General features: G+C 67.1%; 61 protein-coding genes (2 of these 61 only partly in view). 20 read left to right on the top strand and 41 right to left on the bottom strand.

Annotation, left to right across the window (positions count from 1 at the left end; all coding sequences use genetic code 11):
* The 8 genes from AB0L82_RS19630 to AB0L82_RS19595 form a co-directional block, all read right to left on the bottom strand.
* Positions 1–216 carry the beginning of a medium chain dehydrogenase/reductase family protein gene (locus AB0L82_RS19630; protein ID WP_364637720.1) on the bottom strand. The gene continues 813 nt to the left of window position 1, outside the view, so only the first 216 of its 1,029 coding nucleotides appear in the window; its start codon is at positions 214–216; the stop codon falls past the left edge of the window.
* A gap of 83 nt (positions 217–299) precedes the next feature.
* Positions 300–863 (bottom strand): TetR/AcrR family transcriptional regulator, encoded by a 564-nt coding sequence (locus AB0L82_RS19625; protein WP_364637718.1) that lies wholly within the window; start codon positions 861–863, stop codon positions 300–302.
* 214 nt (positions 864–1,077) lie between these two features.
* A complete protein-coding gene (locus tag AB0L82_RS19620; RefSeq protein ID WP_364637716.1) occupies positions 1,078–2,250 on the bottom strand; it encodes a lipid-transfer protein in 1,173 nt (390 codons plus the stop codon).
* The gene (locus AB0L82_RS19615; RefSeq protein WP_364637714.1) at positions 2,247–2,666 is read right to left on the bottom strand and encodes a MaoC family dehydratase; all 420 of its coding nucleotides are present in this window, start codon (positions 2,664–2,666) and stop codon (positions 2,247–2,249) included. Before AB0L82_RS19615 ends, AB0L82_RS19620 begins: the two co-directional genes overlap by 4 nt.
* A complete protein-coding gene (locus AB0L82_RS19610) occupies positions 2,663–3,613 on the bottom strand; it encodes an OB-fold domain-containing protein (RefSeq protein ID WP_364637712.1) in 951 nt (316 codons plus the stop codon). Before AB0L82_RS19610 ends, AB0L82_RS19615 begins: the two co-directional genes overlap by 4 nt.
* 17 nt (positions 3,614–3,630) lie before the next feature.
* Positions 3,631–4,800: an acyl-CoA dehydrogenase family protein gene (locus tag AB0L82_RS19605; RefSeq protein WP_364637710.1), complete on the bottom strand. Its 1,170-nt coding sequence runs from the start codon at positions 4,798–4,800 to the stop codon at positions 3,631–3,633.
* Positions 4,785–5,873 carry an acyl-CoA dehydrogenase family protein gene (locus tag AB0L82_RS19600; protein WP_364637708.1) on the bottom strand — a complete coding sequence of 363 codons (1,089 nt, stop codon included), beginning with the start codon at positions 5,871–5,873 and terminating at the stop codon, positions 4,785–4,787. The genes AB0L82_RS19605 and AB0L82_RS19600 overlap by 16 nt, the downstream gene beginning before the upstream one ends.
* A 26-nt stretch (positions 5,874–5,899) precedes the next feature.
* Positions 5,900–8,065 carry an acyl-CoA dehydrogenase gene (locus AB0L82_RS19595; protein WP_364637706.1) on the bottom strand — a complete coding sequence of 722 codons (2,166 nt, stop codon included), beginning with the start codon at positions 8,063–8,065 and terminating at the stop codon, positions 5,900–5,902.
* 147 nt (positions 8,066–8,212) lie between these two features.
* On the opposite strand from AB0L82_RS19595, the gene kstR reads away from it, so the two are divergent.
* The 5 genes from kstR to AB0L82_RS19570 all read left to right on the top strand — a co-directional run bounded on the left by kstR (position 8,213) and on the right by AB0L82_RS19570 (position 14,867).
* Entirely contained in the window at positions 8,213–8,878 is a 666-nt protein-coding gene (kstR, locus tag AB0L82_RS19590; RefSeq protein ID WP_364637704.1) for a cholesterol catabolism transcriptional regulator KstR, read from the top strand.
* 301 nt (positions 8,879–9,179) lie between these two features.
* Complete coding sequence (otsB, locus tag AB0L82_RS19585; RefSeq protein ID WP_364637702.1) at positions 9,180–11,750, top strand: trehalose-phosphatase; 2,571 nt, start codon at positions 9,180–9,182, stop codon at positions 11,748–11,750.
* A gap of 231 nt (positions 11,751–11,981) precedes the next feature.
* Positions 11,982–12,881, top strand: a complete 900-nt coding sequence (locus AB0L82_RS19580) for a zinc ABC transporter substrate-binding protein (protein WP_364637699.1) — start codon at positions 11,982–11,984, stop codon at positions 12,879–12,881.
* A gap of 136 nt (positions 12,882–13,017) precedes the next feature.
* Positions 13,018–13,992 (top strand): ATP-binding cassette domain-containing protein, encoded by a 975-nt coding sequence (locus tag AB0L82_RS19575; protein WP_364637697.1) that lies wholly within the window; start codon positions 13,018–13,020, stop codon positions 13,990–13,992.
* Positions 13,989–14,867: a metal ABC transporter permease gene (locus AB0L82_RS19570; RefSeq protein ID WP_364637695.1), complete on the top strand. Its 879-nt coding sequence runs from the start codon at positions 13,989–13,991 to the stop codon at positions 14,865–14,867. The genes AB0L82_RS19575 and AB0L82_RS19570 overlap by 4 nt, the downstream gene beginning before the upstream one ends.
* Before the next feature lie 57 nt (positions 14,868–14,924).
* Here the strand turns inward: AB0L82_RS19570 and AB0L82_RS19565 are convergent, their stop codons facing one another.
* Positions 14,925–15,803: an A/G-specific adenine glycosylase gene (locus AB0L82_RS19565; protein WP_364637693.1), complete on the bottom strand. Its 879-nt coding sequence runs from the start codon at positions 15,801–15,803 to the stop codon at positions 14,925–14,927.
* A gap of 113 nt (positions 15,804–15,916) precedes the next feature.
* Here AB0L82_RS19565 and AB0L82_RS19560 point away from each other — a divergent pair, with 113 nt between their 5' ends.
* Together AB0L82_RS19560 and AB0L82_RS19555 are read left to right on the top strand one after the other, a co-directional pair.
* A complete protein-coding gene (locus AB0L82_RS19560; RefSeq protein WP_364637691.1) occupies positions 15,917–16,540 on the top strand; it encodes a carbonic anhydrase in 624 nt (207 codons plus the stop codon).
* Positions 16,541–16,652: 112 nt separating this feature from the next.
* Positions 16,653–17,327: a hypothetical protein gene (locus AB0L82_RS19555; protein ID WP_364637689.1), complete on the top strand. Its 675-nt coding sequence runs from the start codon at positions 16,653–16,655 to the stop codon at positions 17,325–17,327.
* Between the two features lie 122 nt (positions 17,328–17,449).
* Here the strand turns inward: AB0L82_RS19555 and radA are convergent, their stop codons facing one another.
* Both radA and AB0L82_RS19545 read right to left on the bottom strand, forming a co-directional pair.
* Positions 17,450–18,850, bottom strand: coding sequence for a DNA repair protein RadA (gene radA / locus AB0L82_RS19550; protein WP_364637687.1), 1,401 nt, complete (start codon positions 18,848–18,850; stop codon positions 17,450–17,452).
* Between the two features lie 318 nt (positions 18,851–19,168).
* Positions 19,169–19,813: a hypothetical protein gene (locus AB0L82_RS19545; RefSeq protein WP_364637685.1), complete on the bottom strand. Its 645-nt coding sequence runs from the start codon at positions 19,811–19,813 to the stop codon at positions 19,169–19,171.
* A 305-nt stretch (positions 19,814–20,118) separates the two neighbouring features.
* Here AB0L82_RS19545 and carD point away from each other — a divergent pair, with 305 nt between their 5' ends.
* The 6 genes from carD (at position 20,119) to AB0L82_RS19515 (ending at position 24,909) form a co-directional block, all read left to right on the top strand.
* Complete coding sequence (carD, locus tag AB0L82_RS19540) at positions 20,119–20,607, top strand: RNA polymerase-binding transcription factor CarD (protein ID WP_067569016.1); 489 nt, start codon at positions 20,119–20,121, stop codon at positions 20,605–20,607.
* Complete coding sequence (ispD, locus tag AB0L82_RS19535) at positions 20,607–21,332, top strand: 2-C-methyl-D-erythritol 4-phosphate cytidylyltransferase (RefSeq protein ID WP_364638018.1); 726 nt, start codon at positions 20,607–20,609, stop codon at positions 21,330–21,332. Before carD ends, ispD begins: the two co-directional genes overlap by 1 nt.
* A 14-nt stretch (positions 21,333–21,346) precedes the next feature.
* On the top strand, positions 21,347–21,814 hold the full coding sequence (ispF, locus tag AB0L82_RS19530; RefSeq protein ID WP_364638016.1) for a 2-C-methyl-D-erythritol 2,4-cyclodiphosphate synthase: 468 nt from the start codon (positions 21,347–21,349) through the stop codon (positions 21,812–21,814).
* 59 nt (positions 21,815–21,873) lie between these two features.
* Positions 21,874–23,268, top strand: a complete 1,395-nt coding sequence (gene cysS, locus AB0L82_RS19525) for a cysteine--tRNA ligase (RefSeq protein ID WP_364637683.1) — start codon at positions 21,874–21,876, stop codon at positions 23,266–23,268.
* A 216-nt stretch (positions 23,269–23,484) separates the two neighbouring features.
* Complete coding sequence (gene rlmB / locus AB0L82_RS19520; protein ID WP_364637681.1) at positions 23,485–24,468, top strand: 23S rRNA (guanosine(2251)-2'-O)-methyltransferase RlmB; 984 nt, start codon at positions 23,485–23,487, stop codon at positions 24,466–24,468.
* Positions 24,469–24,630: 162 nt separating this feature from the next.
* A complete protein-coding gene (locus AB0L82_RS19515) occupies positions 24,631–24,909 on the top strand; it encodes a DUF4190 domain-containing protein (protein ID WP_364637679.1) in 279 nt (92 codons plus the stop codon).
* Positions 24,910–24,927: 18 nt separating this feature from the next.
* Here AB0L82_RS19515 and AB0L82_RS19510 read toward each other — a convergent pair whose 3' ends face one another.
* The 3 genes from AB0L82_RS19510 to AB0L82_RS19500 all read right to left on the bottom strand — a co-directional run bounded on the left by AB0L82_RS19510 (position 24,928) and on the right by AB0L82_RS19500 (position 27,818).
* Positions 24,928–25,740, bottom strand: a complete 813-nt coding sequence (locus AB0L82_RS19510) for an enoyl-CoA hydratase/isomerase family protein (protein WP_364637677.1) — start codon at positions 25,738–25,740, stop codon at positions 24,928–24,930.
* A gap of 62 nt (positions 25,741–25,802) precedes the next feature.
* The gene (locus AB0L82_RS19505) at positions 25,803–26,975 is read right to left on the bottom strand and encodes an acyl-CoA dehydrogenase family protein (RefSeq protein ID WP_364637675.1); all 1,173 of its coding nucleotides are present in this window, start codon (positions 26,973–26,975) and stop codon (positions 25,803–25,805) included.
* 78 nt (positions 26,976–27,053) lie between these two features.
* Complete coding sequence (locus AB0L82_RS19500; protein ID WP_364637673.1) at positions 27,054–27,818, bottom strand: alpha/beta hydrolase; 765 nt, start codon at positions 27,816–27,818, stop codon at positions 27,054–27,056.
* A gap of 73 nt (positions 27,819–27,891) precedes the next feature.
* Between AB0L82_RS19500 and mhuD the strand changes: the two genes are divergently transcribed.
* From mhuD to AB0L82_RS19485, 3 genes are all read left to right on the top strand, one after another.
* Complete coding sequence (gene mhuD, locus AB0L82_RS19495; RefSeq protein ID WP_364637671.1) at positions 27,892–28,206, top strand: mycobilin-forming heme oxygenase MhuD; 315 nt, start codon at positions 27,892–27,894, stop codon at positions 28,204–28,206.
* A 206-nt stretch (positions 28,207–28,412) separates the two neighbouring features.
* On the top strand, positions 28,413–28,607 hold the full coding sequence (locus tag AB0L82_RS19490) for a CbtB-domain containing protein (RefSeq protein ID WP_364637669.1): 195 nt from the start codon (positions 28,413–28,415) through the stop codon (positions 28,605–28,607).
* A 41-nt stretch (positions 28,608–28,648) separates the two neighbouring features.
* Positions 28,649–29,440, top strand: coding sequence for a CbtA family protein (locus AB0L82_RS19485; RefSeq protein ID WP_364638014.1), 792 nt, complete (start codon positions 28,649–28,651; stop codon positions 29,438–29,440).
* A 91-nt stretch (positions 29,441–29,531) separates the two neighbouring features.
* On the opposite strand, the gene AB0L82_RS19480 is transcribed toward AB0L82_RS19485, so the two are convergent.
* From AB0L82_RS19480 to AB0L82_RS19465, 4 genes are read right to left on the bottom strand one after another with little or no spacing between them, the layout of a single operon-like run.
* Entirely contained in the window at positions 29,532–29,975 is a 444-nt protein-coding gene (locus tag AB0L82_RS19480; RefSeq protein WP_364637667.1) for an OsmC family peroxiredoxin, read from the bottom strand.
* Between the two features lie 51 nt (positions 29,976–30,026).
* The gene (locus AB0L82_RS19475) at positions 30,027–30,473 is read right to left on the bottom strand and encodes an SRPBCC domain-containing protein (RefSeq protein ID WP_364637665.1); all 447 of its coding nucleotides are present in this window, start codon (positions 30,471–30,473) and stop codon (positions 30,027–30,029) included.
* Between the two features lie 30 nt (positions 30,474–30,503).
* Positions 30,504–30,824, bottom strand: a complete 321-nt coding sequence (locus tag AB0L82_RS19470; RefSeq protein WP_364637663.1) for a multidrug efflux SMR transporter — start codon at positions 30,822–30,824, stop codon at positions 30,504–30,506.
* 1 nt (position 30,825) lies between these two features.
* A complete protein-coding gene (locus tag AB0L82_RS19465) occupies positions 30,826–31,473 on the bottom strand; it encodes an NAD(P)H-dependent oxidoreductase (protein ID WP_364637661.1) in 648 nt (215 codons plus the stop codon).
* A 104-nt stretch (positions 31,474–31,577) separates the two neighbouring features.
* Here AB0L82_RS19465 and AB0L82_RS19460 point away from each other — a divergent pair, with 104 nt between their 5' ends.
* Positions 31,578–32,195: a helix-turn-helix domain-containing protein gene (locus AB0L82_RS19460; RefSeq protein ID WP_364637659.1), complete on the top strand. Its 618-nt coding sequence runs from the start codon at positions 31,578–31,580 to the stop codon at positions 32,193–32,195.
* Here the strand turns inward: AB0L82_RS19460 and AB0L82_RS19455 are convergent, their stop codons facing one another.
* A complete protein-coding gene (locus AB0L82_RS19455) occupies positions 32,196–33,044 on the bottom strand; it encodes an ABC transporter permease subunit (protein WP_364637657.1) in 849 nt (282 codons plus the stop codon).
* Positions 33,037–33,936, bottom strand: coding sequence for an ABC transporter ATP-binding protein (locus AB0L82_RS19450; RefSeq protein WP_364637655.1), 900 nt, complete (start codon positions 33,934–33,936; stop codon positions 33,037–33,039). The genes AB0L82_RS19455 and AB0L82_RS19450 overlap by 8 nt, the downstream gene beginning before the upstream one ends.
* 126 nt (positions 33,937–34,062) lie before the next feature.
* Here AB0L82_RS19450 and AB0L82_RS19445 point away from each other — a divergent pair, with 126 nt between their 5' ends.
* On the top strand, positions 34,063–35,283 hold the full coding sequence (locus AB0L82_RS19445) for a sensor histidine kinase (RefSeq protein ID WP_364637653.1): 1,221 nt from the start codon (positions 34,063–34,065) through the stop codon (positions 35,281–35,283).
* A 24-nt stretch (positions 35,284–35,307) separates the two neighbouring features.
* Complete coding sequence (locus AB0L82_RS19440; RefSeq protein WP_364637651.1) at positions 35,308–35,970, top strand: response regulator transcription factor; 663 nt, start codon at positions 35,308–35,310, stop codon at positions 35,968–35,970.
* Between the two features lies 1 nt (position 35,971).
* Here AB0L82_RS19440 and AB0L82_RS19435 read toward each other — a convergent pair whose 3' ends face one another.
* Complete coding sequence (locus tag AB0L82_RS19435; RefSeq protein ID WP_364637649.1) at positions 35,972–36,628, bottom strand: vWA domain-containing protein; 657 nt, start codon at positions 36,626–36,628, stop codon at positions 35,972–35,974.
* A 119-nt stretch (positions 36,629–36,747) separates the two neighbouring features.
* On the opposite strand from AB0L82_RS19435, the gene AB0L82_RS19430 reads away from it, so the two are divergent.
* On the top strand, positions 36,748–37,542 hold the full coding sequence (locus AB0L82_RS19430) for an LLM class flavin-dependent oxidoreductase (protein WP_364637647.1): 795 nt from the start codon (positions 36,748–36,750) through the stop codon (positions 37,540–37,542).
* A 45-nt stretch (positions 37,543–37,587) separates the two neighbouring features.
* On the opposite strand, the gene AB0L82_RS19425 is transcribed toward AB0L82_RS19430, so the two are convergent.
* From AB0L82_RS19425 to ftsH, 20 genes are all read right to left on the bottom strand, one after another.
* Entirely contained in the window at positions 37,588–38,367 is a 780-nt protein-coding gene (locus AB0L82_RS19425) for a phytanoyl-CoA dioxygenase family protein (protein WP_364637645.1), read from the bottom strand.
* 82 nt (positions 38,368–38,449) lie between these two features.
* Positions 38,450–40,993 carry an ATP-dependent Clp protease ATP-binding subunit gene (locus AB0L82_RS19420; protein ID WP_364637643.1) on the bottom strand — a complete coding sequence of 848 codons (2,544 nt, stop codon included), beginning with the start codon at positions 40,991–40,993 and terminating at the stop codon, positions 38,450–38,452.
* 249 nt (positions 40,994–41,242) lie between these two features.
* Positions 41,243–42,199 (bottom strand): alpha/beta fold hydrolase, encoded by a 957-nt coding sequence (locus AB0L82_RS19415; RefSeq protein WP_364637641.1) that lies wholly within the window; start codon positions 42,197–42,199, stop codon positions 41,243–41,245.
* 154 nt (positions 42,200–42,353) lie between these two features.
* A complete protein-coding gene (locus AB0L82_RS19410; protein ID WP_364637639.1) occupies positions 42,354–43,034 on the bottom strand; it encodes an anthrone oxygenase family protein in 681 nt (226 codons plus the stop codon).
* A 140-nt stretch (positions 43,035–43,174) separates the two neighbouring features.
* The gene (locus AB0L82_RS19405) at positions 43,175–43,798 is read right to left on the bottom strand and encodes an FHA domain-containing protein (protein WP_364637637.1); all 624 of its coding nucleotides are present in this window, start codon (positions 43,796–43,798) and stop codon (positions 43,175–43,177) included.
* A 197-nt stretch (positions 43,799–43,995) separates the two neighbouring features.
* The gene (locus AB0L82_RS19400; protein WP_364637635.1) at positions 43,996–44,358 is read right to left on the bottom strand and encodes an Lsr2 family protein; all 363 of its coding nucleotides are present in this window, start codon (positions 44,356–44,358) and stop codon (positions 43,996–43,998) included.
* A gap of 118 nt (positions 44,359–44,476) precedes the next feature.
* Positions 44,477–45,943 carry a lysine--tRNA ligase gene (gene lysS, locus AB0L82_RS19395; RefSeq protein ID WP_364638012.1) on the bottom strand — a complete coding sequence of 489 codons (1,467 nt, stop codon included), beginning with the start codon at positions 45,941–45,943 and terminating at the stop codon, positions 44,477–44,479.
* Between the two features lie 178 nt (positions 45,944–46,121).
* Positions 46,122–46,544 (bottom strand): rhodanese-like domain-containing protein, encoded by a 423-nt coding sequence (locus tag AB0L82_RS19390; protein ID WP_364638010.1) that lies wholly within the window; start codon positions 46,542–46,544, stop codon positions 46,122–46,124.
* Between the two features lie 5 nt (positions 46,545–46,549).
* Positions 46,550–47,164, bottom strand: a complete 615-nt coding sequence (locus AB0L82_RS19385) for a cysteine dioxygenase (protein WP_364637633.1) — start codon at positions 47,162–47,164, stop codon at positions 46,550–46,552.
* Positions 47,165–47,355: 191 nt separating this feature from the next.
* On the bottom strand, positions 47,356–48,156 hold the full coding sequence (locus AB0L82_RS19380; RefSeq protein ID WP_364637631.1) for a type III pantothenate kinase: 801 nt from the start codon (positions 48,154–48,156) through the stop codon (positions 47,356–47,358).
* A gap of 20 nt (positions 48,157–48,176) precedes the next feature.
* A complete protein-coding gene (panD, locus tag AB0L82_RS19375) occupies positions 48,177–48,596 on the bottom strand; it encodes an aspartate 1-decarboxylase (RefSeq protein WP_364637629.1) in 420 nt (139 codons plus the stop codon).
* A 14-nt stretch (positions 48,597–48,610) separates the two neighbouring features.
* Positions 48,611–49,540: a pantoate--beta-alanine ligase gene (gene panC, locus AB0L82_RS19370; RefSeq protein ID WP_364637627.1), complete on the bottom strand. Its 930-nt coding sequence runs from the start codon at positions 49,538–49,540 to the stop codon at positions 48,611–48,613.
* On the bottom strand, positions 49,540–50,469 hold the full coding sequence (locus AB0L82_RS19365; protein ID WP_364637625.1) for a DUF2520 domain-containing protein: 930 nt from the start codon (positions 50,467–50,469) through the stop codon (positions 49,540–49,542). Before AB0L82_RS19365 ends, panC begins: the two co-directional genes overlap by 1 nt.
* Before the next feature lie 114 nt (positions 50,470–50,583).
* Positions 50,584–51,906: a DUF6779 domain-containing protein gene (locus AB0L82_RS19360; protein WP_364637623.1), complete on the bottom strand. Its 1,323-nt coding sequence runs from the start codon at positions 51,904–51,906 to the stop codon at positions 50,584–50,586.
* A 69-nt stretch (positions 51,907–51,975) separates the two neighbouring features.
* Positions 51,976–52,446, bottom strand: coding sequence for a DUF3180 domain-containing protein (locus tag AB0L82_RS19355; RefSeq protein WP_364637621.1), 471 nt, complete (start codon positions 52,444–52,446; stop codon positions 51,976–51,978).
* A complete protein-coding gene (gene folK / locus AB0L82_RS19350; RefSeq protein WP_364637619.1) occupies positions 52,443–52,979 on the bottom strand; it encodes a 2-amino-4-hydroxy-6-hydroxymethyldihydropteridine diphosphokinase in 537 nt (178 codons plus the stop codon). Before folK ends, AB0L82_RS19355 begins: the two co-directional genes overlap by 4 nt.
* Positions 52,980–52,981: 2 nt before the next feature.
* Positions 52,982–53,359: a dihydroneopterin aldolase gene (gene folB, locus AB0L82_RS19345; protein WP_364637617.1), complete on the bottom strand. Its 378-nt coding sequence runs from the start codon at positions 53,357–53,359 to the stop codon at positions 52,982–52,984.
* Complete coding sequence (gene folP, locus AB0L82_RS19340; RefSeq protein ID WP_364638008.1) at positions 53,356–54,213, bottom strand: dihydropteroate synthase; 858 nt, start codon at positions 54,211–54,213, stop codon at positions 53,356–53,358. Before folP ends, folB begins: the two co-directional genes overlap by 4 nt.
* A gap of 208 nt (positions 54,214–54,421) precedes the next feature.
* Entirely contained in the window at positions 54,422–55,042 is a 621-nt protein-coding gene (gene folE / locus AB0L82_RS19335; RefSeq protein WP_364637615.1) for a GTP cyclohydrolase I FolE, read from the bottom strand.
* A gap of 232 nt (positions 55,043–55,274) precedes the next feature.
* On the bottom strand, positions 55,275–56,056 hold the final stretch of the coding sequence (gene ftsH, locus AB0L82_RS19330) for an ATP-dependent zinc metalloprotease FtsH (protein WP_364637613.1). It continues 1,579 nt past the right edge of the window; only the last 782 of its 2,361 coding nucleotides appear in the window; the start codon falls outside the window, past its right edge; it ends in the stop codon at positions 55,275–55,277.

Below are 56,056 nucleotides of genomic sequence, written 5' to 3'. Positions count from 1 at the left end.
CGTGCCGACCAGGTCGTAGCCGGGCACGAACGGGAAGGCGGGCTGGTCGTAGTACTTGCCGCGGCGCATCTGCTGTTCGGCGAAGGAGACGCCGGTGGCCTCGACCTCGATCAGCGCCTGGCCCGGCGTCGGGGCGGCCAGTTCGCGGTGGGTGGTGAGCAGTTCCTCGGGCTCGACGGTGCCGGGCAGGACGATTTCGGTGGCGGTGATCGACATGATCTTCTTCTTCCTGACGTGTGAGTGACCACTCAGTCACTCAATGGGTAAATGAAAAGCCTCCCGCTCGGGAGGCCCGAAAATCAGCCCGGATGCCGAATACCGAGATTGAGGATCGCGGCCCAGCCGCCCTCGCTCCCGTCCAGCCCCAGCGTGGTGATGAGGTGGCACAGCTGCCCGTAGGCGATGAACTTCTGCACCTCGGGATCGGTTGCGCCCGAACGCGATTTGGCATAGTCGGTGACCCGGGCCAGGCCCCGCCGCAGCGCGTCGGCGATATCGGCGATATCGGTCGCGGACTGCGCGTGCACCTGGAGCATGAGCAGACTCTTGTTCGAGATGAGTTCGGCGTAGGCCCCGCCCATCTCGTAGAGGATCTGCTCCGGATCGCCCTCCCCCGCCCGGGCCGCACCCGTGGCGAGCGAACGCTCCACCAGTTCGAAGCACCGATCCAGTGCCGCGACGAACAGTTCGACCTTGCTCGGAAAGAGCTTGAACACGTAGGCCGTCGATATCCCGGCCGCCGTGGCGACGGTGGTGATCGGCGTGCCGTGATACCCGGTCCGGGCGAACTCCACGATGGCCGCGTCGAGAACGGCTTCCCGGCGAACGTCCGAGGTGGAGAGGGTAACTCCGCGCTTGGTCATGTGAGTGACTGTACACTCACTCTTTCGCGGCGCGCAACCCCCACCCTCGAAAATGGCCGTAACCTGGCCCTATGGGCGAGCCGCGCTTCCTCACCCCCAAGACCTACGGCTGGGGCTATGACTTCAACCTCAACCGGGGGTTCCACCGCAGGTAGCCCCGAACGCGAAAGGCCCGGGCGAGAAGGGATCTCACCCGGGCATTCGACGTGACGGATCAGTTGGAGCTGAGCACCAGACCCGAGGTCGGGACGCCGGTACCGGCCGTCACGACGATATTGCTCAGGCCCGCAACCTGATTCACCGAGGTGCCGCGAATCTGGCGCACGCCCTCGGCGATGCCGTTCATCCCGTGGATGTACGCCTCACCCAGCTGGCCGCCGTGGGTGTTCAGCGGCAGTCGCCCGCCCACCTCCAGCGCACCGTCCTTGATGAAGTCCTTGGCCTCACCGCGACCGCAGAAACCCAGTTCCTCGAGCTGCATGAGCACGAACGGGGTGAAGTGGTCGTAGAGGATCGCGGCCTGCATATCCTCCGGGCGCAAACCACTTTGGGCCCACAGCTGATCGCCGACCAGGCCCATTTCCGGCAGGCCGGTCATGGCATCGCGGTAGTAGCTGGTCATGACGTACTGATCGGCGCCGGAACCCTGTGCCGCGCCGACGATTACGGCGGGCTTGTTCGGAAGATCCCTGGCCCGTTCGGCACTGGTGACCACGATCGCCACACCGCCGTCGGTCTCCTGGCAGCAGTCGAGCAGATGCAGCGGCTCCGCGATCCAGCGGGAAGCCTGATGCTCCTCGAGGGTGATCGGCTTACCGTAGAAATGCGCGTTCGGATTCACCGCGGCGTGCTTGCGGTCGGTCACCGCGATGGTGCCGAAATCCGCACTGGTAGCGCCGTATACGTGCATATAGCGACGCGCGACCATGGCGACCTGCGCGGCCGGGGTGCCCAGGCCGTGCGTGTACGAGAACGCGTTGTCCACACCGGAGGAGGTGGCGTTGCCCGCCAGCTGGGTGGAGAACTGACCGAAGCGGTGACCCGAGCGCTCATTGAAAGCCCGGTACGCCACCACGACATCCGCGACTCCGGTCGCCACGGCCATGGCCGCCTGCTGCACGGTCGCCGCCGCCGCGCCGCCGCCGAACGGGATATTGCTGAAGAACTTCAGGCTCGGGATACCGGCGGCCCGGGCCACGGCGGCCTGGGTGTTGGTGTCCATGGTGAAGGTCGTAAGGCCGTCCACATCGGCGGGGGTGAGTCCGGCGTCGGCGAGCGCGGCGGTGACCGCCTCGGCGGCCAGGCGCAGTTCACTGCGGCCGGAATCCTTGGAGAAGTCGGTGGCGCCGATGCCTACGATGGCGGCGCGGCCACTCAGACCGGTCACGCGCGTGCCTCCTGAAGCGAGATAACGGCTTTCGCCGTGATGTGGTCGCCCAGGCTGTCCTTGCCGACCACGTCGATGGTGATTTCGGTGCCCTGCACGGCCGATACCGTGCCGGACAGCGTGAGGGTGTCACCCGAGTACAGCGGCACGCCCAGGCGCAGCGAGATCGACTTCACCCGCGCGGCCGGACCGGCCCAGTCGGTCACGAAGCGCTGCACCACACCGGTATCGGTGAGGATGTTCGCGAAGATGGTCTTGGAGCCGCGCTCCACCGCCAGTGCCGGATCGTGGTGCACGTCCTGGAAATCCCGGGTGGCCAGCGCCGAGGACACGATGAAGGTGGTGTCGGCGAGAATCACCAACTCCGGCAGGGTGGTTCCGACCTGCACTGCGGCAAGTTCCACGGTGGAGGTCATGACACAGCCTTCCAATAGGGCACGGTGTTGTCGTCATCGAGGGCCTCGAAACCGACCTCGACGGCCTGGCCGATGGCGACGCCGGCGGGATCGATACCGCGCAGCTCGCCGAGCATGCGCACACCCTCTTCCAGTTCGACCAGCGCGACCACGAACGGCAGCGCCCGGCCGGGCACCTTCGGGGCATGGTGCACCACGAAACTGAAGACGGTACCGCGCCCGGAGGCCACGACGTACTCGGTCTCCTTGGCCTTGTCCTGCCAGATCGCCGGAACCGGCGGATGCTGGAGCGTGCCGTCCGGCCGCCGCTGAATCCGCAGCTCGCCGAGTTTGGTTCCGTCCCAGAAGAATTGGGTGTCGTGCGAGATCACCGGCTTGACCCGCTTGGCGAGATCCGCCGCCGGATCGGCCTTCGGCGCGGCACCGGTGCCGGGCGCGAACTTCAGGATGCGGAAGAGCATCTCGGTGACGAGCTCTTCTCCCACATACCAATTCGTGCGATAGGTGGCGAACCAGCCCTCACCCAGACCCGTACGCTTCGGCCCGACCAGGGAATCCAGCGAGGAACGCACGGTGACCTGCTCGCCGACCTCGAGGTAGCGGTGGTACACCTGATCGCAATTGGTGCCGACCACCGAGGTGAATCCGGCGGCGTCGAGCAGCTCGTTGGTGACCGTCATCGGGTCGTCGGCGGGACGGGTCCCGTTGAGCCCCAGCATGGTCCACACCTGCGCCATGGCGGGCGGGGCCACGATGCCGGGGTGTCCGGCGGCGATGGCGGCGGCCTCGTCGACATAGATCGGGTTGTTGTCCCCGATGGCCTCCACCCAGTTGTTGATCATGGGCTGGTTCACCGGATCGCGGGCCAGACGCGGGGACGACTGCCCCGCTTCGGAGATCTTTTCCCCGGCCGCTCGGATCTCGTCGGCCGTGAAGCTTTGCGTCACTGTCGAATTCCTTCTTGCTAGCGCGGCACGCGGGGTAGCCGCAGGCCCATTTGGGCGATGAGCTCGCGCATGACTTCATTGACGCCGCCGCCGAAGGTGACCACCAGATTCTGCTTGGTGCGGCGGTCCAGCCACACCAGCAGTTCCGCGGTCGCCGGATCGGCGGGATCGCCGTAGCGGCCCACGATCTCCTCGGCCAGGCGTCCGGCCTCCTGCAGCGCCTCGGTGGAGTACACCTTGGTCGCCGACGCGTCGGCGATCACATCGGCCGGATCGGCGTCGGGGCGCTCCATATTGGAGGCCACCTGCCAGTTCAGCAGCTCGTTGAGCCGCACCATGGCGTGCAACCGGCCCAGCGACCGCCGCACCTCGATCTCACCCAGTACGCCCTGCTTATGCGCCCATTCGCGGACCCGGGTGTAGAGCTGTTCGATCTTGCCGGACGGGCCCAGGCCGACCCGCTCGTGATTGAGCTGGGTGGTGATGAGCTTCCAGCCCTTGTCCACCTCGCCGACAACCATGCTCGCGGGGACCCGCACATTGTCGAAGTAGGTGGCGTTGGTGTGGTGCGCGCCGTCGGCGGTGATGATCGGGGTCCAGGAGTAGCCCGGATCCTTGGTGTCCATGATCAGGATGGTGATGCCGCGGTGCCGCGATTCCACCGTGCCGGTGCGCACGGCCAGCCAGATGTAATCGGCCTCGTGCGCTCCGGTGGTGAAGATCTTCTGCCCGTTGACGATCCAGTCGCCATTGGCGTCCTGCACGGCGCTGGTGCGCAGCGCCGCCAGGTCGGTTCCGGCATCGGGTTCGGAGTAGCCGATGGCGAAATGGATGTCACCGGTGAGGATTCCGGGCAGGAACTTCCGCTTCTGCTCATCCGTGCCGAAGGACTGCAGCGCCGGGCCGACCGTCAGCAGCGTCACCAGCGGGACGGGTACGTCGGCGCGCACCGCCTCGTTGTAGAAGATCTGCTGTTCCAGCGGCCCGAAACCCTGCCCGCCGTACTCCTTCGGCCAGCCGACGCCCAGCTTGCCGTCCGCGCCCATGCGCTTCACGACCGTGCGGTAGGCGTCACCGTGCCGGTTCACCAGCATCTCGGCCTCCTCTTCGGGAGTGACGAGACCGGTGAAATACGAACGCAATTCGTCCCGCAGCCGGCGCTGCTCAGCGGTCAGTTCGATGAACATCTGGCTCCCAAACGGTCCAGCCGGAACGATTCGCCGCCCAGCCAGCGCGCGATGTCCTTGGCCTGTGAGTAGTAGCGGTGCAGTGGATGGGTGATATCGACGCCGAGACCACCGTGCAGGTGATGACACTGCTGCATGGCAGCGGGCAGCTCCGATGCCACCGTGTAGGCGAGTACATCCAGATCGTCTTCGGTGCGGTCCAGGTGTTCGGCGTTGTCCACCCCGTCCCGGGAGAGGGACACAGCCTGTGCGAGCGCCCAATTGGCCGATGCCGCCGCCGCGTGCAGGGTCCGCGAGACCACGTACACATCGGCGATCTGCTGTGCGACAGCCTGGAATTCGGCCAGCGGACGACCGAACTGCTCGCGGGTGCGCACATGTTCGGCGGTCAGCGCGAGAACGCCCTTGAGCAGACCGTCCGCGACCGAGCCGATCCCGGCCAGCGCGAAGCGGTGCAGTTCGGCGATACCGCCGGGCAGCAACTGCTCGGGTGGAATCTGCACACCGTCCAAGCGCAGCGAAAACTCCGGCACCCCATCGGAAGTCGGGCTCGCGGTCTTGGTGATGCCCGGCGCGTCACCGTCGACGATCGCGATGCCCGAGGTGGTCGGGACCAGAATCCAGCGCGCGGTGTCGGCGTACGGCACCGCCACCTTGGAACCGGTGACGCGCACGGTGTCACCGTCCGCGACCGCGGTGGTCTCGGGCTTCACGGTGAACGGCGCGCCCGGCTCGTGCAGCGCGGCGGTGAGCACCGCGCCGTCGGCGACGGCGGGAAACACCTTCTGCGCCACCGTATCCGGCACGCCGATGGCCAGCAGCGGCAGCACGCCGAAGGCGAGCGTGCTGAGCGCCGGAATCTGCACGGCGTCGGTGGCGAGTTCGGTCAGCATGGCGGAAACCTCCAGCAGACCCATATCGTCACCGCCGAACCGCTCGGGTAGGGGCACGGCGAGCAGTCCACTGCCCGCGAAAATCGGCCAGAGCGCGATATCGCGTGCGCTTTCACGCTCCAGCAAACTTACAACAACCTCGGCGACAGCATCCTGGCTCTCGTCCCGCGTGAAGTCCAATTCATTACTCCCGGTTGAGGTGTGGGCTAACCGTGCGATTCGCGCGGCAGTCCGAGAATTCGTTCACCGGCGACGGTCAACAGAATCTGCTCGGTACCGCCCGCAATGGACAAACAGCGTGTGAGCAGGAATTCTTTCACCACATCGGTTTCCAAAGCACCCGCCGCGCCAGCCACTTCCACGGCAAATTCGGCGACTGCCTGCCGGTGTCTGACACCGACCAGTTTGCGCACGCTGCTCTGCGGACCCGGGTCTCCACCGGATAGCAGTTTCTGCGCGGCGCGCGCGTCCAGCAATGTTCCAGCGATTGATTCGGAGACGAGTCCGCCGAGTCGATCCGCCACCAATTCCGCACCGGGTCCGGAGGTGGGCGCGGCGGCGATCAACGCCTCCAGCTCATCCCCGATTCCCTTGCCGCCCATGGCGACCCGCTCGGCCGACAGCGTCGAGCGGGCGATCTTCCAGCCGTTCTCCAGCGCACCGACCAGGCAGTCGTCCGGGACGAACACATCGTCCAGGAAGACCTCGTTGAAGCGCGCCTCACCGGTGATCTCGACCAGCGGGCGGATATCGATGCCCGCGCTCTTCATATCGACCAGGAAGTAGCTGATGCCCTTGTGCTTGGGCGCGGCCGGATCGGTACGCGCCAGGCAGATGCCCCAGGTCGCCTTGTCCGCCAGCGAGGTCCACACCTTCTGACCGCGCAGCTTCCAACCGCCCTCGACCCGCTCGGCCACCGTACGCAGCGCGGCCAGATCGGAACCGGCCTCCGGCTCGGAGAACAGCTGGCACCAGATGACCTCACCGGTCAGCGTCGGCAGCGCGTAGCGCTCGATCTGCTCGGGCGAACCCCATTGCAGCAGAGTCGGAATCGCCCAGTTGGCAATGGCCAGCTCGGGCAGCGTGATGCCCGCCTTGCGCACCTGGTCATCGATCCAGGTGCGCTGGATCGGACCCGCGCCGCGTCCGTACGGCACCGGCCAATGCGAGGCCAGCAGTCCGGACTCGGCGAGCGCGTTGCGCTGTTCGGCCTCGGGCAGGGCGGCGATCTTGGCCAGGTCCGCGGCCAGCACCGCGGCCTCGGCCGCGGTCAAACCGACCGCGTCCCAATTGGGTTCGCCCTCGGCCCCGCCGGAAGCGGTGCCGAGATCGAGACCGACCGTGCGGCGCACACCCTGCAATGTCAATTCGGTGACCCGGGCGCGCCAGCGCGCGGAACCGCCCAGCAACTGCCGCATGGCGGTGGCCCGGCGCAAATACAGGTGCGCGTCGTGCTCCCAGGTGAAACCGATTCCACCCAGCACCTGAATGCAGTCCTTGGCGGTTTCCACCGCGGCGTCCAGCGCGATGGACAGCGCCACCGCCGCCGCGAGCGGAAGTTCGTTCGTCTCAGCATCAACCGCGGCGGCCGCGTCGGCAGCCACCGCGCGAATCTGCTCGGCCCGGCACAGCATCCACGCGCAAATATGTTTGACCGCTTGGAATTCGCCGATCTTGCGCCCGAATTGTTCGCGCACCTTCGCGTATTCGGTCGCGGTTTCCAAACACCATCCGGCAATACCGGCGGCCTCGGCGGCAATCAGCGTGGCGGCGATATCGAGTACGGATTGCGTGGGTTCGAACAAATGGTCCGGCGCGACAGCAACTTCCGCGCAGACCACCCGGGCGAGCGGGACGGTCTGGTCGATGCTGGGCAGCGGCTCCACCCGCAGGCCCGCCGCATCGGCGTCGATCAGACCCCACAGGTGGCGCTCTCCGTCGACGACCGGCACCAGGACGGCGGTGCCCGGCGCGGCGCCGAGAACCGAGCCCCACTCACCGGACAGAATTGCCCCGGATTCGCCGACCGATATCGCGATTTCGCCACCGAGCGCGATACCGCACGGCGTATTCTCGTCGAGCATCTCTCCGGCAACGAGGCCGGCGAGGGCCGTCGAAAGTACGGGTCCGCCTACGAGGTCATGTGCCGCCTGCTCCACCAGCACGGCCAGATCTCCGACGGAACAACCCGCTCCGCCAGCCTCCTCCGGGACCGCGACCCGGAATATCCCGAGATCGGCGAGGCGCGACCAGTATTCGCGCCAGAAATCCGACCCACCGGAACGCATTGTTGCAATTGGGCGCACCGCTGCCGCCCACCCGCGCATGGACTCCTGGACGGCTTTATGCTCGTCAGTGGTGGCTATGGTCACACCACGTACCGCCTTTCCGGGGTGACTTCCACTCCTAGAACATGTTCTAATGTTCGAGCCGGGCGTAAGTCAAGCGCCGCCCAAACGCGGTACGAACTCGTAGCCGGGATGAATCGAACGATTCGTGCAGGAAAGGACTTTCAACCGATGGCCAGTCCCTCCCGATCGCAGTCCGCCGATGGCGCCGCTGCGGGCACCGCGCCTGTGGGCACCGGGCGCAGTGCGCCCGTCACCACCCTCAGCGAGGAGGATCTGAGCTCGGCTGCACAGCGCGACCGGCGCAAACGCATTCTCGACGCCACCCTCGCGCTGGCCTCCAAGGGCGGCTACGACGCCGTCCAGATGCGCGCGGTCGCCGAACGCGCCGATGTCGCCGTCGGCACCCTGTACCGGTACTTCCCGTCCAAGGTGCACCTGCTCGTCTCGGCCCTGGCCCGCGAATTCGAACAGCTGGAGAGCCGCCGCAAGCCGCTGCCCGGTGGCGATCCGCGCGAGCGCATGCACCTCATGCTCACCCAGATCACCCGTGCCATGCAGCGCGATCCGCTGCTCACCGAGGCCATGACGCGAGCGTTCATGTTCGCCGACGCCTCCGCGGCCGCCGAGGTGGATCGGGTCGGCAAGGTGATGGACCGATTCTTCGCCCGCGCGCTGTCCGACGAGGTGCCCGATGAGCGCCAGCTCGCCATCGCCCGCGTGATAAGCGATGTGTGGCTGTCGAATCTGGTCGCCTGGCTCACCCGCCGCGCATCGGCCACCGATGTCACCGAACGACTGGAGCTCACAGTGGATCTGCTGATCGGCGACAAGTGAGATTTCTCCGGGTTTACTCCCAGCGCCGGGGGTAGCACGCGGCAAACGCACTCCGGGCTTTCGCACGGATGCATCCGGGCCGGTCGTCTTTTCGGGACGATCCGGCCCTTTCGCGTTCAACCACAACGTCACAGGTCACAGGCACCGAAGCCGTACTGCCCGAGCGGAAATCGGACATATGGTGAACCGGAGGCAAGTGTCTTGTAAACGCTATGTATCACCGTCAGAACGAGCGGGCAATCAAGACCCAGTAGAGTCTGGCTCGCCCTGAAAAATCTCCTCCGATCACTAGGTTGGATGCGTGAGCGCACAGGATTTGCCACTGGAACTTCGCCGTGCGTTGGCGGCTGTCGCCCGAGTGCCACGGCTGCTGGTCGCTTCGGACTACGACGGGACGATCGCACCCATCGTTGACGACCCCGCGAAGGCCTATCCCCATAGGGAGTCGGTGAATGCGCTGCGCGCACTCTCCGGCCTGACCGGTACCACCGCCGCCGTCATTTCCGGACGAGCGCTGCGAGATCTCGCGGCTCTCTCCCGGCTGCCCGTCGAGGTGCAGTTGATCGGAAGCCACGGTTCCGAATTCGATGTCGGCTTCGTGCACGCCATCGATAACGACGCCAAACAGCTACTGCAGGAAGTGCAGTCGACACTGACCCAGATCGCGCAGGACAACCCCGGCGCGACCGTCGAGATCAAACCGGCCAGCGTCGCGCTGCACGTGCGCAACGCCAGCCCCGAAATAGGCCGCCGCGCAGTGGTTCAGGTCCGCCAGGGCCCGTCCAGCTGGGTCGGTGTGCAGACCACCGAGGGCAAGGAAGTCATCGAGCTCGCGGTCGTCGAAACCGATAAGGGCGCGGCGCTGGACATCGTCCGGCACCAGCAGGGCGCGTCCGCGGCGGTGTTCATCGGTGATGACGTCACCGATGAGAAAGCCTTCAAACGCCTGTCCGGACCGGACGTCGGCATCAAGGTCGGCGATGGTGAAAGCCTCGCCAAATTCCGGGTTTCCAGCACCGAGGACGTCTCCAAGGCCCTCGCATTCCTGCTCGAGGAGCGGCGCACCTGGCTGGCAGGAGCCTCCGCCCCTCGAATCGAACGGCTGACCATGCTGGCCAGCCCTCGATCCAAGGCCCTGGTCACCCCCGACGGCACCATCACCTGGTTGTGCCACCCCGAACCCGATTCGGCGGCGGTGTTCGCGCACCTGCTCGGCGGACCCGGCGCGGGGCATTTCACCATCCAGCCCGAACGGGCCGGACTGCCGCTGTCCCAGCGCTATATCGACGGCACCATGACCGTCGAAACCCGGTGGGCCAGTCTGCAAGTGGTGGACTACCTGCCGCACGACGTATCCGCGGTGCGGACCGACCTCACCCGTGTCATCACCGGTGACGCGAAGGCGGTCATCACCTTCGCACCGCGACCGGAATTCGGTCAGGTGCCGGTGCGCATCGTGCGCGATAACGCCGGACTGCGAGTGCAGGGCACCAACGATCCACTCGTCCTGCGCTCCCCGGGCGTGGAATGGGTGATCATCGACGAGGGCAATCACCACACCGCCCGCGCCGTCGTGGACCCGCGCCAGGGTCCGATCGTGCTCGAAATGCGCTGCGGCACCTCCGATCTCGCACCCTGCATGACACCCGAGGCGGACCGGCGGCGCGAAGCCGAACGGTACTGGTCGGAATGGGCAGGGGCGCTGGAACTTCCGCCGCTCAAGCCGGATCTCATGAAACGCTCCGCGCTCACCCTGCGCGGACTCGTGCACGCCCCCTCCGGATCGATCCTGGCGGCGGCCACCACCTCGCTGCCCGAGGACATCGGCGGCGTGCGCAACTGGGACTACCGGTACTGCTGGCTGCGCGACGCCTCACTCACCGCGTCCGCACTGGTATCGCTGGGCTCCGTCGGCGAAGCCGAGGAACTGCTCGCCTGGGTGCACCGGGTGCTGGAGACCATCCCCGGACCCGAACGGCTGCACCCGCTCTACACCCTCTACGGCGAAACCCTGCCGCCCGAGGCCGTCATCGACCAGCTGCCCGGCTACGCCGGATCCCGGCCGGTGCGAGTCGGCAACGCGGCGAACATGCAGGTGCAGCTCGACGTGTTCGGGCCGATCGTCGACCTCATCTCACAGCTCGCGCACGCCCGCGAACGCAAGGGCATCACCGATCCGGCCAAGGCCCTGCCGGACGCGGACTGGGATCTGGTGCACGCCATGGTCTCCGCCGTACAGCGGCGCTGGCGCGAACCCGACCACGGCATCTGGGAGATCCGCGGCAACCCGCGGCACCACGTGTACTCCAAGGTCATGGGGTGGCTCACCGCCGACCGGGCGATCACCCTCGCCCGCCAATTCGGCCGCACCGTCGAACCCGGCTGGGAGAACCTCCGCGACACCATCGCGGCAGAGGTCAAGGTCGAAGGCTGGAGTGAAGAGGTCCAGTCCTACACCGCGGCCTACGAGGGCACCGACCTCGACGCCGCCACCCTGCACATCGGCCTGAGCGGTCTGATCGACCCCTCCGACCCCCGGTTCGCCGCCACCGTCGTCGCGACCGAAGCCGAATTGCGCAGCGGCTCAACCGTCTACCGCTACCACCACGATGACGGCCTGCCCGGCGGGGAAGGTGGCTTCCACCTCTGCGCCGCCTGGCTCGTCGAGGCCTACCTCCTCATCGGCAAGCGCGAGGACGCCGAGGCGCTCTTCGCCCAGCTCGTCGACGTCGCGGGCCCCACCGGCCTGCTGTCGGAGGAGTACGACCCGGTCGCCGAACGCTCGCTCGGCAACCACCCCCAGGCCTACAGCCACCTCGGCCTGCTGCGCTGCGCCCAACTGCTGAGCCAGCCGGTAGCCGCACTGACCTAGTCCGCGATCCGGACGAAGGAATCCAGAACCCCGCGAACATGTTGTTCGCGGGGTTCTTCGCTGTTCACGGTGGTTTCGGATGGTGAGCGCCCGTGTGTCGCCTACCACACCTACCGGTCGGATTTAGGCAGCGCCGGGCACTTGCGCTACATTTTATTGGCAATCGTTTTCGTTTCAGATAAGCGTTTCAGGAGTACCCGCGTGACCAGAAGCTTTGCAAAAGGATTCGCCGTGTTCGCCGCGGGACTGGCCACCGTGGCCACCCTGACCGCCTGCGGATCCTCGAAAAATGATTCCGGGGTGACCGTCGTCGCCTCCACCAATGTCTGGGGCGATATCGCCAAGACCGTCGCCGGACCCGACGCCAAGGTCGAATCCCTGATCAGCGATCCGGCCGCCGACCCGCACTCGTACGAGGTCACCGCCGTGCAGGCCGCGCAGATCAGCGATGCCGACCTCATCGTCTACAACGGCGGCGGCTACGACGAATTCATCGACAAGGCCATCTCCGGCAAGAACAAGCGCACCGTGAACGCCGTCGACATCGCGGGCGAGGACTCGCACGGTGCGGCCGCACCCGCCAAGGAGACCGCGGGCCACGATCACGAGCACGGCAACGAACACGTCTTCTACGACGTGCACGCAGCGGGCCACGTCGCCGAGCACATCGCCGACAGCCTGGGCCAGATCGACCCCGCGCACAAGCAGGACTACACCGATCGCGCCGCCGCCTTCACCGCGAAACTGGCCGGGATCGAAGCCATTACGGCCAAGATCGCCGCCGAACATCCGAATCAGCCTGTGGTGCAGACCGAGCCGCTGGCCTACTACATGCTGCTCGCCGCCAAGGCCGACGACCGCACCCCGCACTCCTTCCAGGAAGCCATCGAACAGGGCACCGACCCCTCCCCCGCCGATGTGGCGGCGGTCCGGGACCTGCTGTCCGGCAAGAAGGTTCGCGCCCTGGTCTACAACATCCAGACCGAGGACAAGACCACCAAGGATATGCGCGCCACCGCACAATCCGCGGGCATCGCCGTCGTCGAGGTGACCGAAACCCTGCCGCAGGGCCTGGATTACCTCGGCTGGATGACCCGCAACGCCCAATCCCTGTCCACCGCACTGTCCTAGATCCGGAATCATGCCCGCCGCCAAAGCATTACCCCTGGGAACCCCGGCCGCAGCCGGCGACCGGGTCACCCAGCAAACCCCCGCCGCGCATCCCGCGCCCGGGGGTTCTCCCACCTCCGCAGCCGGGAGCGCCACCATGAAAACCGAACCCGCCTTCGAAACCCTCGGCACGGCACCGGGATCCGACTGCCTGATCCCGGGCGCGCACGCCGGGGACGGCACCGCCCCGGAACCGCGCGTGAGCGCCGTCCCCGCCGCCGCACCCGTACCCGCGGTGCGACTGGCGAACGCGCGGCTGGCGTACGGCGCGCGAACCCTGTGGCAGGGACTGGATCTGGAGGTCGCCCCCGGCGAATTCATCGCGGTGCTCGGCCCCAACGGCTCGGGCAAGACCTCACTGCTGAAAATGCTGCTGGGCCAGGTGGCGCTCTCCGACGGCACCGCCGAGATCGCGGGATCGCCCGCCCGGCTGGGCAATTCGGATATCGGCTACATCCCGCAGCAGAAGACCATGGATGCCGGGGTGCAGCTGCGCGGCGTCGACCTGGTCGGCCTCGGCGTCGACGGCCACCGCTGGGGCCTCGGCTTCCGCGGCCGCAAGGAACGCAAACGCAAAGTGGCACAGGCGATCGCGGACGTCGGCGCGGAGAAGTACGCCTACGCGCCGATCGACGCGCTCTCCGGCGGCGAACAGCAGCGACTACGCGTGGCCCAGGCCCTCGCGGGCGATCCGAGCGTCCTGCTCTGCGACGAACCGCTGCTGTCCCTGGACCTGGCCAACCAGCGCCTGGTCTCCGAACTCATCGATAAGCGCCGCCGCACCCACGACACCGCGGTCCTGTTCGTCACCCACGAGATCAATCCCATTCTTCCCCTGGTGGATCGGGTTCTCTACCTGGTCGACGGCAAATTCCGGATCGGCACCCCGGACGAGGTGATGACCTCCGAGGTCCTGTCCGAGCTCTACCGCACCCAGGTGGACGTGCTGCGCGTCCGCGGCCGCCTGGTGGTGGTCGGCACCGGTGACGTCATGGACGCCCTCGGTGAAGCGGGCGGCCACTGCCACGGCAGCGACGACAAGCACGGCAAGACGGACGGGGTATCCGCATGATCGACAAACTCTCCGGCGTCTTCTCGAAGATGTTCGACTTCTCCACCACCGCGCATCTGCTCGGCTACGACTTCGTGCAGCAGGCGGTGCTGGCGGCCGCGCTGCTCGGGCTGCTGGCGGGAGCCATCGGGCCGCTGATCATCAGCAGGCAGATGTCGTTCGCGGTGCACGGCACGAGCGAGCTGTCGCTCACCGGTGCGGCGGCCGCGCTGCTCGCGGGAGTCGGCGTGGGATTCGGCGCGATCGCCGGATCGGTGGTCGCCGCCGTGCTGTTCGGTGTGCTGGGTTCGCGTGCGCGGGAACGGGATTCGGTTATCGCGGTGGTGCTGTCCTTCGGGCTCGGCCTGTCGGTGCTGTTCCTGTGGCTCGGCCCGGAGCGCGCGGGATCCAAATTCTCACTGCTCACCGGACAGGTGGTGAGCGTCGGCTACAACGGGCTGACGCTGCTGGCGACCTGCACGGTCGGCGTGCTGATCGTGCTCTCGGCGGTCTACCGGCCGCTGCTGTTCGCCAGCTCCGATCCGGAAGTGGCGGTGGCGCGCGGGGTTCCGGTGCGGGCGCTGTCCATCGTGTTCGCCGTACTGCTCGGCATCACCGCCGCCTTCGGCGTGCAGATCGTCGGCGCACTGCTGGTACTGGCCCTGCTCATCACCCCGGCCGCGGCCGCCGCGCAGATCACCGCGAGCCCGGTGCGCGCCACCATCCTCGCGATCGTGTTCGCGGAAACCGCAGCGGTGGGCGGCATCCTGCTGTCCCTCGCACCCGGCGTCCCGGTATCCACGTTCGTCACCACGATCTCGTTCACCATCTACCTGGTGTGCCGAATCATCGGCTCCCGCACCAGAACTCGCCGCCGCGAACTCGTGGCCGCCTGATTCGGGCAACCATTCTCGATCTGCCACATGAGGGGTGGCAGATCGGGTCTCGTGCGCCTACGCGGCTCCGCCTTCGCCCGCCAGGGCGAACAGACCGTCGGCGGTCTGCTCGATGAGGCCGTCGATGAGCAGGGAATCCAGGGCGCGGTCGCGCTGGCCGATATCGCGAGTCCAGGCCATGTCCAAGCGGATTCGCTCCACCGGGCCGGTCGCGGCGCGCAGTACGTCCAGCAGGCGGCCGCGCGCTTGCCGGTCCGTGCCCTCGAATTTCTGTGTGCGCCGGACGATGTCGGAGGCGGGGCGGCCCGCCGTGACCCACGCGCAGGTGGGGAGCGGGCAGCGGGAGCAGTCCGGGGTGCGGGCCGTGCACACCGTCGCGCCCAATTCCATGAGAGCGGCGGAGAATACGGCCGCACGCGGTACGGAGGCGGGCAGCAGAGCTTCGGTCTCGCGCAGATCGCGGCTGGCCGGATTGCCCGCATCGGCGCGGCCGTGCACGGCGCGCGCCACGACGCGTCGAACATTGGTGTCCACCACGGGAACTCGCTGTCCGTAGGCGAAGCAGGCGATGGCGCGCGCGGTGTAATCACCGATACCGGGCAGGCTCAGCAGTACATCGACATCCGTCGGCACCTCATCGCCGTACTGCTCCGCGAGCACCCGTGAGCACTCGTGCAACCGCAGCGCCCGGCGCGGGTAGCCGAGTTTTCCCCAGGCGCGCAACACATCTCCCTGCGGTGCGGCGGCCATGGCGGAGGGCACCGGCCAGCGCGCCACCCATTCGCGCCAGATGGGTTCGACGCGCACGACCGGGGTCTGCTGCAGCATGATCTCGCTCATCAAGATCTGCCACGCCGTCACCTCGGGCCGCCGCCACGGCAGGTCCCGGGCGGTCTCCTCGTACCAGTCGATGAGGGTGTCGCTGTCTATCGTCATTCGTTCCCTTACCCCCGGCTCACAAGCTGAGCGGTCGACCGGTCGGTTGCTAGTTGCCGGACCGTAACGTTCCGGACTCGCCGGTAACCGCCTCCGTATGGAAAATGAGACACATGCCGCATAACAACCCGATCAGTGCCTGGAAGGCCCTCCGCGAAGGCAATGAACGCTTCGTCGACGGTACGTTGCAGCATCCTAGCCAGGGGGCGGCGGACCGGGCCAGACTCGTCGGCGGCCAGCAGCCCGGCGCGATCCTGTTCGGTTGCGGCGACTCCCGCGTGGCCGCCGAGATCATCTTCGATCAGGGCCTCGGTGATCTGTTCGTCGTGCGCACCGCCGGTCACGTGGTGGACTCCTCGGTGCTCGGCTCCATCGAATACGGCGTGGAGGTGCTGAAGGTTCCGCTCATCGTGGTGCTCGGCCACGACAGCTGCGGAGCGGTGCGCGCCACCATCGACGCCCTGGACCACGGCAATGTGCCCGGCGGCTTCATTCGCAGTGTGGTCGAACGCGTCACGCCGTCCATTCTGATCGGTCGGCGCGAAGGACTCGAATCGGTCGATGAGCTGGAGGCCAGGCATGTCGAGGAGACCGCCCGCCTGCTCATGCAGCGCTCGATGATCATCTCCCAGCGCGTGGCCACCGGTGAGTGCGCCATCGCCTGCGTCACCTACAACCTCGAAGAAGGCCAGATCAAACTGCATCGCGTGATCGGCAATATCGGCGAGGTGGTCTGAGCTGGTCGCCTGCCCGGGGCGGCGAAATGTACCTGCCCCGTAGGCTCTTTCACCTCCGACACGCCGAGACCCTGGCGCGGACACACCCGACGGTGCCCTTACCGTTGACAGCGTGCTGGAACCGAATGGACCACTGCCGCCGGAAATCTACTGGCGCCGTCGCCTGGTCGCCATAGGCGCGATCGCGATCGCGCTGCTACTGGTGCTCTGGGTGGGTTTCGCGCTATTGCGCGGTGGCAGCGGCGATGAGAAGAAAGCCGACGCCAAAGCCCCCACCTCCGCTCCCGGCGCGACCAACAAGGCCGCCGGGAGCAGCTCGGGTGCGGCCGATCCGAGTTCTGCCAAACCGTCCGCGGCTCCGGTCAGCGGCAGCGCCGCGCCGGTCGCCGGCGCCGGACAGTGCTCGGATCAGTCGCTGGCCGTGAAAGTCAATGTCGGACAACCCACCTACAAGACCGGTGAGCAGCCGGTGTTCGGCATCGTCATCACCAATATCTCGAGCACGGCGTGCGAGCGCGATATGGGCTCGGGCCTGCAATTGGTTTCGGTGCAATCGCTGGACGGTCAGCGCCGCCTGTGGGCCAGCACCGACTGCTATCCGGACGGCACCCCCGATATGCGCACCCTGATGCCCGGCCAGCAGGCGGCTTTCACCGTCACCTGGTCCGGGGCCAGCTCCCAGCCCGGCTGCGCCGGGGATCGCGTCCCGGTGCCCTCGGGGCCGTACACCGTTGTGGCCCAGCTGGGTTCGGTCCGCAGCTCACCGGAGCCGTTCAATATCGCCTGACAGCCGACGCAGTATCGCTTGACAGCTGACGCAATATCGCCTGACAGCCAGCGTTTTTCAGCACGAAGGCCGGACCTCCGAGGAGGTCCGGCCTTCGCTGTTGGAGTGGAACGGGATTCGGGTCAGTCCTCGTCGGCTCCCGCCTTGGCCCTGCGGCGCGGATGCCGCAGCCCGCAGGCGGCAAGTGCCGCACTGAGATCCGCGACCTCGTGCACCTTGATGGTGCGCCCCGCACGATCCACACCGGTCGGTACGAGAGCTTCGGTGAAGCCGAGCCGCTCCGCCTCCGCCAGCCGGCGCGTCACCCCTGTCACCTGCCGCACCTCCCCCGCCAGCCCGACCTCGCCGAGCACCACCATGCCCGGCCGCAACGCCTTGTCCTGACTGGCGCTCGCAATGGCAAGCGCGACAGCCAGATCCGCTGCGGGCTCGGTGAGCCGCATACCGCCTACGGTGGCCGCGTAGACGTCCTGCTTGCCCACATAGACCCCGCAGCGGCTCTGCAGGACAGCCAGGACCATGGAAACGCGGTTGTAGTCCAGCCCGCTCACCGCGCGGCGGGGTGCGGGCACCTGGGTGTCGACGGTGAGACCCTGCACCTCGCCGAGCATCGGCCGCTTCCCGTCCATGGCGACGGTGACCGCGGTACCCGGCACCGCCGACCCCCGGTGATGCAGGAACAGCCCGGAAGGATCGTCCACACAGACGATTCCGGCCTCGCGCATCTCGAAACAGCCGACCTCGTCGGTACTGCCGAACCGGTTCTTGATGCCGCGCACCATGCGCAGCGTCGAATGCTTGTCCCCCTCGAACTGCAGCACCACGTCCACCAGATGCTCGAGCGTGCGCGGGCCCGCCACCGAACCGTCCTTGGTGACGTGACCGACCAGCAGCACCGCGATACCGGTCGCCTTGGCCAGCGAGGTGAGCGCGGCCGTCACCGAGCGCACCTGGGTGACGCCGCCGATCACCCCGTCCACATCCGCGGCCAGCATGGTCTGCACCGAATCGACCACCAGCAGCGACGGCCGCACCTGCTCGACATGCCCCAGAATCGTGGCCAGATCGGATTCGGCCGCCAGATACACCTTCTCGTGCACCGCGCCCGTCCGGTCCGCGCGCAGGCGCACCTGGCCCGCCGATTCCTCGGCCGTCACGTACAGCGCGATCTCATCGCGCGCCCGCGCCCACCGATGCGCCACCTCGAGCAACAGCGTCGACTTGCCGACCCCGGGCTCACCGGACAGCAGCACCACCGACCCGGGCACGATCCCGCCGCCGAGCACCCGATCCAATTCCGACACACCGGTGGTGCGCGCGAATGTGGTCTTGGAATCGATACTCGAAATGGGCGTGGCCGCCGTACTCGGCAACATGGCCCGCCGCCCCGGCGCGACCGACGCCGCGGCGGCCGCCACCTCCTCGACCGTCCCCCAGGCTTCGCACGCCGGGCAGCGTCCCACCCATTTGGCGAGCTCATTCGCGCAATCAGCGCACCGATACACGGTTTTCACCTTGGCCACGCGCGCAGCCTAATAACCGCCCCCGACAGAAACCCGCGCCACGCGCAGCCGCTATCGCCGACACGCCCGGCGAACATCATGCCGAGTATTTCCTCGCCCGAAAACCAATTGCGCCCGCTCCGGAATTCCGAAGCGGGCGCAATTTAGATCGAATCTCCCACGCACCAAACGCATTTCGTAAGTCACTCGGCCCAAGTTCGCGGCCCGCCCCGTTTCTGGACTGAGTGGAGCGGAGGAGCGAAGCGGAGGAGCGGAGGGAGGGAAGAAACGGGGCTTACAGGGCCGCGAACCCGCCGGAGCGGAGCGGAGGCAGAAGGCTCAGTGACCGGACTTGGTCTCGTTGTTCACCGGCTCGGGGCGCGGGTTGTTCGGGCCGGCGTCGACCGGAACGTTCACCACGACGGTGCCCGCTTCCTTGAAGATGAAGGTGACCGGGTAGGTCAGGCCGGGGGTGACATCCTTGGTCAGCCCGGTGACCTCGACGAGCAGCGGATGCGCGTCCGGGTCGGTGGTGGCCTTGTTATCGCTCGCGGTCTCGGTACCGTGCGAATCGTGCCCGGCTGCCGGGGCGGCTTCCTTCTTGGCGAGGTCCGCGACCAGCGTGGTCTGCGGCTTGATCTCGGCCTTGCCGCCGATCTTCACGGTGCCCAGCTCGGTGGTCACGCTGACCAGCTCGTCCTGGTTCGCCTCGCTGAGGTTGGCGGCGCTGAACGCCAGCACGGCCTTGCCACCCTTGGCGTTGTCGTATTCCTCGGTCTGCGGCAGCAGGAAGCGCACATCGCGCAGCGCGACCTTGCCGACGTTGGCGCTGTTGCCGTTGACGGCCGCGACCTGGTGGGCGGTCTGCGAGATCTGACCGGCGCCGCAACCCGTCAGCGCGAGCACCGCGCCCGCGGCGAGTGCGGCAACCGTCATGGCACGCCGGCGCGTCTTGGACGCGGTGGTGGCTTTCAGGGCAGTCACGGGTTGTTCCTCCATGTCGACCGGGCTCACTCCACTATGCAGAGTAGTAGTCCAGAAGAGTAATGCGTGTGTTCCCACGCCCCCTCGAGGGGGCGGCTATACGGAAAGTCGCGTATGCGGAGAGCGGTCGCGCATTCGCCTTCCAACACAACTGAGCGGTATCCCGTTATGCCACAACAAGATGCACACACTTCGGCGGTTGTCAACCCCCACCGCCGGTTGGTTGTGGCTCTGACCTGCACCGTTGATCGCGCCGTTACCGAGTCGCATGTTAAACTGTGAACATCGAAAGGGGCACGGGACACATGATTTTTAAGGTCGGAGACACCGTCGTTTACCCCCACCACGGAGCGGCGCTGATCGAAGCAATCGAAACCCGCACCATCAAGGGTGTACAAAAGGAGTATCTGGTCCTGAAGGTCGCTCAAGGCGACCTGACCGTTCGGGTTCCCGCAGAGAACGCAGAGTATGTCGGCGTCCGCGACGTCGTCGGCCAGGAAGGTCTCGACAAGGTCTTCCAGGTGCTCCGCGCACCGCATACCGAAGAGCCCACCAACTGGTCTCGCCGTTACAAGGCCAACCTCGAGAAGCTCGCCTCCGGCGATGTGAACAAGGTGGCCGAGGTCGTCCGCGACCTGTGGCGTCGGGAACAGGACCGCGGCCTGTCCGCCGGTGAGAAGCGCATGCTGGCCAAGGCCCGGCAGATTCTCGTCGGTGAGCTCGCGCTCGCGGAGGGCACCGATGATGTACGTGCCGAGACCCTGCTCGACGAGGTTCTCGCCGCGGCTTCCTGATCGTGAACGCGTCACACGGTGCGAGCCGTGTCGTAGCGCTGGTCCCTGCCGCCGGTATGGGCGTGCGCCTGGGTGAGAACAAGCCCAAGGCGTTCGTTCCAGTCGGCGGCAGTCCCATGCTCGCACTCGCTGTAAGCGGCCTGATCGATTCCGGGTCCGTCGATGAAGTTGTGGTTATGGTGCCCGCCGAACTAGTCGACGAGACCCGCGCACTACTACCGGTGTCGCATATCCCGGTGCACGTCGTCATAGGCGGCGCCGAGCGCACCGATTCCGTCCGCGCGGGGCTCGACGCCGCGCCGGACGCCGATTTCGTGCTCGTGCACGACGCGGCGCGCGCCCTGACCCCGCATTCGCTCATCACCCGCGTGGTGGATGAGTTGCGCGCGGGCGCACAGGCCGTGATTCCCGCACTGCCGGTCACCGACACCATCAAGGCCGTGGACGCCACGGGCGCGGTGGTCGGGACGCCGGATCGAGCGGGCTTGCGCGCCATCCAGACTCCGCAGGGCTTCGAGGCACCGCTGTTGCGCGCGGCCTACGCCACCGGCACCCAGGCGACCGATGACGCGGGCCTGGTCGAATTGCTCGGCGCGACCGTGCGTACCGTGCCGGGCGATGCCCTGGCCTTCAAAATCACCACGCCCCTGGACCTGGTCCTGGCCAATACACTGGTGGCCCAGGACGGTACGACCGGAACGCGGGAGGCGGTGACAACTCGATGATCGATCCTGCTTCCATGCGCGTGGGCATCGGCAGCGATGTGCACCCCATCGCACCCGGCCGGGACTGCTGGATGGCCGGTCTGCTGTTCGAGGGCGATAGCGGTTGCGAAGGCCATTCCGATGGTGATGTCGCAGCTCACGCACTATGTGACGCACTGCTGTCCGCCGCCGGTCTCGGCGATGTCGGCGCGGTGTTCGGCACCGGTCGCCCGGAATGGGAAGGCGTTTCCGGGGCCGCCATGCTGAAGGAAGTGCGGCGGCTGTTGGATGAGGCCGGGTTCAGCATTGTCAATGCGGCTGTACAAGTAATCGGTAATCGTCCCAAGATCGGCCCGCGGCGCGCCGAGGCGCAAAAGGTGCTCGGGGAAATTCTGGGCGCACCGATTTCGGTTTCGGGCACGACCACCGACGGTTTGGGTCTGACCGGTCGCGGCGAAGGCGTGGCATCGGTCGCCACCGCGCTGCTGTGTTGTCGTTCCTGACAATCAGCAGCCGTATCCGCCGTAATTCCGCTCCATCCCAACAGCTAGGATGCTCTGTCGTGACTCTGCGCCTTTTCGACACCGAGACGCGGACCCTGCGTGAATTCACGCCGCTGGTCCCCGGCCACGCTTCGGTGTACCTGTGTGGCGCGACCGTTCAGGGCGAACCCCACATCGGACATCTGCGCAGCGGCGTCGCCTTCGACGTGCTGCGACGCTGGTTGAGCGCCAATGGTTTCGATGTCGCCTTCATTCGGAATGTCACCGATATCGACGACAAGATTCTGCACAAGGCCGCCGAACACGGCCGCCCATGGTGGGAATGGGCCGCCACCTACGAGCGCGCCTTCGATCGCGCCTACGCCACGCTCGGCGTACTGCCGCCGTCCGCGGAGCCGCGGGCTACCGGGCACATCACCCAGATGGTCACCATGATGGAACGCCTCATCGAGCGCGGGCACGCCTACCCGTCCGAGGGCAATGTCTATTTCGACGTGGTCAGCTATCCGGACTACGGAAAACTGTCCGGGCACAAGCTCGACGATGTGCACCAGGGCGAGAGCGCCGGCACCGGTAAGAAGGATCAGCGCGACTTCACGCTGTGGAAGGCCGCCAAACCCGGTGAGCCGAGCTGGCCGTCGCCGTGGGGTCCGGGCCGACCGGGCTGGCATCTGGAATGCTCCGCCATGGCCGAGTTCTATCTCGGACCCGAATTCGATATTCATTGCGGCGGAATGGATTTGGTTTTCCCGCACCATGAGAACGAAATCGCGCAGTCGCGCGCGGCCGGGGACGGGTTCGCCCGCTACTGGCTGCACAACGGCTGGGTGACCATGGGCGGCGAGAAAATGTCCAAATCCCTCGGCAATGTGCTGTCCGTGCCGAATGTGCTGGAGCGGGTCGGGGTGCGGCCGGTGGAGCTGCGCTACTACCTCGGCAGCGTGAGCTATCGGTCCATGGTCGAGTACTCCGATAAGGCGCTCACCGAGGCCGCCGCCGCGTATCAGCGCATCGAGGCGTTCGTGCAGCGGGTCGGCGAGCGCGCCGGAGCCGTGCCGATCGGGACCTGGACCCCCGGATTCGCCGAGGCCCTCGACGACGACCTCGGGGTTCCCAAGGCGCTGGCCGAGATTCACGGTGTGGTGAACGAGGGCAACAAGGCGCTCGATGCCAATGATCTGGACGGTGCGCGCGCGTACGCCGCACAGGTGCGGGCCATGCTCGGCATCCTCGGCGTCGATCCGCTCGACGAGCACTGGGCCGCACCGGCCGATTCGTCCGCGGCCATCGCGGCCCTGGATGTGCTCATCGGCGCGGAACTGGATCGGCGGCAACAGGCCCGGGCCGATAAGGATTGGGGAGCGGCCGATGCGGTCCGCGACCGGCTCAAGGCGGCGGGCGTGGAGGTCACCGACACCCCGCGCGGACCGGAATGGGCCTTGACCAAGGAATGACGGGTCTCGAGAAATTCGAGGCGAGACACAGGACGCGGCACAGCCGGGTCGCACACCGCTCTGGGGCGGCACATCGCTGCCCTCGGGCGGCACAGATATTGGGCGCAGCCGTTCGCTGCGCCGACCGGATGCAGGTATCCCGCATGATCGACCGAGAGCGGGTTCTCCCGTGACCGGCCGACCGCGGGTTCCCCGCGTAATACGGAAGGCGAAGTAATGGCAGGCAATTCGCAGCGGCGCGGTGCGATCCGCAAGACCGGCACCAAGAAGGGGCAGGTCGTCGGTTCGGGCGGTAAGCGCCGCCGGGGACTCGAGGGCAAGGGCGCGACCCCGCCCGCCGTGGAGCGCACCAAGCATCCAGCGGCCAAGCGCGCCAAGGCCGCGGCCAAGGCGGCGACGTCGGCCAGCAATGCCCGCGCCCGCAATGCCTCGCGGCCGATCGCCGGGCGCAAGGACAATGAGGGACCCGAGTTGGTGCTCGGCCGCAACCCCGTCGTGGAGTGCCTGCGCGCCGGCGTGCCCGCCACCGCGCTGTACGTCGCCGTCGGTACCGAGAACGACGAGCGCCTCACCGAGGCGGTGAAGATCGCCGCCGATACCGGCATCACCATTCTCGAACTGCCGCGCACCGACCTGGACAAGATGAGCCATAACGCCATGCACCAGGGGCTGGCGTTGCAGGTGCCGCCGTACCGCTATGCGCATCCGGACGATCTGGTGGACCGGGTCCGCGCGTCGGGCGAACCGGCCATGCTGGTGGCGCTGGACAACATCACCGATCCGCGCAACCTGGGCGCGGTCATCCGCTCGGTCGCCGCGTTCGGCGGTCAGGGCGTGGTGATCCCGCAGCGCCGCAGTGCCAGCGTCACCGCTGTCGCGTGGCGCACCAGTGCGGGCGCGGCCGCCCGGCTGCCCGTGGCCCGTGCCACCAATCTGACTCGCACACTGAAGGATTGGGCCGATCAGGGCTACCAGATCGTCGGCCTGGACGCGGGCGGCGACACCGATCTGGATGCCTTCGACGGCACCGCTCCCACGGTCATCGTCGTCGGCTCCGAGGGCAAGGGCCTGTCCCGCCTGGTCCGCGAAACCTGCGACGCCATCATCAGCATCCCCATGGCCGGACCGGTGGAATCGCTCAACGCCTCCGTCGCCGCGGGCGTGGTGCTCGCCGATCTGGCCCGCCAGCGCCGCGTCTGACCCGCGAGCCGAAAACACTGCGGTAAAACATGATTCGTGAACTCCCCGGTGCGCCCAGGACCGGGGAATTCGTGTCTTCGAGGGCGTGACCGGTGAAGTGGCGCAAGGGAAGTCCGCGCGTCAGCATGCTCAGGGGCGGGTGCTGAACGTAAAATCGGACGGGTGGTGATCCCTCAGCAGCCCATCGGCGCACCGACCGAGCACGAGCATGCGACGGCGGTGTTGCTATTGGGAGCGCTCAGCGTGTTCTGCTGTGGCGCACTGGGGCCGATCGCGTGGGCGCTGGGGCGGCGGGCGCTCAATGACATCGAGGCGTCCGGGGGTGCGTACGGCGGGCGCGTGCAGGTGGTCGTCGGCTATGTGCTCGGGATCATCGGGACCATTCTCATGGTCATCTTCGGCATTCTCTTCCTGCTGCTGGCCATCGGCGGAAGAGGTTGAGCCGCAAGCGGATCCGGGTCAGTCCAGGCCGGGGCGGGCTTCACCGCCGGTGACGGCGTCCCAGGCGGGCCATTCGGTGCTGACCGTGCCGGACCATTTGGGCGCGCGGCCGTTCTTGAGGGCGGCGACGCCCTCACCACCGTCGGCGCTCTTGGCGACGTAGTCGTTGAGTTCGGTTTCCAAGCGGCCCACGGCTTCCGGGCTCATGGTGGGGGCTTCCCAGAGCAGCCGCTTGGACAGCGCGACCGGCAGCGGCGCGGAACCGTGCGCGATATCGTGCGCGATCGCCAGGGCGGTCGGCAGTACCTCGGTGGCGGGCAGGCAGGAATTGGCGACACCCAGCGCACGGGCTTCGTCACCGTCGAAGGTGCGGCCGGTGAGCAGTAGGTCGGCGGCGTTCGCGCTGCCGATCAGGCGGGGCAGAGTCCAGTGCGCGTAACCGCCGGCGAGCGCGCCGCGGCGGACCTGGTTGAGCCCGTACACCGCATCGCGCGCCACATAGCGCAGATCGCATTGCAGCGCGAGCTCCAGGCCGATGCCGACCGCATGCCCGTTCACCGCGGCGATGACGGGCTTGCGAATCCGGAACGGCGGCGGGTCGATGAGCCCGTTCACCTCACCGGCCTTGAGCGAGAGGTCCGCGCCCGCGCAGAAGGCGGGCGGGGTGCCGGTGATGACGACCGCGCCGATGGCGTCCTCGCTATCGCAGCGGCGCAGTGCCGCGCCCAGAGCCGCGGCCATGCCGGGCGTGAGCGCGTTCTGCTGAGCGGGCCGATTGAGCGTGAGCACAGCGACCCCGTCGGACACGTCCACATGCAGTTCCGAGCTCATGCCCCGGAATCCTAATGCAACCCCCGCCCGCCACGGGCCATGTCCGAGCTGCCTTTACGTGCTCAGCCGCGCAGGATCTGGCGGCCGATGGCGTACTTGTGAACTTCGGTGGGGCCGTCGTAGAGGCGGAAGGCGCGCATATCGCGGAAGATCATCTCGACCACGGTCTCATCGCTGATGCCGATGCCGCCGAGCACCTGGACGCAGCGGTCGGTGACTTTGAACAGTTCCTCCGAGACGTACGACTTGGCGATGGAGCTCTCGTGCCGCGCCTTCTCGCCCTGATCCATCAGCCAGCAGGCGTGCCAGATGGTGAGGCGGCACTGGTGCAGTGCGATCTCGTTGTCCGCCAACATGAATGACACGCCCTGGTGTTCGCCGATCGGCTTGCCGAAGGCGGTGCGGGTCTTGGCGTAGTCGATGGCGATGGACTGCGCGCGCTCGGCCGCGCCCAGCCAGCGCATGCAGTGCGTGAGCCGCGCGGGGGCCAGTCGCAGCTGGGCGTAGCGCAGCGCCTGACCGGTCTCGCCGAGCACGGATTCCCTGGGCAGCACCAGGTTCTCGAAGCGCACCACCGCGTGGCCGCCGACGTAATTGCGGTCCATCGTGTTCATGATGCGTTCGATGACGATGCCCGGGGTGTCGCCGTCGCAGAGGAACAGGGTCGGCCCGGCGGGCAGGTGCGGGTTATCGGCCAGGCGCGCCATGATGATCCAGGTCTTCGCGCCGTCGGCGCCGGTGATCAGCCATTTGCGCCCGTTGATGGTGAAATTCTCACCGTCGAAGGTGGCGGCGGTGGTGAGCTGGTTGGGGTCCGAGCCCGCGCCGTCCGGTTCGGTCATGGCGAAGACCGAGCGCTGCTGTCCGTCGATGACCGGCTGCAGGAAGCGTTCGGTCTGCTCCTGATTCGCGACCTTGGAGAGCAGGAACATATTGCCCTCGTCGGGTGCGGCGCAGTTCATGGCGACGGGTCCGAGCGTGGACCAGCCCGCCGCCTCGTAGATGACCGCCTGCTCGATATGGCTGAGTCCGCGGCCGCCGAATTCGACGGGGGCCTGCACGGTGAGCAGTTTCTCCGCGCGCGCGAGTTCGACCAGCTCCTGGCGCAATTCGTCAGTGGGGCCGTGCGCGGTCAGGCGCGGATCGCGCTCGTACGGGACGATCTTGTCGATGACGAATTGCCGCACCCGATCGCGTTCGGCGGCGAGTTCGGCGGGAATCGTGAAGTCGATCATCGTTGGTCACCATTCATTCCGGGTTGCGTCGGAGCCGAGCATACGACGGGCCGCACCGGAGACTGAAGGCACCCGCCCTCAAACGATGACGCGGTGCAGGAAAGCCTCGACTTCGGCCCGGTAGGCGGCGGGTTGATCATCGTGCACGAGGTGCCCGGCATCCGCGATCACCACGTGCCGCGCGTCCGGATGCACCGCCGCCATCTCGGCCATCTGCCCGGGCGGGGTGATGGTGTACTCGCCCTCGATCAGCAGGGTGGGCACGGTGATCGACCTCCACTGGGTCCAGAAGTCGCGTGTCCCCCACTCCTCGGAGATATCGCGGAAGGTCGCCACCGCACCGTGCAGGCGGTACCCGTCGGGTCCGCGCGTGAAGGAGTCGAGGAAATACCGCCCGGCCACCGGACCGAAGAACTCCAGTACCGCATCGTCATTCGGGAACGGCTGCGGCCACGCGCCGATCACCGCGGCCCAGTGTTCGGCGGTGCGGCCCCGGAAATCCGGGGCCATATCCTCGACGACCAAGGCGCGCACCCGATCCGGATGCGCGGCGGTGAACATCCAGCCGTGCAGTCCGCCCATGGAATGCCCGATCACCACCATGGGTTCGGTGATGGCCGCGGTCGCCGCCGCGAGATCGGCCACGAACGCCTCGGTGGTGAGTTCCGCCGGGGCGGGACGGCCGTGCCCCGCCGCATCGAAGGTGTAGACGTGCCCGAACCCGCGCAACCGATCCACCTGCCGCGTCCAGGTGCGCGCACTGCCCATCAGGCCGTGCAGCAACAGGATTGGAGTTCCGTTTCCGCCCTCGTCGTGCAGCGGGCCGTGATCGTCAACCAACACGCCATCAATCTAGGACGCGCGAACCATTCGGCGGTGTCCTGCCCCGTCCGGCGGCGGGCGTAGCCTCGGCTGCATGGCAGTCGTCAAGATCAACGCTATTGAAGTTCCCGAGGGCGCGGGCCCCGAGCTGGAGAAGCGGTTCGCGCATCGCGCGCACGCCGTCGAGGGCTCCCCCGGTTTCCTCGGCTTCCAGCTGCTCCGCCCGGTGTCCGGTGACAATCGGTATTTCGTTGTCACGCACTGGGATTCGAACGAATCCTTCGAGGCGTGGCGGGACGGCCCGGCACGCGCGGCGCACGCGGGCGGCGAGAACCGGCAGCCCGTCTCCACCGGCGCTTCGCTGCTGGAGTTCGAGGTCGTCCTGGACGTGCCCGCCAAGAACTCCTGAGCTTCCACTGAGAATGCCTGATCAGCACGCGTATTGACGCAGAGTCGATACGGATGTCACAGTTCGGGGTGAAGTAAGCGACGGTGACGTGTAACCCGGTGTGAATCCGGGGCGGTCGCGCCACTGTATCCCTAGCGGGAGAGCCAGACACCGGCACCGTCGCACCCGAAGCTCGCGGGGACGCGGCATCCCCTAGGAGGACTCGTATGGCTATCGTCCACACCCCCGCCCGGTCGAACGACGCGCTCACCGCGCTGCTCGTCTCGGCGGGTGTCGTTCTACTGGCACTGCTCACGCTGTACCTGGTCGGTTTCGATCAGGGCGCGATCTCCCGCAGTGGCATGTACATGCATGAGCTCATGCATGACGGACGACACCTGCTGGGCGTCCCGTGCCACTGACCGAGACTCGAACGCAGGCCGCATCCCGGCCGAACGACTCGCTGCCGCTGACCGGTTCGCTCAAGACCCTGCTGCTGCGCGGCCTGCTGGCCGGGCTCATCGCCGGGCTGCTGGCGGCCACCGTCGGCTTCTTCGTCGGTGAACCGAAGATCAACGCGGCCATCGCCATCGAGGAATCGCAGTCCCAGGCCGCGGACACCCATGAGCACGGCGCTGCCGCTGATCAGGCCGCGAGCGGTCATTCGCACGGTGACGAGGAAGAGCCGCTGGTGAGCCGGTCCGGCCAGAAGGCCGGTCAGTTCCTGGCGCTCGGCCTGTTCGGCATGGCCATCGGCGCACTGCTGGCCGTGGTGGCGAATGTGGCGCGGCGGTACTCCACGCTGTCCGGTCCGCGGCTGGCGCTCGCGCTGGCGGGCGGCGGCTGGCTGGCCATCGTCATCATTCCGTTCTTCAAGTACCCGGCGAATCCGCCGGCCGTCGGCGATCCGGACACCATCGATCAGCGCACCTGGTTGTGGGTCGCGGTGGTGCTGCTCGGCTTCGCGGCGGTCGGGGTGAGCGTGTACGTGTTCAAGCTGTTGCGGGGTCAGCTCGGCACCGTACGGCTGATCGGTGCCGTGCTGGCCCTGGTGGTCGTCGCGGGTATCGGATACGTGCTGCTGCCCGGCATCAACGAGGTGAAGGCCGATTTCCCGGCGGCGCTGCTGTGGCAGTTCCGGGCGGCGTCGCTGGCCGAGACCGGCACGCTGTGGCTGGTGCTCGGGCTCGGGTTCGCGGCGCTCACCGAATTCGCGGCGAACAAGGCGCGGACCGCGGAAGCCGTGGCGCGGTAATACCCTTCGGGGCGCATTCGACGAAAAAGGCAGTGCCGGTGCGATACCGGCACTGCCTTTTCGTATGTGGAGCGAAAGCCGTTGTCCGAGATCAGGACTCGAAGGTGGCGTCCAGCTCGATATCGTCCACGCCCGCGAGGGCCTTGGAGATGGGGCAGCCCGCCTTGGCGGCCGCGGCGGCGGTCGCGAAACCGTCGGCGTCGATGCCGGAGGCGCGGCCGACCACGGTCAGCTTGATCTTGGAGATACGAAAACCGCCCGCCGGATCCGGGCTCAGGGTGACATCGGCGGTCACGTCCAGGCTCTCCGGATTGCCACCGGCGGCGGCGATCTGACCCGACAGCGCCATCGAGTAGCAGGAGGAGTGGGCGGCGGCGATCAGCTCTTCGGGGCTGGTGGTGCCGTCGGCGTTATCGGCCGCGCGCTTGGGGAAGCTGACGTCGTACTTGCCGACGCCGGAGCTGACGAGTTCGACCTGACCGGAGCCGTCCTGCAGGCCGCCGGTCCAGGCGGTGCGTGCGGTACGTGTTGGCATCGCTGTCCTTTCGAGTGAGGGGAGAACGAATCCGAACCTACCCCGCCGGTTTCAGCTCACCGCGAGGGTTCGCTGATCCCACTGCTCGAGGACCTGCGGCCAGGACCGCTCATGCCGGTCGCGGGCGGCGGCGGTCGGGAATCCGGCGTGCGTGAGCAGCAGCGCGCTGCCCGCGCCGTGCGCCGAGAGTTCCAGGGTGAGTACGGTTTCGGTGCCCTCGGTGCCGCCGGGACCGGTCACCCAGGTCAATTCGACCAGGCGCTCCGGGAGCAGGCGCAGGAAGCGCCCGTAGTGCGGATGCCCGCCGCCCGCGGTGAAGAAGAACGGTTCGTTCACCGCGGGGCGCATGAGCACCGAACCCGGATCGGCGAACCAGAGGCCCAATTGCTGTGTGGCCATGCGATACAGCTCATCGGGCGAAGCGGACATAATGCGTTCCACGGCCAGGAAGAAGGGCCGCGCGGAGAGGTCGGGAGGCCGGATCGGCGCAACGTCCATGGCGGAGCACGATACAGTCCGCGCCGCGGTTCATTCGGGATTGGTCACCCGTGCCAGCACTATGCCGCCGATGATGAGCGAGAGCGCCAGCACCCGGCCCGCCGACAGCGGATCACGCTGCACGATCACGCCCAGGGCGATCGCACCGACCGCGCCGATTCCGGTGAAGATCGCGTACGCGGTGCCGACCGGCAGCGTCCGCATGGCGTAGGACAGCAGGTACACCGCGATCACCATGAGCACGAAGCAGATCAGGGTGGCCAGCGGTTTCGTGAAATTCTGTGTCGGCTTGATGGATTGGGACCAGGCGATCTCCACCAGACCGGCCAGGCCCAGGATGAGCCAGTTCATGTCAGTACTCCTTGCCGAGTCTGCGAGCGGCGTCCAGCGCGGCGGCATAGGACGCGTCATGCTGCTCGCGCAGATGCGCGAGCACGGGATCCTGCCGGGAGTTCACCAGTTCCGCATTGACGAAAACCGTGTCGTGCACAGCGAAATGGCCCGCGAAGAAGTCGCGCAGATAGCGCTCCTGATAGTCGAATGCGGCCTTGGGCGCACCCGGGGTGTACGCGCCGCCGCGCGCGGTGACGACCACGAAACGACTGGGGGCCAGCGACATTCGCGGGAAGGTGAGCTGATCCAGCCACGCCTTGAGGCTGGCCGGAATCGAGTAGTTGTACATCGGGGTGCCGATCAGCACCACATCGGCGGCGCGGATCTCGGCGAGCAGTGGCGCCGCGATCGCCCAGGCGGCCGCCGCGGCGGGGGTGTCGGCGAGTTCGGCGAGGTGATCGAGATCGGTGCTGCCGTGTGCCAGGACGCGGTCGCAGAGTTCGGTCCAGCCCTCGTCGATGAAGGGGATCGGATCGGCGGCGACATCGCGGTGGACGTAGTTCCCGTCCGGGTGTTCGGCCCGCCAGGAGTCCGCGAAGGCGGCGCCGAGTTCGCGGCTGATGGAGGTGCGGCGGGCGCTGGAATCGATGTGCAGCAGGGTCGGCATGACCATTCTCCTCATAAGTGGACAGAGTGTCCGTTTGATGATTCGAACGATAACGCTAACCGGACAGCTTGTCCACTTATTCGTTTCGGGGTTACAGTGGCCGCATGGAACCGGCAGGACTACCGCTGATCGGCGCGGCGCAGACCCCGCCGCCGGAACGCGCCGACGCTGCGCGCAATCGGGCCAAGATCCTCGCCGCCGCGGCGGAACTGTTCAGCACCCGCGATCCGCGCACCGTCACCATGGACGACATCGCCAAGGCCGCCGGGGTGGGACGCGGGACGCTGTACCGGCGCTATCCGGATGCCGGATCCATCGCCGTGGCCCTGCTCGATCAGCACGAACGTGAATTGCAGGAGCAATTGCTGCGCGGCGCACCGCCTTTGGGGCCGGGCGCGCCGCCCGCCGAGCGGCTCGCGGCGTTCTATACGGCGATGCTCGAACTACTGGGCACGCACGCCAATCTGATCCTGGGCGCGGAGACCGGCGGTGCGCGCTTCCGGACCGGCGCGTATCAGTTCTGGCGGGTGCATGTGCGGTCCCTGCTCACCGAAGCCGGTGTGGCCGAACCGGAACCGCTGGTGGACGTGCTGCTCGCGCCGCTCGCGGCGGAGGTCTATCGGTATCAGCGCGAACGCGGGCTGACCCCGGCACAGATCGACGCCGCCCTGCGACAGCTCGCGGACGGCGTCATCGATTGTGCTGCAAGAACTTCCGGCTGATCAGATCATGTCCCGGCGGCGGATCAGCCAGATCGTGCCCGCCGCGAAGACCGCGACGTAGGCCGCCAGCACCAGCAGTGACTCACCCCGGGAGAGGATATCCAGCACACCCGGGGTGCCCGGACCGGTGGTGGTGCGCAGCGAACCCGCCAGGGATCCGGCGGCGGTGCCCGGCAGGTGATCGGTGAGAGCCTTTATGGGCGAGAAGATTCCGGCCACCCCGCGCAGCAGGTTCTCCACCACCAGCACCCACACCAGGCCCAGGCCCACCGCGAGCGCGGGACCGCGGGCGATGGCGCCGATCAGTGCGCCCGCCAGCGTCCACATGCCCAGAATCGCCGTGCCCGAAGCGATTCCGAGCAGTATCCGGCTCACGGACGGCAGCGCCAGGGACTGATCCTGCGTCGCGGCGATGAGCGCGGCCACACCGGTATCGACCACGAAGGCGACCAGCACCAGCGCGACCACCGTCACCGCCAGGCTCACCACCACCCCGCCGATCGCGGCGGCCCGCGAAGGCCCTTGGGTCAGCACGGTTTTCCAGGTGCCCCAGCCGTATCCGCTGCCCACCGCGAGGGCGCCCAACACCAGCATGAGCGCGCCGCCGAACATGGCCATGCCCTGGGTGAACACCTCCGGGACGGCCGACGGGAGCATCAACTGGAGCAGGACCTCGCGCGGCTGGCCGTTCGACATCCGGCTGGAATCGCCGGTCGTAAAGGCCAGATAGTTGAACAGGTAGGCGAACGTGAGATTCAACAGGATCCACGTCCCGAGCACGATCCAGAACGCGGGCCACTTGCGCAGGCGCAGCAGCTCGGCCCGGGTACTTGCGATCAGGTCATTCATTTCGCGGTCCCGTCATCTCGAAAAACACTTCCTCCAAGGACTTTTCGTCGGTGCGCAGCTCCAGCAGATCCGCGCCCGCCTCGATAACCGCACGGGCCACCGCGGGCGCCTTCGCCACACCGGCATCGACCCTGATGCCGTTCGCGGTGAGCAGTGCGGCGCGTTCCCCGACCACCCGGCGCACCGCCGGGAAGGCCAGGTCCAGCGGTTCGGCGCGCAGGAAAAGCGATGCCGCGCCGCGCAATTCGCGCACCGTGGCTTCGGTGAGCAGGCGGCCGCCGGAGATGACGCCGACGCGATCGCAGATCTCCTGCACTTCGGCGAGCAGGTGACTGGACAGCACGACGGTGTGCCCGTCGGCGGCGAGGCCCGTGATGAGCTCCCGCATCTCGGCCATCCCGGCGGGGTCGAGCCCATTGGTGGGTTCGTCGAGAATCAGCAGGTCGGGGCTGCCCAGCAGGGCCGCGGCCACGCCCAGGCGCTGTTTCATACCGAGTGAATAGGTGCGGAATCTGTCACCGCCGCGATCGGCGAGGGCGACCCGGTGCAGTGCCTGCTCCACCTCGTCGTGGGAGACACCGCGATACTGCGCCAGCACCCGCAGGTTGTCGCGGCCGGACAGGTACGGGTAGAAACCCGGGCCTTCGATGAGAACGCCTATGCGGCGCAGGGTTTCGGGATCCCCCGGCGATCGGCCGAGCACCGTCGCGGTCCCCTCGGTGGGCCGGATCAGACCGACCAGCATGCGCAGGGTGGTGGTCTTGCCCGCACCGTTCGGGCCCAGGAATCCGTAGATCTCACCGCGTCGCACGCTCATGCTCACGGCATCCACCGCGGTATGCGCGCCGTAGCGTTTGGTCAACCGGCCGGTCTCGGCGATCGCTTCTGTCATGACTACGAGAATCCGCCGCGACCTGCGCAGAAACATCCGCCGCACAGCGCGATCCGGCGTACGTATCGCGACGTATTTACCCCCGAGACGGTGCCGAACCGGTGGATACGGCGCTACCGTGCAGCTATGGAGACGAGTGCGGCACGGCGGTGGGATGTGCTGCTCGCACTGGTGGTCGCCGCGATCCAGCTCGGCGCGGGCACCCTGGCCAACGAGCATCAGACGGGAACACGTGGGCTCGACCTGCTCGGATACGCGCTATTGGCGGCCGGACCGCTGCTACTGCCGCTCCGGCGGCGCTACCCGGAACCGGTCTTCTACGCGGTGCTCGCGATCACCAGCGCCTACCTGCTGGCGGGTTACGGATACGGTCCGGTGTTCCTGGCGCTCGTTGTGTCCTTCCTCACCGCCGGGGTGCGCGGACCGCGTTGGCGCACTTACGGTTTCGTACCGGTCGGCTATCTGCTCATGGTGTGGCCGGTGCCCGGCTGGCGCGGCTACGACACCAATTCGTGGCAGCAGTTCGGACTGCTCGCCTGGCTGGTCGTGCTGGTCGCCATCGCCGAGGGACTGCGGCAGCGCATGGCCGCCACCACGGCGCGCCGCGGACGCGCCGAGGAAGCGCGCCGCAATGAGCAGGCGCAGCACGAACGCGAAGCCGCCGAACGCGCCCGGGTGGCGGCCGAACGGGAACAGCGGGTCAGCGAGGAACGGCTGGCCATCGCCCGTGAACTGCACGATGTGCTCGCGCACAGCCTCTCGCTCATCAATGTGCAGTCCTCGGTGGCGCTCGAACTGATCGATCGCCGGCCCGAACAGGCCGCGACCGCGCTGGCCGCGATCAAGGACGCCAGCAAGGACGCACTCGGCGAGGTGCACGCGCTGCTGCGCTCCATTCGCGGCGGCACCGGCACCGTGCCCGCACCGATCACGCCCACGGTCGTCATCAGCGATCTGGATAGTCTGCTGCAGCCCGCCCGAGCCACCGGCCTGGAGGTGCGGGCCATCGTCACCGGGGTGCCCAAACGACTGCCCTCGGTCGTCGACGTGGCCGCCGCGCGCATCGTGCAGGAATCGCTCACCAATGTGGTGCGGCACGCTCCCGGTGCGAGTGTGCTTGTCACCGTGCGCTATTCGGCCGATCGACTGCATCTGGCGGTCGACAACACCCGGCCCACGCGCGCACCCGCCGCCATCGCGGGCACCGGCGGGCACGGCATCACCGGTATGACCGAACGCGCCAAGGCGCTCGGCGGGCGGCTGCTCGCCGAACCCAAGGCCGACGGCGGCTTCCGCGTGGAAGCCCGGCTACCCGTCCACCTGAACCATCCCGAACCGGCCGCCTAGGTTCACTGTGCCGCAGGAGGTTTCATGAACATCCGGGTTCTGATCGCCGACGATCAGGCGCTCGTGCGCGCGGGCTTCGCGGCCCTGCTGGACGCACAGGACGATATCGAGGTGGTCGGCGAGGCCGACAACGGTGAACAGGCCGTGCGATTGGCGCGCGAACTCATCCCCGATGTGGTGCTGATGGATATCCGCATGCCGATCCTGGACGGCCTCGCCGCCACCCGCGAAATCGCCGCCACCCCAGAGCTTTCCGAGGTGCGGGTGGTGGTGCTGACCACCTTCGAACTCGACGAGTACGTCTTCGAGGCGATGCGATCGGGCGCGACCGGCTTCCTGGTCAAACACACCGAACCCGCCGACCTGGTCAAGGCCGTGCGGGTGGTGGCGGCCGGTGACGCACTGCTCTCCCCCAGCGTCACCAGACGCCTGGTCGCCGAATTCGCCACCCACGCCAAACCCGCACCGGCCCAGACCTTCACCGAACTCACCGACCGCGAACGCGAAGTCATGACCCTGGTCGCCGAGGGCCTCACCAACGCCGAGATAGCCGAACGCCTCTATCTCAGCCCCGCCACCGCCCGCACCCACGTCAGCCGAATCCTGTTGAAACTCAACGCCCGCGACCGCACCCAACTGGTCGTCATGGCCTACGAATCCGGCCTGGTCCGCCCCGGCTGGCAGTAGTTCAGCGACCGGGGTTGGACTGATCCCGCTCGGCGTCGGTGAAGCCCTCCTCGCGGGGCGAGTAGCTGCCCGGGGCGGGCGGGGCCTGGAGGCGGGCGGAGTAGGCGGAGGCGGCTTTGAAGACGCCGGACACGCCCTGCGGGGCGGCGGCGTAGGTGATGGACTGGCGGGGCGAGAAACCCATATCCGCGCCGATCGCGACGGCATCCATATTCGCGCCCAGGAACAGGAAATTCCAGTTCCAGGTGTCCTGCTGCTGGGTGATCAGGGACTTCACGGCGGTGTGCGACCACTCGCGGCTGGAGTTCTCGTGGCCGTCCGTCATGACCACCACGATGACCGTGCCCGGGCGATTCGACTCGTCGCGAGCCGCCAGCTCCGCACCGACATCGGTAATCAATTTGCCCACCGCGTCGTACAGGGCGGTCATCCCGCGCGGCCGCAAGTCCAGCGGCGGCACCTGTGCCAGCGGCCGATTCGCGTAGACCACCTCGTATTCGGTATCGAACTGCGCCAGCGTCACCTCGATGCGCTTGGGCACCGCGCGCTGCTGCTCGAAATAGGCGGCGAAACCGCCCTCGGTATCGGATTTGATGGACTGCATGGAACCCGAACGGTCCAGCAGAACCGCGATGAGTGTGAGATCAGGATTGGTCATGGTGCGCTCCCCCGAGCCGAATTGATGACTGACCCCGCCCACCGTACGCCTCCAGACGTACGCCGGAGGCCGCCCCGAAACCGATGTGCCCACCCCCGGCGCACCAGCATCCTCGAACCATGAGCATGAACTTCGGAATCGTCATGGCACCCCGATCCGGCGCGGAATGGGTTCGCGCCGTTCAGGATGCGGAGCGTCAGGGGTACGGCACCGTCCTGCTCCCGGACACCCTGTACACCCCATCACCCTTCCCGACCCTGGCGGCGGCCGCCGCCGTCACCACCACCCTGCGGCTGCGCCCCAACGTGCTCGCCGCACCGATGCGCACCCCCGCCGTCACCGCGCGCGAAACCGCCACGCTGCAAATGCTTTCCGACGGCCGCTTCGAACTGGGTATGGGCACCGGTCGCCCCGATGCGAGCAAAGAGGCCGAAAAGTTCGGTATGCCATGGGGTTCCGCCGCCGATCGCCGCCACCAACTCATCGACACCATCGAAAACGTCCGCGCCACCGTACAACCCGCGCCGGCGATCGTCATCGCCGCGAGCGGCCCGAAAATGCTTGCCACCGCGGCGAAATACGCCGACCGCATTCACCTCGCGGTGGACCCCGCCAGCACCGAATACGATCTCGCCACCCGCACCGCCACCGTCCGCGACCACACCGACCGGCCGATCGGATTCAGCCTCCAACTGGTCGGCATCGGCGACCAGCTCCCGTTCTACGTCGCCCGCCACCTCGGCATCACCATCGACCACCTCCGTGAATCCCGGGCCGCCGCACTGCTTCCCGGCGATCCGTCGGAGGCCGCGGCGGCACTGGAGCAGCTGCACGACAAGTACGGCATCGACGAACTGCTGGTGCCCGGCGAACTCGCCGCGAGCTTCGCCCCGATCCTGGCCCGCTTCCGCTGACCACATCGACGCGTTCCAGCGCCGATCAGCGCTCCCCCGAACCGATCAGCGCTCGTCCAGACCCAGTCGAATCGCCTGTTCCACGGGCGAATACGCGCCGTCGGGGCGGTCGAGCACGCAGGGCTCACGAAGCTCCAGCGGCGGTTGCGCCAGGAAGCGCGGCGTGCGGCCGTGATGCGGCTGGGCGGCGTGCACCAGGAACGGATGGCAGAGGTACACATCGCCCGCCCGTCCGGTCGCCAGCGCCTGCGGTAGATCCGCGGTCGCGGCGTAGGCGTCCATCAGGTCCGGCATGGGCACACCGGAGTCTCCGTAGGGAGCCAGCACCTTCGGCAGCCGCAGGTGCGATCCGGCGCGAATCCGGGTGGGCGCGTCCTCGTCGGTGATATCGGAGAACAGGAAGAGCATCAGCAGGGCTCTCCCCTTGGAGCGCACATTGATTCGCCATCGGAAGTAGTCGGCCGGATCGTCGTCGCCCGGGAAACTGGCGTCGATATGCCAGCCGTCGTCACCGGGGGCCTCCGGGCTCGGAAAGCGAATGGGGAAGGTGCCGATCCCTTTTCGCGGTACCCAGCGCCCCGGACCCACCAGCTGATCGCAGGCCTCCGCCAGTGCGGGCGCGGTGGCGGCCTGCCGGAACGGTTCGTCGCCGTACCCGTTCAACCGGATGACCGGCCGCGTCCAGGTGGCGGGATCGTCCGGATCACAACCGGTTTCGCGCCAGAGGAAGGCGCGGCCCGCATCGGCCACCTCGCGCGGGAAAGCCTGTTCGACCTTCACGAATCCATCGGTGATGAACGCGTCCACCTGAGTGCCTGTGAGCATGCCGTCCCTTCGATACGCGAAAGCCCCCTCCCACCATTGGTGAGAGGGGGCTTCGCGATCAAGCGATTTTCATCGCGGGAGACTACTCGCCGACAGCGGCGGCCTCGCCCGCGACGACCACCGGCTGCTCCTCGGCGGTGTCCTTCTTGGTCAGCTTGGCACGGGCCGCGAAGGTGAACTTCGCGTTCTCGCCCTGGCCTTCGCCGTCCCAGCCTTCGACATCCACCTTGACGATCTGACCGGCGCCCAGCTCGCCGAAGAGGATCTTCTCCGACAGCTGGTCCTCGATCTCACGCTGGATGGTGCGACGCAGCGGACGGGCGCCGAGCACCGGATCGAAACCGCGCTTGGCGAGCAGGCTCTTGGCCTGTTCGGTCAGCTCGATCTCCATATCCTTGTTCTTGAGCTGCTTGGCGACGCGGCCGATCATCAGGTCCACCATCTGGATGATCTGATCCTGGGTCAGCTGGTGGAAGACGATGACATCGTCGATGCGGTTCAGGAACTCGGGGCGGAAGTGCTTCTTCAGCTCGTCGTTGACCTTGAGCTTCATCCGCTCGTAGTTCGAGCCCTCGGCATTGCTCTGGGCGAAGCCGAGGCCGACCGCCTTCGAGATATCCGAGGTGCCGAGGTTCGAGGTGAAGATCAGGACGGTGTTCTTGAAGTCCACCGTGCGACCCTGACCGTCGGTCAGGCGACCATCCTCGAGGACCTGCAACAGGGTGTTGTAGATCTCCTGGTGGGCCTTCTCGATCTCGTCGAACAGCACCACCGAGAACGGCTTGCGCCGCACCTTCTCGGTCAGCTGGCCACCCTCTTCGTAGCCGACGTAGCCCGGAGGGGCACCGAACAGACGCGAAGCGGTGAAGCGGTCGTGGAACTCGCCCATATCGATCTGGATGAGCGCGTCGTCATCGCCGAACAGGAAGTTCGCCAGGGCCTTCGAGAGCTCGGTCTTACCGACACCGGACGGACCGGCGAAGATGAACGAACCCGACGGTCGCTTGGGGTCCTTCAGACCGGCACGCGTGCGGCGAATCGCCTTCGACACGGCACGGACGGCGTCTTCTTGTCCGATGATCCGCTTGTGCAGCTCATCCTCCATGCGGAGCAGACGGGTGGTCTCCTCCTCGGTGAGCTTGAAGACGGGGATACCGGTCCAGTTGGCCAGCACCTCCGCGATCTGCTCATCGTCGACCTCGGCCACGACGTCCAGATCGCCCGAGCGCCACTGCTTTTCACGCTCGGCCCGCTTGGCGACGAGCTGCTTCTCCTTGTCACGCAGGCGCGCTGCCTTCTCGAAGTCCTGCGCGTCGATGGCGCTTTCCTTCTCGCGGCGGGCGTCGGCGATCTTGTCGTCGAATTCGCGCAGGTCCGGCGGTGCGGTCATCCGGCGGATGCGCATGCGCGCGCCCGCCTCGTCGATGAGGTCGATCGCCTTGTCCGGCAGGAACCGATCGTTGATGTAGCGATCCGCGAGCGTCGCGGCGGCGACGAGAGCGCCATCGGTGATGGACACCCGGTGGTGCGCCTCGTAGCGGTCCCGCAGACCCTTGAGGATATTGATGGTGTGCTCGACCGTCGGCTCGCCGACCTGCACCGGCTGGAACCGGCGCTCGAGTGCGGCGTCCTTCTCGATGTACTTGCGGTACTCGTCGAGTGTGGTCGCGCCGATGGTCTGGAGTTCACCGCGAGCCAGCTTGGGCTTGAGGATCGAGGCCGCGTCGATGGCGCCCTCGGCCGCGCCCGCACCCACCAGGGTGTGCAGCTCGTCGATGAACAGGATGATGTCGCCGCGGGTGTTGATCTCCTTGAGCACCTTCTTCAGGCGCTCCTCGAAATCACCGCGGTAGCGGCTGCCCGCGACCAGGGAACCCAGGTCGAGGGTGTACAGCTGCTTGTCCTTGAGCGTCTCGGGCACCTCGCCGTTGACGATGGCCTGAGCGAGACCCTCCACGACGGCGGTCTTACCGACGCCGGGCTCACCGATCAGGACCGGGTTGTTCTTGGTACGGCGGCTCAGCACCTGCATGACGCGCTCGATTTCCTTCGAGCGGCCGATGACCGGGTCGAGCTTGCCCTCCAGCGCGGCCTGGGTCAGGTTGCGGCCGAACTGATCCAGCACCAGCGATGTGGACGGGGTGCCCGACTCACTGCGCGTGCCCGAACCCTCGACCGGCTCCTTGCCCTGGTATCCCGACAGCAGCTGAATAACCTGCTGCCGCACGCGATTCAGATCGGCGCCCAGCTTGACCAGCACCTGAGCCGCGACGCCTTCGCCCTCGCGAATCAGGCCGAGCAGAATGTGCTCGGTGCCGATGTAGTTGTGGCCGAGCTGCAGCGCCTCACGCAGCGACAGCTCGAGAACCTTCTTGGCACGCGGGGTGAAGGGGATGTGACCGGACGGCGCCTGCTGGCCCTGCCCGATGATCTCCTCGACCTGCGACCGCACACCCTCCAGCGAAATGCCCAGCGACTCCAGCGACTTCGCTGCGACGCCCTCACCTTCGTGAATCAGGCCCAGCAGGATGTGCTCGGTGCCGATGTAGTTGTGGTTGAGCATCCGGGCCTCTTCTTGGGCCAGGACAACGACCCGCCGTGCGCGGTCGGTGAACCTCTCGAACATCGCTCCCTCACTTCCTGCTCCGCTTGCTACGGCATCCGGCGCTTCAGACCCTGTGCTGCCCTTCTGGTCGCCAGCCTGCCATGAAGCCCTGGGGTTGCATCCCCCGCCTCCACTCTAGTTGGCGGGGGTCACGCACGTCGTCCGTCCACCCTATTGCGAACCGGCCTCAGTACGACTCATTCCCTCATAACGGGGCTGTAGCCGGGAACGTTTCCGTCCCGGCTACGCCCACAGCGAACACGCGAACTATTACCCGGTGAAGGGTGGGATGAATACGCACGGCACGGCCCGCGGATGGGCCGGGTCCAGGGCATTCAGGGCATCGGCGGCCACTCGGCGACTGCCGGCGATGGCCATGTGATCGGAGAAGTCGGTGGCGCAATCGCTCTGCACCAGGATGTTCACGACGTTCGGGGCGGGCACCAGCGCGACCGACGGCCAGACCGCCTCGTCGAAATTCGAGGCCACATTGGTATACGAGACGGTCGGATCGTAGATGCCGTCGGCGTTCAGGGCGTTCACGAACGACGAGTTACCGAGCATCTGCGGGCACGCCTGACAGACACCGGCGCTGATCATGTTGTCCACCGCGTCGGCGTCCGCGCCCAACTGCTTCCCGAACGCGCGCAGCATGTTCATGCTGTCACCGAACAGGCCCAGCCAGGGCGGGGCGATGGCGACGAACTTGTCCACCTTGCCGTGCCCGCCCGCGCGCTTGATGTAGTAGTTCCCGACGGTATTGCCCTGCGAATGGGCGATGAAGTCCACCTTGGGCGCACCGGTCGCGGCCAGTACCCGGTCCACGAACGCGCCCAGCTGCGCGGCGCTCTCCGGGATCGGCTTCATACCGCCCATGGCCGAAAGCGGCCACGGCACATCGAGACCGCCATAGGTGAGGGAGTAGACGCAGTAGCCCTCATTGGCCAGCAGCGGGGCGTACGCACCCCAGTTGGTCTGCGCGCCGCCCGCGGTGCCGTGGATCAGCACCACCGGATCCGGATGTGCCGCAGTCGGTTTGCAGGACCAGTCATTGGCCCCGGGCAGTGCACCGCCCGGATTGGCCAATTCGTACGGGATCCCCGCGAAGAAGTTGTAGTCCACCGGCAGGTCGGCGCGGGCCGTCCCGCTCACCCCCAGGGACAGGACCGCCAGAAGTGCCATCGCCAGCAGTGATCCCGGCGAACGGCGCAGTAGCGCAGCACGCATGTTCCCTCCCAAACTAGAACGCGTTCCGACAACGTAATCGAAAAACAAGCACGCGAGATGGGATACTGGCGGGTAATTTATGAAACCTGTTTCAGTCTCTCACGCAGCAAAAAACCGGGACCCGAAGTGGATCCCGGTTCTGCGTGCGAGGAGATCAGTACTGCCGGCCGTAACCCTGCTGCGGGAGCGGTGCGAAACCCGGTGCCGCCGGAGCGAAACGCTGCTGGGTCACCGGAGCGGCGAAACCGCCACGCGACTGCTGGAAGGCCGGGCCATCCGAGACCGAGCCACTCGCCACCGGGCCACTCGCCACCGCGGTGCCCGCCGCGTTCGCCTTACCGTGCTGCACACCGGCCACGAACAGCGCGCCGATCAGTACCGCGAACGCCAGGGTGTGCAGCACCGCCCGGACGATATTCCAACGCACCCAAGAGGTTTCGAACTGCGCCCGGACCGCCGCCAGATCACCGATCTGCGCCGGATCACCGGCCGCCGCCAGTTGATTGTTCAGCGGAACGTTCAGCCCCGAGGTCACCGCGAAGGCAATCACGTTGAGCACCAGTGCGATGCCGATCCACAGCAGCGTGGTGCGGGAATCCTTGCCCAGGTGCAGCGCCGCCGCCAGCACGGTGAAACCGACCGTGCCCATGAAGGCGAGCATGAACAGCGGATTGACGATGATGACGTTGATGCGCTGCATCACGTCGATGATCACACGGTCGTCGGTCTGGCCCAGAGCGGGCATCACCGAGTTCGCATAGCCGTAGAAAAGGCCGGCGATGACACCGGTCGACAGGGTCGCCGCCACCAGCGCGGCCATACGAAGCGCAAACATCAGATATCTCCTGACTGGGTCCTCATCCCGGAATTCCCGGGCTGTTCAACGACTTCCAGTCAACCGTCCGGAGCGAGCGTGCGACATCCCTCAGAAGCTCGGGGACATCAGCGAGCGTCTCGAGACGCTCGCTGATGCGCTCAGAGGTCCCGTTCGGACACCACGCCGCTGCGCATGGCCAGATTCGCCAGCTGCACGCGCTTCTGATTCTGCGGCAGATCCTCCACGCCGAACTTGGCGAACAGCGCCCGCAGATGCGTCTTGATGGCGTCCACGCTCAGGAACAGCTCCGCGGCGATCTGCTGATTCGACGACGGCGAGGCGAACCCGTCATTGCCGCGCAGCGGACGGCACAGCGCGATGAGCACGGACCGCTGGGTTTCGGTGAGCGAGCGCAGCGTGGGCAGTCCACCGGTGGAGGTCTGCGTGACATCGCCTGCGGCGCCGGAGAAATCGTGGAAGGTGACCCGCGAGGTGCCCATCCGGATCACATCGCCGGGCGCCAGCCGATGCCGTCCGACCAGGCGATCCCCATTGACGAAGGTGCCGTTGCGGGAGAGCCCGTCATCCACGATGGTCCAGTGCGCGCCCAGATATTCGGCGGTCGCGTGCAGGCGGGACACCTCGACGTCCCAGAAGAGCGAGAGGTCGGCCTGCGGGGAGCGGCCGATGGTGATGCGCGGCTGATCCGGGGTCAGCATCAGCTCGTGCTGACGGCCCTCATGATCCTTGACCCGCAGTAATGAACCGTGAAATGCGGTCACTGCGCCGATACCTCGTCTCTACACCCAGCCAGTGACATCGTCCGCACAGTTCAATGGTGCCGTGCCGCCTCGGCACGAGCAAGATCGTGCCATGGATATGGGCACGGCGCACCCATACGAGTTATGTGCAAAGCGTATGAATAAACCACTGCCGCCCGGGCTCGCACGAAACACCCGGACGGCAGTCGCAAAGACGACTAGTTCTTCGCAGCGGCCTTGTTGTAGGCCTCCGTGATGTCCGCGGAGATACGCCCACGAGCAGAAACCTTGTGCCCATTCCGGCGCGCCCATTCACGAATCGCCGCACTTTGTTCACGATCGATCGAAACCCGGCTCTTCGGACCCGTCGAAGCGACGGCAGCGCCCTTGGTACGGCGCCGGCCGCTCACGCGACGAGCGTTGGCAACCCAGACCTCCAGACCGTCCCGCAGCTTGGACGCATTAGCCGTCGACAAGTCGATCTCGTACGAGACGCCATCGATTGCGAACTCGATGGTCTCGTCCGCGATGGACTCACCGTCGACATCGTCGATCAGGCTAACGGTGACCTTCTTTGCCATGAGATGAACGTCCTCTCGAAATCGTGCGACCCGCATAGTTAGGCCGATTACCCAAAAACTAGAATACCGCTGAATTCGATAGTCCCAGAACGGGCACCGACAATGCAATCCAGAGAACTCAGCGAGCTACTGGACGCACAATTGGAAAGAGTATCGTTTCCCGGATTCCCAAGCCAGTCAGGGCCATCAGCAACCGGTCGATTCCCATACCCGTTCCGGTCGTCGGAGGCATACCGTGCTCCATCGCGGCAAGGAAGTCCTCGTCCAGGCGCATGGCCTCATCGTCGCCCGCAGCGGCCAAACGCGCCTGATCCTCGAAACGTTCCCGCTGGATCACCGGATCAACGAGTTCGGAATATCCGGTCGCGAGTTCGAAGCCGCGCACGTACAGATCCCACTTCTCGGTAACCCCGGGCTTGCTCCGATGCTGACGAGTCAGCGGAGAGGTCTCCACCGGGAAGTCGCGAACGAAAGTCGGCGCGTACAGCTTGTCGCCGTAGACGTGCTCCCAGAGTTCCTCGACCAGTTTGCCGTGGCCATAGCCCTTGTCCTGCGGAATTTCCAGACCGACGCGTTCGGCCAGTGCCAGCAATTCCGGTACGGACGTTTCCGGCGTGACATCCACACCGATCGACTCCGACAACGACGGGTACATCTCCACTGTCGTCCACTCGCCGGACAGATCGTATTCCGTGCCATCGGCAAGAGTGACCACCTGCGTGCCGTAGACCGCCTGCGCCACTTCCTGGATCAATTCCCGCATCATCTTCGCGGAATCGTCGTAGGTGCCGTACGCCTCGTAGGTTTCCAGCATTGCGAACTCGGGCGAATGGGTGGAGTCGGCACCCTCGTTTCGGAAGTTCCGGTTGATCTCGAAGACCTTCTCGATACCGCCGACCACACATCGCTTCAGGAACAACTCCGGAGCGATACGCAGGAACAACTCCAGATCCAGCGCATTCGAGTGGGTGACGAACGGGCGCGCCGCCGCACCGCCGTGGATGGTCTGCAGCATCGGGGTCTCGACCTCGAGGAAACCCCTGCGCTCCAGCGCGTCTCGCAGCGCGCGCACCGCGGCCACGCGGGTGCGGGCCATCTCACGCGCCTCCGGGCGCACGATCAGGTCCACATAGCGCTGCCGGACGCGGGACTCCTCGTTCATCTCCTTATGCGCCACCGGGAGCGGGCGCAGCGATTTTGCCGCCATCTCCCAGCCATCCGCCATGATGCTCAATTCGCCTGTGCGCGAAGCGATCACCTCGCCGTGCACGAACACGAAATCGCCCAGATCCACATCGGACTTCCAGGCCGCGAGCGACTCCGCGCCCACGCCGTTGAGGCTGATCATGGCCTGCAACTTGGTGCCATCACCCTCCTGGAGAGTGGCGAAACACAGTTTTCCGCTATTCCGCTGGAAAATTACGCGGCCCGCGACTCCGACAACCTGACCGGTTTGGGTATCGGCTTCGAGTTCGGGATATGCGGCACGAATTTCGGCGAGGGTATGCGTGCGGCCGATAGTGACCGGATAAGCCTCACGGCCTTCGGCCAGCAACCGCTCCCGCTTCTCGCGGCGAATCCGCATCTGCTCGGGGACATCCTGTTCCACGACCGGAGTCGCGGAACGCTTCTGACCTGCGGGAGACGTGGTGCCTGCGGAGGAAGAGGGGGTGGGGGTGCTCACGGGGCTTTAGCTTATCCTGCGGTGGAAACCCATTTTTCCGCCGCCCGGGCAAACTGTGCCCCGATAATCGCGGATCGGCTCAGAGCCATGCGAGGGTGACGACCTCGCGCTCGAAATGCGGTGCGGTGGCGGCCACCATGAGCAGGCCGGCGGCCTTCAGCGCCTGGTATCCGCCCACCAGATCGGTGGCGCGGCGCAGGCCCAGCTGTTGCAGCGAGGAGGCGGCGAGGCTGGAGGTATAGCCCTCCGAGCAGACGATGATCCATTCGCGGTCGTGATCGTCGGCCAGCGCCAGGCGGGCCGAACTGGTCGGGTCCAGACGCCATTCCAGGACATTGCGCTCTATCACCAGTGCGCCGGGGAGCGTGCCCTCCCGCATGCGCTGCGCCTGCGGGCGAATATCCACCAGCAGCGCGCCGCGGGCGATGGCCTGCGGGATTTCCACCGGGTACAGGCGTCGCAGCCGCTCACGCGCTTCGGCGAGCATGCCGTCGATCGTCATGTGGGTCATTCGAGTTCGCCTTCGGGCTGGTCGGTGAGAACGGAACGGGTGCGGCGCAGCGTGCCGTGACCGGTGACCTCGTAATAGGACATCGCGGTCAGCGGCGGCGAATAGGCGTGCACACTCAAAGTCGGATCGAGCGGGCCGGAAATACCGGCTTCGGCGGCGGGGGCACGCACCACGTCGTGCACCCAGCCCAGCGGGAAGGAAGCCTGATCGCCCGCGGACAGCGTGCGCCGGCGCAATTCCTTACCGTTCCAGCGGAATTCGGAGAGCGCACCGGAGAGCACGGTCAGCGCGCCCAGTGAACCGGCGTGATCGTGCAATTCGGTGGCGATATCGGCCACCCAGCTGATCAGCCACAGGTCGACCTCGTCATCGGCGAGAAGTCTTACCGCCCAGCGCTTTTCGGTCGGCCACAGGCCATCGGCGGGCAGCAGGTGATCGTAACGCCCGGCCAGTACGTCCTCGGCGCCCTCATCGGTGAGACGCAGCAGGTCGGCGGGACGCAGCCGGGTGGGGAGAGCCGACGCGGTGGCCCGTTCGGTCACCTCGGGCAGGAGCCGCGAGCCGCCGTGGGGCGCATTGGCTGTGGAAAGGGAAAGTACCGAAGATCGCATGAGGCGAAACTCCAAGAAGTGTGTGCACGGTCGAGGGCAAAAACGATGCCTCGACGACGCCGAGGCTGATCAGCCTCGACAACACTCCTGGGTGCTCACGCGGAAATACACGAGAGGGAGCTTAGCAGCCGTTCTCGCCGGAGCAACAGAGGCCACGGAGAACGACTGCGTCACAAACCGACGGGTACGCATTACGGCTGGCGCACCTTGCGCTGCTGATTGCGCTCGTAGACCAGGCGCAGACCATCCAGGGTCAGATGCGGTTCATGATGCTCGATGGTCTCGGACTCCGGCACGATCAACGGGGCCGTCGCACCGGTCGCCACGATCGCCACATCATCGCTGGAGAACGCGTCGAATTCATCGCGAATTCGATCGATGAGGCCGTCGACCATACCGGCGAAACCGAAAACAGCACCGGACTGCATGCATTCCATGCTGTTCTTGCCGATCACCGAACGCGGCCGTGTCAGCTCGGCCCGGCGCAGCGCGCTGCGCTCCACCAGCGCCTCGGTGGAAATCTCCACACCGGGCGCGATGATGCCGCCGAGAAATTCCCCCTTGGCCGACACCAGATCGACACAGATAGCCGTACCGAAATCCACCACAATGGCCGGGGATTGGTACCGATGGTAGGCCGCGAGACAGTTCACAATACGGTCCGCGCCCACCTCCTTGGGATTGTCCACGAGCAGCGGAATACCGGTTCGCACACCGGGTTCCACCACAATGTTCGGGACATGACCCCAGTAGCGGCCGAGCATTTCACGAAGCTCGCGCAACACCGGCGGCACCGTGGACAGTGCGGAGACGCCCATAACCTGCTCCGCGTCCGCACCGATCAAACCCCGCACCATGAGCGCGAATTCATCGGCAGTCAGCAGCGGATTGGTATGGGTCCGCCACTGCCGCACCAGCTTCGCGTGCTCCCCGCTACCGGAGAACAGGCCCAGCTCGATGCTGGTATTGCGGACATCGATGGTCAGCAGCATGGGTGTCCCCGACGCTCCGTTCAGTTCGTGGATAGAGAACGCGGTGAGATCAGGTCCGAGCCCTCGGGCGCGTGCGCCGGATCCGAACCCAGCTCCACCTGGCGATTGCGCTCGTCGACGAATACCACGCGGGGCGCGTACTCCCGCAACTCCGCCTCGTTCAGCTGTGCGTAGGCAATGAGAATCACCAGATCACCCGGATTCACCAGATGGGCGGCGGCGCCATTGATTCCGATCACGCCGGAACCGCGCTCACCCGCGATGATGTATGTCTCGAGCCGGGCGCCATTGGTGATGTCGACAATCGCGACCAGCTCACCCTCGAGCAGATCGGCGGCATCGAGCAGGTCCTGGTCTACGGTCACCGAGCCGACATAGTGGAGGTTGGCATGGGTCACCGTGGCACGGTGGATCTTGGACTTCATCATGGTGCGCAACATCGCCTGTTGCCTTTCTAACGAATTGTGGCCTGAGCAGGCCGGTAGGGAGTGTTCGGATTGCCGTCGACGGGCGTACCGAGGGTGACGGGCAGATTGTCGATGAGGCGGGTGCCGCCCAGTCGGGCGGCGATCAGCAGACGCGCGTTTCCGCTGGTCTGCACCACACCGAGATTGGAGTCGCGGATCTCCAAGTAGTCGAGTTCAATGCCCGACACCGTGGACAGTACCGAATGTGCCGCTTCCAATACGGCTTTCGGGCCAAGTCCGGCGGCATGCCCGCCCGCGGCCAGCGCGGCCGACAGCGTGGTCGCCAGCTCACGCTGGGCGGGATCGAGGAATCGGTTTCGGGAGGACAGCGCCAAACCGTCCTGCTCACGCACGGTGGGAATGGCGACGATCTTCAGATCGAAATTCAGATCGCGGACCATCTGCCGGATCAGCGTCAGCTGCTGATAATCCTTCTCGCCGAAGAACGCCTCGGAGGGACGGCAGATCTGGAACAGCTTGGCCACCACGGTCAGCATGCCCGCGAAATGGCCGGGGCGGACCGCGCCCTCGAGCTCATCGCCGATCGGGCCGGGGTGCACGGTGGTGCGCGGGCCGTCCGGGTACATCTCGGCGGCGCTGGGCGCGAACACCAACTCGACGCCCTCGGCGCGGAGCAGCTCCACATCGGCGTCCAGGGTGCGCGGGTACTTGTCCAGATCCTCGCCCGCACCGAATTGCAGGGGATTCACGAAGATGGACACGATGACAACCTGATTGGTGCGCTTGGCCCGCCGCACCAACTCCAGGTGACCCTCGTGCAGTGCCCCCATGGTCGGCACGAGAGCGACCGTACGACCCGTCGAACGCAAAGCCTTGGCAACCGAGGTGACCACCGCAGGCTCGTGCAACACGGTCAGCTCACCGCGCTTGTACGTACCACGCAGTTTCGGGTCCATCAGTGTCCTTCCAGCAGATCGAACAGGGCGGGGTTGGTCTTGGCGCGCTCGGCCGAACGCAGTGCGAGAGCGCGATATCCGGCCGCGATGCGCGGGTCCAGATCCTCCAGCGCCTCCAGGTGGGCGGCCACCGCGGGCACATCGCCGCGCGCCACCGGGCCGGTGAGCGCCGCCGGGCCGCGGCGCAGCGCGTTGTCCAGTGCGGCCGACGCCAGCGGGGCCAGCATGCGCTCGGCAAGTCCATTGGGCTGTTCGTCGACCATCTGCTGACCGAGCAGGCCGGGGCCCGCGAGCGCCGCACGCAGGGCCGCGACGGCATCCACGATCAGGGTCACCAGATGATTGCTGCCGTGTGCCAGAGCCGCGTGATAGAGGGTGCGGTTCTCCTCCGAGACGCGGACCGGCTCACCGCCCATCTCGATCACCAGCGCCTGCGCGATGGCATAGCCGATATCGTCCGCGGCGGTCACGCCGAAGCAGGCGTTGGCCAGTCGCGCGATGTCCTCGTCATGACCGGTGAAGGTCATGGCCGGATGAATCGCCAGCGGCAGCGCGCCCAGCGCCGTGAGCGGGGCCAGGATGGCGATGCCGTTCGCACCGGAGGTGTGCACCACGATGGTGCCCGGGCGCACCACGCCCGCGGTCGCCAAACCCGCGACCAGCCCGGCCAATTCGCTGTCCGGAACGGCCAGCACCAGCAGTTCGCTGCGCGTCGCCACCTCTTCGGCGGGCAGAATGCGGGAATCCGGCAGCCGCGTCTCGGCGCGCCGAATCGAGGCGTCCGAAATCGCGGAAACACCGAAGACCACATGCCCGGCGCGCTCGAGTACCGCACCCAGGGCGGAGCCGACGCGTCCCGCCGAGACGATTCCCACCGTCAGTCGTGCAGGCGCAAGATCGGTTCCGCAGACATCCTTGTCCGAGGTCACCCTTGTCCTCTCGAAGTTCGTTCCAGTCCCGCACTGCGGGTACCAGACGTTACGGCCCGAGGATATCGGCCTCGATACGGCGAGGCCACCGACTGTGGGATGTCTTACAGGCGGTTACCGGCCACCCTCGGAACGCAGATTCGCCATGATCTCGGCGACCGACAGGCGACGGCCCGAATCATCGTCGGCGTCCTCGTCGGAACGACGACGGCGACGCGAACTCGCGGTGCCGATCGGCTGCGCGGGCGCAGCGGGCGGGGCCAGCCGCGGATTGGCGGGCGCTCCGGATTGCTCGGCCGCGGACTGCTCGCCGCCGTTCGCCGACTGCGGCTGACCGCTGTCGGCGGGTTGCTTCGCACCGGCCGTGGCGGCCGGTGCCGCCGTGCCCGGCGCGGTCTGCGCGCCATTGCCGGTCGCGGTGCGGGGCACCCCGCCCGCTTCGGACAGATCGGTCTCGAACCACGGAACCTGCTCGAGCCCTTCACGTTCCAGGCTGGTGAGCGGCTCGGTGTGCTTGCGCTGGGCGTCATCGCCGTTGTTCGCGCGCGGAATCGGTTGCGCCGAACCCGAACCCGAGCGCAGGGCGTCGGCGGCGGCCCGCGCGGCGTCCACGTCATCGCGGGAATCATCCTGCGGTGCGGCGGGTTTGGCGGCGAAGTCGTCCTCGAACGGGCGCAGATGCTCGAAATCGTGCGGCGGCTCGTATTCGCGATTGCGGTCGGCCGGATGATGCGGCACGCGCAGCCGGTCGATGCTGTCGGTGACGATGGAGGTCTCCGCGGTCACCGGATCGTCGAAGGGACTGGCGAAGGCCGGGGGCTCGGGATGGTCGGCGTCGAAGACCGGGGTGATGCGGCTGCCGAGGTCCTGTTCGATCGGATCGACGGGCGCGGACCACGGATCCCAGGAGTCGGTGTCCTCCCAGTTACCGTTCGCCGACCCATTCGCGGAATTGCCGTTGCTGGCCGGCAATTCCTGCACTCGGACGGCATCGGCGCGCAGAGCGGGGCGTTCACCGGGCAGATCGCCGTCGAAGAGCCGCTGCAGGCTCTCGCGCAATACCGTCAGTTCGGCACGCAATGCGGCCATTTCCTCGGCATCGGCGCCGACCTCTTTACGCACTCGCGACTCGACGCCGAGCTCGTATTCGCGGCGGGCAGCAACCTCGCGCTCCAGCTGCAGTTGGTAGACCTTTTGCAGGTCACCTACTTTGGCCCGGTCCGTAGCCGACTCCCTGCGATAACGGGTCGCGGCGAGGGCTCCGATGGCGGCCGCCCACAGCGCCGCGACCAGGCCCACACGGATCATGTGGACGTTATCGCTGAAGACCAGGAAAATACTGGCAACCAGACCGAGGAGAAGCAGCAGACCGGTGAAGAATTTTCCCGCGTCTTCACGTCGTCGACGGGAAGCACTGCTCCGGGAGGGTGAAACCATAGCCACCAACATAGCTTGAACTGGACACTCCGGCTTCAACCTTGCCGATCATCGTCGACTTTATGTTTGCTATGAGGTAGCCGCTTCATCGGGCGGATCAATCGGCGCGCGACAGCAATATTCCAGCCACAATGCCGCCGCCACCAGCAGCAGCCCGGCCACCAGCCCGACCACCGCACCCGGGGTGTCCGCCGAGGCCGCCCGCAGATCCGAGCCCCGGGGCAGCAGCCAGATCAGGAACCCCAGCCAGATGCCGCCCACCAGCGAACCCACCTGGGCCGACGCCTTCGCCAGCGCCACCGCCCGCGCCGCGGTGATCGGATGCAACTGCCGCGGACTGTCCCCGATCCCCCGGTTCTCCACCCGGGCCCGAATCACGAACGCCAGCACCGCCTCCAGCACCGCCACCGGCAGCAGCGAGGCCCCCGAGAACACGGTGATGGGCGGGAAACTCGAATACGCGACATTGGTGGCGATCCAGGCCACCACCGCCGCCAGCGCCACATTCAGGCACAGATCCAATACGCGAGTCGGCTTCACACCGGCCACCCCAGCGCCAGCTCGGTGCGGCGCACACCCTCGACCTCGGCCGCGTCCAGCACCCCGAGCAGCTCCCGAAGCGATTGCGGCGCACCGGCACTCACCTCCAGCACGGCATCGGGCTCCACCTCCAGCCACGGCACCAGCACGAAAGCCCGATTGTGCGCCTGCGGATGCGGCAGCGTCAGGATCGGATCGGCACTGCGGCACGGCACCTCGCCGTCCCGGCGGCGCTGTGCGGCCCACACGATATCCACATCGAGAGTCCTTGCGCCCCAGCGCACCTCGCGCACCCGCTCGGCCGCCTGCTCCAGCTCCTGCCCCACCCGCAGCCAATCCGAGGGCTCCAGCTCCGGATCCTCGGCCACCAGCACCGCGTTGAGGTAATCCTGTTGCGGCACACCGCCCCACGGCGGCGTGGAGTACACCGACGACACCGCCAGCAGGCGCGGGCGCAGCACCTCGATCACGCCGCGCAGGTGCGCCAGCCGATCACCCAGATTCGATCCGATCGACAGCACTACCCGGCTCACCGCTACGCCTCCTCCGGTTCGCGCCGCCGGGACGTGACGACCCGGACATCGGAGAAGCTATGCGGAATCGGCGCGGAAGGCTTGTGCAACACCACCTCGACCTCACGAATTCGGGTATCGGCCATCACCGCGTCGGCCAATTCGGACACCACCGTCTCGACCAGATCGCGCGGTTCGCCCGCCACGATGCGCACCGCCAGATCGGCCAGCTCACCGTAGTGGATGGTGTCGGCGATATCGTCCGATTTGGCCGCGGCCGCGAAATCGGTCCACACGGTCAGATCCACCACGAAATCCTGGCCGTCCCGCTTCTCGTAATCGAAGACGCCGTGATGGCCGAAGACGCGCAGGCCGCGCAATTCGATGCGGTCGGTGCTCAAAGTTGTTCTCCCTGTGTCCAAGTCCACCTGTCGACGACCCTGCCCGCGCGGGCCCGCCGGGCATTGCGCCAGGCATCGGTGACCGCGATGGCGTCCAGCGAGGCGCGCACGTCGTGCACGCGTACACCCCAGCCGCCGTGCTCGGCGGTCAGGGCGGAAATGGTGGCGGTCGCGGTTTCGCGACCGGCGGGGGGACGCGGAATATCGGCATCGGCCAGCAGCGAACCGAGAAAACGCTTACGCGAGGCGCCGATCAGAATCGGCAGCCCGGTCGCCACGAATTCCGGTAGCGCACCGAGCAATTCCCAATTGTGGTCCGCGTTCTTGGCGAAACCCAGACCCGGATCCAGCACCAGGCGGTCCGGATCCACCCCGGCGGCGACAGCCACATCGACCTGATCGCGCAATTCCGCGAGCACCTCGGCGACGACATCGCCATAGTGTTCGGCGGGGCCCGTGTGCTCATAGTTCGCACCCGCGCGCCAATGCATGAGAATCCACGGAACACCGGCCGCCGCAACGACTTTCGCCATATCGGCATCGGCACGGCCACCGGAGACGTCATTGACCACCGACGCACCGGCCTCGATGGCGGCCTCGGCCACCCGGGCGCGCATGGTGTCCACACTCGTCGGAACGCCCAGCGACACCAGCTCCCGGATCACCGGGGCCACCCGCGCGGCCTCGGTCTCCGGGGAGACCCGGTGCGCACCGGGACGGGTCGACTCACCACCGATATCGATGATGTCCGCGCCCTGCTCGTACAGCCGCCACCCGTGCGCGACCGCCGCACCCACATCCAGGAACTTGCCGCCATCGGAGAACGAATCCGCGGTGACGTTCACGACGCCCATCACCACGCAGGACCGAGCCCCGCGTGGATTCGGAAGGCGCGTGGTCACCACGCCTCACGACTCCCGCATGCCGAGTTCGCAGCCCGTCCCGGTTCTGGACCGAGTGGAGCGGGGGAGCGCAGCGGAGGAGCGGAGGGAGGGAAGGTTCGGGACATAGGGGGCCGCGAACCCGCCCGGAGCGCAGCGGAGGGCAAATTGGACACAGTGCTCACTTCCGGAGAATGAGGTCCAGGGCCTCGGCGCGCGAGGACGCATTCGTCTGCAGCAGACCGCGCACTGCCGAGGTGGTCGTGCTCGCGCCGGGCTTGCGGATTCCGCGCATCGCCATGCACAGGTGCTCGGCCTCCACCACGACGATCGCGCCGCGCGGCTCCAGCTTGCGCATGAGGGCGTCGGCGACCTGGCTGGTGAGGCGCTCCTGCACCTGCGGGCGCTTGGCGTACATATCCACCAACCGCGCCAGTTTGGACAAACCCGTCACGCGGCCGTGCGCGCCCGGGATATAACCGACGTGCGCGACACCGTGGAACGCCACCAGATGGTGTTCACAGGTCGAGTACATCGGGATATCGCGGACCAGCACCAATTCCTGATGCCCCTCGTCGAACGTGGTGTCCAGCACCTTGTCCGGCTCGGTGTAGAGCCCGGCGAACATCTCCTTGTACGCCCGGGCCACGCGGGCCGGGGTATCGGCGAGACCGGGACGATCCGGATTCTCACCGACCGCGAGCAGCAATTCGCGAACGGCGGCCTCTGCGCGATCCTGATCGAACGGCCGACCGGTGTCGAGCGCGATCGGACCGGAGACGACACGGTTGTTGGCCGACAATCGACACCTCCTGTAGAGAACTGCCGCACGTGGAAAAGGGTGCGGCGTACGCGGCTGCCGCCGGTACGGGCCCGGACACCAGGCGTGGCGCCCGCCGCGAGCGGTGCACCCGCACGCGGTGCGGTGGTGCACCCACCCGCGCGCGGAACCTCACCGCCCGTCGCGCGGGCCCGCACCTACCGGACCGGACCCGAACCGGGCCGCGAACCAGATGAGCCTATCCGGGGCTCGATCAGCGACGACCGTTCGGTCCGTCCCACTCACCGTTGTCCTCACCGGCGGGCGGCTGCTGGCCCTCCGGCTGCTGCTGCCCGTAGTCCGGCTGCTGCGGCGGCTGCGGTGTGTACCGCTGACCACCCGCGGGGGCCCAGCCCCCGTACGCCTGCCGCTGTGGCGGCTGCGTCTGCGGCTGATCCTCCTGCGGCGGCCAGCCCGGGGCCGACCATCCGGCGGGAGCGCCGTAATCCGGACGGGAACCGTGCGTGCCCGCGGGCCGCGGCGGATAGCCGCCCGGCTGCGGTAGCGGATAACCGGCCGGAGCGGGAGCGGGGTAACCGCCGTACTGCTGTCCGCCCGGATAGGCCGGATCGGCCGCCGGATAGCCGTTGGCGGGCTGCCCGACCGGAACGACCGGGCGCACCGGCTCCTCCGGCCACGGCTCGCCGCGCTCGGTGGCCAGCTCGCGCGGGGTCTTCACCGGCGGGCGATCGGACGGGGTGCGGCCGCCGAAATCATTGAAAGCGGTTATGCGCGGCCGCTTTTCAATCGTGGCGAGCACGACCTCTAGATCCTTGCGGTGCAGCGTCTCCCGCTCCAGCAGCGCGGTCGCCAGGGCATCCAGCTCATCGCGGTAGTCGTTGAGCACGGCCCACGCCTCGGTGTGCGCGGCCTCGATGAGGTTGCGCACCTCCTCGTCGATCTCGCGGGCGACCTCGTGCGAATAATCCGAGGCGGTGCCCATCGAACGGCCCAGGAACGGGTCGCCCTGCTCCTGGCCGTAGCGGACCGCGCCCA

The sequence above is a fragment of the Nocardia sp. NPDC052001 genome (assembly GCF_040680615.1).
Taxonomy (GTDB): domain Bacteria; phylum Actinomycetota; class Actinomycetes; order Mycobacteriales; family Mycobacteriaceae; genus Nocardia.
The sequence above is the reverse complement of the archived record's forward strand: the minus strand, read 5'-3'. Positions and strand labels throughout refer to the sequence as shown.

Bases quoted from the DNA above. Each gene is read 5' to 3' on its own strand.
- AB0L82_RS19625 (WP_364637718.1), bottom strand. From the start codon at position 863: ATGACCAAGCGCGGAGTTACCCTCTCCACCTCGGACGTTCGCCGGGAA.
- AB0L82_RS19615 (WP_364637714.1), bottom strand. From the start codon at position 2,666: ATGACCTCCACCGTGGAACTTGCCGCAGTGCAGGTCGGAACCACCCTG.
- AB0L82_RS19605 (WP_364637710.1), bottom strand. From the start codon at position 4,800: ATGTTCATCGAACTGACCGCTGAGCAGCGCCGGCTGCGGGACGAATTG.
- kstR (WP_364637704.1), top strand. From the start codon at position 8,213: ATGGCCAGTCCCTCCCGATCGCAGTCCGCCGATGGCGCCGCTGCGGGC.
- AB0L82_RS19575 (WP_364637697.1), top strand. From the start codon at position 13,018: ATGAAAACCGAACCCGCCTTCGAAACCCTCGGCACGGCACCGGGATCC.
- AB0L82_RS19570 (WP_364637695.1), top strand. From the start codon at position 13,989: ATGATCGACAAACTCTCCGGCGTCTTCTCGAAGATGTTCGACTTCTCC.
- AB0L82_RS19565 (WP_364637693.1), bottom strand. From the start codon at position 15,803: ATGACGATAGACAGCGACACCCTCATCGACTGGTACGAGGAGACCGCC.
- AB0L82_RS19560 (WP_364637691.1), top strand. From the start codon at position 15,917: ATGCCGCATAACAACCCGATCAGTGCCTGGAAGGCCCTCCGCGAAGGC.
- carD (WP_067569016.1), top strand. From the start codon at position 20,119: ATGATTTTTAAGGTCGGAGACACCGTCGTTTACCCCCACCACGGAGCG.
- ispF (WP_364638016.1), top strand. From the start codon at position 21,347: ATGCGCGTGGGCATCGGCAGCGATGTGCACCCCATCGCACCCGGCCGG.
- rlmB (WP_364637681.1), top strand. From the start codon at position 23,485: ATGGCAGGCAATTCGCAGCGGCGCGGTGCGATCCGCAAGACCGGCACC.
- AB0L82_RS19510 (WP_364637677.1), bottom strand. From the start codon at position 25,740: ATGAGCTCGGAACTGCATGTGGACGTGTCCGACGGGGTCGCTGTGCTC.
- AB0L82_RS19505 (WP_364637675.1), bottom strand. From the start codon at position 26,975: ATGATCGACTTCACGATTCCCGCCGAACTCGCCGCCGAACGCGATCGG.
- mhuD (WP_364637671.1), top strand. From the start codon at position 27,892: ATGGCAGTCGTCAAGATCAACGCTATTGAAGTTCCCGAGGGCGCGGGC.
- AB0L82_RS19490 (WP_364637669.1), top strand. From the start codon at position 28,413: ATGGCTATCGTCCACACCCCCGCCCGGTCGAACGACGCGCTCACCGCG.
- AB0L82_RS19480 (WP_364637667.1), bottom strand. From the start codon at position 29,975: ATGCCAACACGTACCGCACGCACCGCCTGGACCGGCGGCCTGCAGGAC.
- AB0L82_RS19475 (WP_364637665.1), bottom strand. From the start codon at position 30,473: ATGGACGTTGCGCCGATCCGGCCTCCCGACCTCTCCGCGCGGCCCTTC.
- AB0L82_RS19470 (WP_364637663.1), bottom strand. From the start codon at position 30,824: ATGAACTGGCTCATCCTGGGCCTGGCCGGTCTGGTGGAGATCGCCTGG.
- AB0L82_RS19465 (WP_364637661.1), bottom strand. From the start codon at position 31,473: ATGCCGACCCTGCTGCACATCGATTCCAGCGCCCGCCGCACCTCCATC.
- AB0L82_RS19460 (WP_364637659.1), top strand. From the start codon at position 31,578: ATGGAACCGGCAGGACTACCGCTGATCGGCGCGGCGCAGACCCCGCCG.
- AB0L82_RS19455 (WP_364637657.1), bottom strand. From the start codon at position 33,044: ATGAATGACCTGATCGCAAGTACCCGGGCCGAGCTGCTGCGCCTGCGC.
- AB0L82_RS19450 (WP_364637655.1), bottom strand. From the start codon at position 33,936: ATGACAGAAGCGATCGCCGAGACCGGCCGGTTGACCAAACGCTACGGC.
- AB0L82_RS19445 (WP_364637653.1), top strand. From the start codon at position 34,063: ATGGAGACGAGTGCGGCACGGCGGTGGGATGTGCTGCTCGCACTGGTG.
- AB0L82_RS19440 (WP_364637651.1), top strand. From the start codon at position 35,308: ATGAACATCCGGGTTCTGATCGCCGACGATCAGGCGCTCGTGCGCGCG.
- AB0L82_RS19435 (WP_364637649.1), bottom strand. From the start codon at position 36,628: ATGACCAATCCTGATCTCACACTCATCGCGGTTCTGCTGGACCGTTCG.
- AB0L82_RS19430 (WP_364637647.1), top strand. From the start codon at position 36,748: ATGAGCATGAACTTCGGAATCGTCATGGCACCCCGATCCGGCGCGGAA.
- AB0L82_RS19425 (WP_364637645.1), bottom strand. From the start codon at position 38,367: ATGCTCACAGGCACTCAGGTGGACGCGTTCATCACCGATGGATTCGTG.
- AB0L82_RS19420 (WP_364637643.1), bottom strand. From the start codon at position 40,993: ATGTTCGAGAGGTTCACCGACCGCGCACGGCGGGTCGTTGTCCTGGCC.
- AB0L82_RS19415 (WP_364637641.1), bottom strand. From the start codon at position 42,199: ATGCGTGCTGCGCTACTGCGCCGTTCGCCGGGATCACTGCTGGCGATG.
- AB0L82_RS19410 (WP_364637639.1), bottom strand. From the start codon at position 43,034: ATGTTTGCGCTTCGTATGGCCGCGCTGGTGGCGGCGACCCTGTCGACC.
- AB0L82_RS19400 (WP_364637635.1), bottom strand. From the start codon at position 44,358: ATGGCAAAGAAGGTCACCGTTAGCCTGATCGACGATGTCGACGGTGAG.
- lysS (WP_364638012.1), bottom strand. From the start codon at position 45,943: ATGCGGATTCGCCGCGAGAAGCGGGAGCGGTTGCTGGCCGAAGGCCGT.
- AB0L82_RS19390 (WP_364638010.1), bottom strand. From the start codon at position 46,544: ATGACGATCGACGGCATGCTCGCCGAAGCGCGTGAGCGGCTGCGACGC.
- AB0L82_RS19385 (WP_364637633.1), bottom strand. From the start codon at position 47,164: ATGCGATCTTCGGTACTTTCCCTTTCCACAGCCAATGCGCCCCACGGC.
- AB0L82_RS19380 (WP_364637631.1), bottom strand. From the start codon at position 48,156: ATGCTGCTGACCATCGATGTCCGCAATACCAGCATCGAGCTGGGCCTG.
- panD (WP_364637629.1), bottom strand. From the start codon at position 48,596: ATGTTGCGCACCATGATGAAGTCCAAGATCCACCGTGCCACGGTGACC.
- panC (WP_364637627.1), bottom strand. From the start codon at position 49,540: ATGGACCCGAAACTGCGTGGTACGTACAAGCGCGGTGAGCTGACCGTG.
- AB0L82_RS19360 (WP_364637623.1), bottom strand. From the start codon at position 51,906: ATGGTTTCACCCTCCCGGAGCAGTGCTTCCCGTCGACGACGTGAAGAC.
- folP (WP_364638008.1), bottom strand. From the start codon at position 54,213: ATGGGCGTCGTGAACGTCACCGCGGATTCGTTCTCCGATGGCGGCAAG.